Origin of the sequence: Halomonas sp. 111 (assembly GCF_052379685.1) — a bacterium.
GTDB classification, from domain to species: Bacteria; Pseudomonadota; Gammaproteobacteria; order Pseudomonadales; family Halomonadaceae; genus Vreelandella; species Vreelandella citrativorans.
The window spans coordinates 1-42,051 of the sequence record NZ_JBQSYV010000027.1 but is presented as its reverse complement, the minus strand read 5'-3'; the positions used below and the strand labels follow the sequence as shown (position 1 = coordinate 42,051).

Here is a 42,051-nt window from a genome sequence, read left to right as displayed (position 1 = left end):
TACATAGGTAGGCGGCACCACGTTGTTCAGTACATTGGTCGTGACCTGGGCAAAGGCGATAAACAGCAGAGTGGTCATTAGTAGCGGCGTGTTATCCACGGCATTGGCAAACACCTGAATGGGGTCTGCGGTGCCCGTAGCTTCCGACACCATATAGCCGATCAGGCCCATAAACAGCGTACAGGGTAGAATCGACATGGCGTAAATGGTGGTAAGCAGGCTCTGGGCCGTGCCTTTTTTATGCTCACGCGAGTAGTCGCTGACGTTAAGCATCATGGTGCTGTAGATGCCTAAAAAGAGTATGGTGGCGCCCCAGAATGGCATGCCCCAAGAGCCTTCCATGGTGAACAGGCTGGCGGATAATTCATCGCCATAGCGCTGCACCGTGGCGTAAAACATGTACATCAGCGAGGCCAAAATAAACGCGCTGCCGATATTTTCCAGCCACTTGATACCTTGAAAGCCCATCACCGAAAGGCCGATTTGCAGGAATTGGAAGGTAATAAAGTAAAACACCAGGTTATCAAAGCCGAACAGGGTTGCTGACACCATGTTGAGTGCGCCTGCGCCAATCCAGCTTTGAAAGCCGTACCACACCACGGCAGGCAACGCGCGAACCAGGCCGGGAATACGCGTACCGGTAAACCCAAATGCGCTGCGCGCCTGCACCATAAACGGAATGCCGTATTTGTAGCCCGCTGCACCGTTAATCGCCAGCGCAATGCCGATGACAAAGCACCCGATGGCGATGGCAAGCGTTGCCTGTAGCAGGTTTAACGTACCGACAACGCTTGAGCCCATGGCAAAGGTGCCGATGGAAACGCACCCACCAAACCAGGCCAGAAAGTAGGAGCCTTGCCCCATAATTCGGGTACCCTGGGGGGCTAGGCTTTCCTCCCCTAGGGCTTTGGTGCGTGCTGTAGAAGGTTCTTCTGACGCAAGAGCAGCATTTGAAATGCTCATGATGTCGTCCTCGCAAGATTATGAGTATTGTTGGTTTCTCAGGTTGTAGCCTGAAAGATGCTTGCGGCATGGCGTACTACTGGACGTTCTGGTTCTTTTACGAATGCACTGATTAACGAATTTCTGACCTTCTGATGAGCGTGCTATTTAAGCGGCAATGGAAGGTTTGATAGGGCGGCAAACTTACCGGTAAAGGGTTTGGGGCGTGGGTAAGCAAGGTCGCCATGTTTGCTGGTATGCAGTCCCAAGCCGACCAGGGATTCTGCAAGCTTCAAGGCTGCGCTTACACCTTCAACGACGGGAATACCCACTTCGTGGCTAATCTGTTGGGTGAGGTTCGCCATACCACCACAGCCCAGCACGATGGCGCCGATATCATCTTCGTCCCTGGCGCGGCAGCACTCCTCGACAATTCGGGTAAACGCCGCATCGGGGTGGTGCTCAAGGTCTAGTACCGGAATTTCAGCGGCTCGAATGCGTCGGCAGTGGTGGCGAAAGCCGTACTGCTCAAGCAGGTGCTCGGCAATAATGCCGGTACGCCCCAGGGTGGTAACAATGGAGAAGCGCGTGCTGATTAGCGTGGCTAAATGGAAGGCTGCCTCAGCAATGCCAATCACCGGGGCACGGGTTACTTCACGCGCGGCAAGCAGACCAGGGTCGCCAAAGCAGGCCACAATATAGGCATCAATACCGCCTTGTTGCTCACCTTTAAGTACTTCTTCGGCCACGCCTACCGCGCTTACCACTTCATCAAAATGGCTCTCAATGGAAACCGGACCTGATTCAGGTTGAGACGCGCTTATGCGGGTCCCCGGAGAAGCGTAAAGCTCAGCAGCCTGCCCAATGGCTTGGGTCATGGATGCCGTCGTATTGGGGTTAATAATATGTATGTGCACAGCACGCGATCCTGTAGGTAAACGATCCGATGTATCTTGTATACAAAAATAGGGGGCTTTATCGCCAAGAGCAAGGCCTTTACTCTCATTAAAAAGGCTAATAGATTCGTCTACACGCTCAGGTTTGGCGCTTTTTAAGTTATAAGAGATACGATGGGTTGATCAGCCATTCCTGGGAATATTGCCGTGGGCTATTAATATGTTTATTTTGTATACAATAATGGTCAATTAATTGAATTTATACGCTTGGTGATAACCGAAGGGCCCGCTGATGACGCTAACCACTGACCTCTGCTATCCGCGTGACTTAAAAGGCTATGGGCGTACACCGCCGCATGCCAACTGGCCAGGCAAGGCCAAAATCGCCGTACAGTTTGTCCTCAACTATGAAGAGGGTGGGGAGAACTGCGTGCTGCACGGAGATAATGGCTCTGAGCAGTTTTTATCCGAGATCATCGGCGCAGCCAGTTACGCTGACCGCCACTTGAGCATGGAGTCGATCTACGAGTACGGCTCTCGGGCAGGCGTGTGGCGTATTCTTCGCGAATTTGAGCGGCGGGGGCTGCCTTTAACGGTATTTGGTGTGGCGATGGCGCTAGAGCGAAACCCTGATGTCGCCCAGGCATTCAAGGAGTTGGGGCATGAGGTCGCGTGTCACGGCTACCGCTGGATTCACTACCAAGAAGTAGCCGAACACATTGAGCGTGAACACCTGCAAAAAGCCGTGGAGATATTTCAGCGCTTATACGGGGAGAAGCCAGCGGGGTGGTACACCGGGCGCGATAGCCCCAACACCCGTAAGCTGATTATGGATGAAGGCGGTTTTCTTTACGATAGTGACTATTACGGCGACGATCTGCCCTTTTGGACGACCGTTACCGACAGCCAGGGGAGTGATCACGCTCATCTGATTGTGCCCTATACGCTGGACACCAACGATATGCGCTTTGCTGCGCCGCAGGGCTTCAATACGGCGGATCACTTCTTTACGTATCTGCGCGATGCCTTTGATGTGCTGTATGAAGAGGGGGAAGAAGCGCCCAAGATGCTCTCTATCGGCATGCACTGCCGCTTGCTGGGACGCCCGGGACGTTTCCGCGCCCTACAGCGCTTTTTAGACTATATAGAGACCCATGATCGCGTATGGGTCGCTCGACGCGTCGATATCGCCCGCCACTGGGCGAAACACCATCCGCCCGTTACCTCATAAAAGGCCATTCAATGAACAATCCGGTTTACTATGCCCCTCAAGGCGGGCATCCACCGCAAACCCAAATAACGGCGGATCGGGCCGTTTTTACTGAAGCCTACGCGCTAATCCCGAAAGGCGTCATGCGCGATATCGTCACCAGTAACCTGCCGTTTTGGCAGGGTACCCGCGCTTGGGTGCTGGCGCGACCGCTCTCCGGCTTCGCCGAGACCTTCTCCCAGTACATCATGGAAGTGCAGCCCGGCGGCGGAAGCGACAAGCCTGAGCCTGAGGAGGATGCCGAAGGTGTGCTGTTCGTGGTCGAGGGCGAGCTGTCGCTGAGTCTGGACGGCGTGCGCCACGCCATGGCCCCGGGCGGCTATGCGTTTATTCCGCCGGGGGTGGAGTGGCGAGTGCGCAATGAATCCCGCGAAGCCGTTCGCTTTCACTGGATTCGCAAGGCCTTCGAGTACGTGGACGGCCTTGATGTACCGGAAGCCTTCGTCACCAACGAGCAGGCGATCACGCCCAGCGAGATGCCCTGCACGGAAGGGCGCTGGTCGACCACCCGTTTTGTTGACCCTAACGATGTGCGCCATGACATGCACGTCACCATCGTCAACTTCCAGCCCGGCGGCGTGATTCCGTTTGATGAAACCCACGTCATGGAGCACGGCCTTTACGTGCTGGAAGGCAAGGCGGTGTATCACCTGAACCAGCAGTGGGTGGAAGTGGAAGCGGGGGATTTCATGTGGTTGCGCGCTTTCTGTCCTCAGGCTTGCTATGCCGGCGGTCCGGGGCCGTTTCGCTACCTGCTTTACAAGGACGTCAATCGCCACGCAAAGCTCAAGCTCTTTCGCTGAAATGAAGTTTTCGTTGAAATGAAGAAAGCCATGAGGAGGCCAACATGCTGACACTCACCGCCGAGCCGTTGACGCGTGAGGCCTTCGTGCCTTTTGGCGAGGTCATCGACGCGCGCGAGTCACCCTCGTTTGCCATTAACGCCGGGCGTACCCAGCGCCATCACGACCTAGCGAAGGTGCAAACCCTGGGTGAAAACGCCCATACGCTGATCAATCTGTTTGTGAGTCAGCCCGTTTCCTTACCGCTTGAATTAACCTTTTTAGAGCGCCATCCACTGGGCAGCCAGGCATTTATGCCGCTGCATCAGGAACGCTTTATTGTGGTGGTCGCACCGCCAGGCGAGACGATTGATCCAAAGACAGTGCGTGCGTTTGTTACCGACGGCCGTCAGGGCGTTAACTACCGAGCAGGCACTTGGCATGCGATACAGTCGGTGCTTGAGCGTGAAGGCGAGTTCTTAGTGGTGGATCGCGGCGGCGAAGGTAATAACTGCGAAGAGTATTCGCTCGAAATTACGGTCGATTTACGCGAATAACTTGTGCACACGCCTTACGGTTGTCATCCTGGTGGTCTTATACTGATAGGCTAATGACAAACCCCGTGATTGTTTAGGAAAACTATGAACGCACAGACACATATCCCGCTTCGCCGTACCAAAATTGTTGCCACCCTGGGGCCCGCCAGTGACCGTGAGGGCGTTTTGGAGGCAATGCTGAAAGCGGGGGTAGATGTCGTACGTTTGAACTTCTCCCACGGCACGCCCGATGATCATCGTCAGCGTCTTTTACGGGTGCGCGAAATTGCTGCCAAGCTGGGGCGCAGTGTGGCAGCACTGGGGGACCTCCAGGGCCCCAAGATTCGCATTGCCCGCTTTAAAGAGGGCATGGTGACCCTGAAAGAGGGGCAGCCGTTTGTGCTGGATATGGCGATGGACAGTGATGCAGGCGACGTTCATCAAGTGGGCTGCGACTACAAAACCCTTGCTCAGGATGTGGGCGCTGGCGACCGCCTGTTGCTGGATGACGGCCGTGTGGTGCTGGACGTTACCCGCGTAGAAGGCCAGCAGGTTCATACCCACGTGGTAGTGGGGGGCAAACTCTCCAATCATAAAGGCATCAACAAACAGGGCGGTGGGCTTTCTGCCCCGGCGCTAACGGATAAAGATAAACAGGATTTAAAAACCGCCGTTGAGATTGGCGTTGATTACCTAGCGATTTCTTTCCCGCGCCATGCCGAAGACATGCTGGAAGCGCGCCGTCTGCTGGGTGAAGAGGGCAAGGAGATTGGCCTAGTGGCCAAGGTTGAGCGTGCCGAGGCTGTGGCCGATGAGGCAACGCTTGACGGCATTATCGAAGCCTCTGAAGCGGTGATGGTGGCCCGAGGCGACCTGGGGGTTGAGATTGGCGACGCCAAACTGGTGGGCGTGCAAAAGCGCATGATCAAACGCGCCCGCTCGCTCAACCGTGCGGTGATTACCGCCACTCAAATGATGGAAAGCATGATCTCGGCGCCGCTGCCTACCCGCGCTGAAGTGTTTGATGTGGCCAATGCCGTGCTGGATAGCAGTGACGCCGTGATGCTTTCAGCGGAAACTGCCGCAGGCGACTATCCGGTGGAAACCGTGGAAGCCATGGCGCGTGTCTGTTTGGGCGCTGAGCGTGAAAAGGTGGCACAAGAGTCGGGCCACCGGATTCATGAAGGCTTTACTCGCCCCGATGAAACCATTGCCCTTTCTGCGATGTACGCCGCCAACCATATGACCGGTGTGGCCGCGATTGCCTGCATGACCGCCTCCGGCTATACCCCCTTGATTGCCTCGCGCATCCGTTCTGGTTTGCCGATTGTCGGCCTTGCCCATAACCCCATCGCCCAACGGCGTATGGCGCTATATCGTGGCGTCGTGTCGCTACCGTTTGATACCTCAGAAATGAGTGCGACCGAGCTTAATCGTCGTGCGCTGGAACTGCTGGTGCAACATAAGCTTGCCGAGCCGGGGGATCATGTCATCCTGACACGGGGTGATCACATGAATGCTCATGGCGGTACCAATACGATGAAAGTCATGACGATTGACCAGCCTACCGATTAAAGGACCTGCCTCCATGAACCCGACTCGTCGTCTTATGCTAAAAGCTGCGTTAGGTTTGCCTTTGGTCGCGCTGCTTCCCGGTACGGTTTGGGGCGCGCTCGCCTGGGCCGAGGGCGCTGACCCAGAGAGCGATTTACTGTCCTTGGCTATTCATAATGACGGAGGCCCACACCGGCTGGAAGTGGAAGTGGCTAAAAGCGCGGCGCAGCGTCAGCGAGGGTTGATGGAGCGTGAATCGCTGCCTGAAAACCGCGGCATGCTGTTCCGTTTTGAGAGCGAGCAGCCTGCTGGCAACACTTTTTGGATGTACCGCACGCGCATTGTGCTGGATATCGCGTTTATCGATCAGGAGGGGCGTATCGTAGCAATTAACACCATGCCTCCCTGTGAGTCCAGTGTTCCGGCCAATTGTCCCTCCTATCCGGCAGGTGCTGCATTTTGGGCGGCCCTTGAGGTCAATGGCGGCTACTTCGCTGAACGCGGCATTAAAGTGGGCGACTGTATTTCGATTCCGGATCAAGCTGGCTTCTGCAAGCCCATCGATCAGTAGGTCTCTTCAAGGCGCGACGGCGCTTGTATCGCCATAAGAATCGGTAAAAAGGAACCACACCACGCTTAGGGCGTGGGTGGTTCTGGTCGTTGCCGGCGTGTAGGTAGCGAACCTCAGGGAGCCTCTGTGCGGGCTTTAGCGCCCAGGGGCATTTGGCTACCCCTGCCTATTGAGCTATACCTTATTAAGCCACCAACCCCTTGACGGGCCAGGCAGGTTTTCGGGAAGTTTGGTTGCTTATCTCATACCCCCTATGCAAAAGAGGCATAGCAATTAACGGTGACTAAACGTTACGCAGCGTTAGAGTCGTGTTTCAATAGGCGCCGCTCGTATCCTTGAAGCCACGTATTGGCTTCGCTAATTAGCGGTTTTTTCGCTAAAGTAGTTAAGGTCGGCACTTCAGGATGTCGAACTATAACAGTTTGTCTTGAAAACGTTTTGGACGAAAAATCACCCGAGGGAACAGATCATCGGTGGTTCCAAAACGCATAACGCTCACAACATCAAGATAGAGGTGTATCCATGAATCGCCATGTGTTTTCTACCGCCACTTTTTCTGGCGCGTTGATCGCAGCAGCTACGTTTGCTGCCCCCGCTGTTGCTCAAGAGCGCTATATTACAATCGGCACAGGCGGCCAGACCGGTGTTTACTACGTCGTAGGCCAGTCGGTCTGCCGTATGGTTAACCGTGGCAGCGAAGAGCACAGTATTCGCTGTAATGCGCCTTCTACAGGCGGCTCTGTTGCCAACGTGAATGGCATGAAAAGCGGTGAGTTGGATATGGGCGTTGTCCAGTCTGACGTTCAATACCGTGCTTACAACGGCGAAGCCAACTTTGAAGAAGAAGGCCCCTGGGGTGACATGCGTGCGGTATTCACCATGCATGGTGAACCTCTTACCGTTGTCGCGCGTGCGGATGCGGGTATCGACAATATCAGCGACTTCCCGGGTAAGCGCGTTAACATCGGTAACCCAGGCTCTGGCCAGCGCAACACCATGGATGTCGTCATGGAAGCGTTTGGTTGGGACGAAGATACGTTCGCGCTGGCATCTCAGTTGGATGCGGCGGAACAGGCTTCAGCTCTGTCTGATAACAACATCGATGCGATGGTCTATGTGGTAGGCCACCCGAATGGCTCCATCCAGGAAGCCACCACCACGATTGATGCGAACCTGGTATCGGTCACTGGTGATGAAATCGATACGCTGATCGAAGAGTATCCTTACTACACGCGTTCTGTGATCCCCGGTGGTCTGTACCGTGGTAACGACGAAGACGTTGAAACCTTCGGTGTAGCAGCCACTTTCGTTTCATCGACTGACGTGGATGAAGAGGTTATTTACGAAACGGTTAAAGCGGTATTCGATAACTTTGATCGCTTCAAGCGCCTGCACCCGGCGTTCGAAAACCTTAACGAAGAAGACATGATTTCTGACGGTCTAACTGCACCGCTGCACGATGGCGCTGCACGTTACTACCGCGAGCGTGGCTGGATCGAATAAGATCCTAGTGTGACGCTATTAGCCAGGATCAATAGTGATTGCTTTTGAAGTTTAAGCGCGGGCACCTCGGGTGTCCGCGCTTCTTGTTGAAAGCGCTGATTGTCAGCGCTGACCATTAGGCAGGGCAAGCGTATGCGTGATGACAAACAACCCTCTAACGCCACTGAGAGCGACCTGGAGGATATGGTCGCCGCCAGTGACACAGGGGCAAGGAAGCCTCACGGCGTACCCGGTAAGTTGCTGGTAAGTATTGCAGCAGCGTGGTCGCTGTTCCAGCTATGGATTGCATCTCCACTCCCTTATATGATCGGCTTCGGTGTTTTTAGTGCCACTGAAGCACGCTCTATTCACTTGGCGTTTGCGCTGTTTTTGGCCTATATGGCCTATCCTGCGTTAAAGCGCTCACCGCGCGACCGTATTCCGCTACAAGACTGGATGTTTGCAGCGGTAGCGGCCTTTTGCGGTGGGTATCTGTTTCTTTTCTATTCAGAGTTGGCGCAGCGCCCCGGGCGCCCTATCACGCAGGACATCGTGGTGGGCATCGTCGGCATTATCATGCTGCTGGAAGCTACTCGGCGTGCGCTTGGCCCACCCCTGATGGTGGTTGCCGCGATATTTATTGGCTACTCCCTGTTTGGCCCGTACATGCCGGGCATTCTTGCCCACCGAGGCGTCAGCCTGGGAGGGTTGATCAACCACCAGTGGTTGGGTACCCAGGGCGTCTTTGGTATCGCGCTAGGTGTATCTACCAGCTTTGTCTTTCTGTTTGTGTTGTTTGGTGCGTTGCTCGATAAGGCCGGTGCCGGTAACTATTTTATAAAAGTCGCATTCTCGATGTTAGGCCATCTTAAAGGCGGCCCTGCAAAAGCGGCCGTTGTGGCATCAGGCATGACCGGGCTAATTTCCGGCTCCTCGATTGCCAATACGGTAACAACGGGCACCTTCACTATTCCCATGATGAAACGGGTGGGGTTTAGCGCTGAGAAAGCCGGTGCCATTGAAGTCTCCTCATCGGTGAATGGGCAAATCATGCCGCCGGTAATGGGCGCGGCTGCGTTTTTGATGGTTGAGTATGTCGGCATCCCGTACGTGGACGTTATTAAACATGCCTTCCTGCCTGCGATTATTTCCTATATTGCGCTGATTTATATCGTTCACCTGGAAGCCCTTAAAGCCAATATGCAAGGGCTGCCTTCCAATAACCCAGCCCGTCCATTACTCAACAAAATCATAGGATTTTTAACCGGCCTGCTGCTGTTAATGGGGCTGTCGGTGGTGGTCTATTACGGCCTTGGGTGGCTCAAGCCCTTGCTGGGTGAGGCAACGCCGTGGGTCATTTCAATCGGCCTGGCGATTATTTATGTAGGGCTTTTGAAAATCGGGTCTCACTATCCTGAGCTGGAAATGGATGACCCTAACGCCAAGGTTATTAAACTGCCGCAGACACGACCCACCGTAATGGTCGGTTTGCACTATATCTTGCCGGTTGTTGTGCTGGTTTGGTGTTTGATGGTCGAGCGGCTCTCGCCTGGGCTTTCCGCTTTTTGGGCCACGGTGTTCATGATCTTTATTATGGTGACGCAGCGTCCCATTATTGCCGTCTTCCGTGGGCGCAGCAAAATGGCCGCCGATATCAAAGAGGGCTTTTTAGACCTGTGGGACGGCCTGGTGACTGGCGCGCGTAACATGATCGGTATCGGTATCGCGACGGCCACAGCGGGTATCGTGGTGGGTGCGGTGTCGCAAACCGGTGTGGGCCTTGTGCTTGCAGATGTGGTTGAAATCCTGTCAGGCGGTAACCTGATGATGATTTTGTTTTTAACCGCCTTGCTGAGCTTGATTCTAGGCATGGGCTTGCCCACGACCGCTAACTATATTGTGGTTTCGGCCTTGATGGCGCCGGTGATTGTGATGCTGGGTCAGCAAAATGGCCTGATTGTGCCGCTGATCGCTGTCCACCTGTTCGTGTTCTATTTCGGCATTATGGCGGATGTTACGCCGCCCGTGGGGCTGGCCTCTTTTGCGGCTGCTGCTGTGTCCGGAGGGGACCCGATTCGGACAGGCTTCCAGGCGTTCTACTACAGCCTGCGTACGGCAGCGCTTCCGTTTCTGTTTATCTTTAATACGGACCTGCTGCTCATTGATGTTACCCCGATGCAGGGCGTGGTGGTGTTTATTGTGGCCACCGTGGCGATGCTGATTTTCGCCGCAGGCACGCAAGGCTACATGCTGACGCGCAATCGCTGGTATGAGTCGCTGCTGCTGCTATTGGTCGCTTTCACGCTCTTCCGCCCAGGCTTCTGGATGGACAAGATACATGACCCGTATGCGTCAGTGCCGCCTGCCCAGTTTGCTGATGCCCTTGAGCGTGTCGAGGATGGCAGTAACCTGCGGGTACAAATCGCTGGTGAAGATGCTTTTGGCTCGCCAATGACGACCTACGTACTGGTCCCGGTGCCCCGCGGTGAAACGGGCCAGGAACGCCTGGAAAACCTCGGTATGGAACTGTATGTAGACGGTGATCAAACGCTAGTCGATTTCGTCGCCTTCGGCAGCCAGGCCGCCGACCTGGGGTTTGACTTCGACCAGGAGATTATCGAAGTACTGGCCCCTGTAGACCGCTGGACGAAAGAGTGGATGTGGCTACCGGCGTTGGCAATATTTGGTTTTGTTGTGCTCATGCAGCGTCGCCGGCGTAGTAAAAAGTCTGATCATGATGGCGCGGCAGTGGCCTAGGGAGGTTGTCATGTACCAAAAAATATTACTGCCCGTGGACTTGAATGAAGAGGGTTCCTGGAAGAAAGCGTTGCCCACGGCGGTAACGCTTTGCCAGACCTTCGGTGCGTCGTTGCACATTGTCACTGTGCTGCCAGAACTCAAAATGCCGATGGTAGGGGCTTACTTCCCCAAGAATTTTTCTGCAAAAGCGCATGAGGCCATGAAAGAGGCGCAGCATACGTTTATTCAGGACAATATTCCGCAGGATGTTAAAACCCAAAGCATTATTGTCGATGGCTCCCCCTGGGAGGCCATCATTAAGGTGGGTAAAAAGCTGGACGTGGACCTGATCGTGATGGCTTCTCATACTCGGCATAAGTTTGTCGACTATGTACTGGGCCCGAATGCTGAGCATGTTGTTCATCATTCAAAGGTGTCCGTCATGATCGTTCGCTAGGCACTTTTTAAAAGGTGTCAGGCACTATGAAAACTCCGGCTCATATGAGCTGGAGTTTTTTTATAACCCCACGGTAATGTTTAGTAAAATAGTAGTCTTTAAGTGGTTGTGTAGGTGTATCTAACTGTAATTAATATAAAAAGTCGCTTTTTTTCCTGACCTGGGCAAGCAGATCGCGATACTCTACGGGTGTCTGCATCGAAAGTTGAATAGAAAACTATAGAGCAAAGTTATATGAGGATGTCATCGTGAGAACATTATTACTGGGGTGGGTTCTGCTGGTGCTAGGGTCTCCCTTGGCTGGATTTGCCGATGTGTCCACCCCCTTGGAAGCACCAGATGGTGCCGTTTTGCTGGAAGTAAGAGGCAATATTGTAAATGTGAATACCGAAGCGGGTGCCGACTTTGATATTGACATGTTAGAGGGGCTGCCACAGCACGCGTTTGAAACGAGTACGCCCTGGACAAGTGGCGTCAGTCAATATTCAGGCCCGTTGTTACGTGATGTGCTTGAGCACGTAGGTGCCAAGGGTGATGCGATAGAGGTATCGGCCCTTAACGGCTATGTGGCTGAAATACCGATCAAGGATTTTTATGATTACGACGTCATTCTGGCACTTAAACGAAATAACCAGCACATCCCTATTCGCGAGTTTGGGCCTCTTTGGGTGCTTTATCCGTTTGATCAGGACGAGACGCTGTTAAGTGAAAAAGTGCGCTTTAGAGCTGTTTGGCAGGTTAGGCGTATAGATGTTCTTTAACCGAGCCAACGTGCGCTCGCCCCGCCTGCTGCGTTACCCTCGCCGCCTTAAACTGGTGGCCATTATTACCGTGCTGCTGTTTGCATCGGCGTTGGTAGTCGCTGCTCTGGCCTCTTGGCGGCAGGACAACCTCACACAAAGTCTGCGCGAAGATACCTCATGGGTCGCCTATAAACTCGATCGTGATGCAGTACAGCTGCTTAACCACTTGCTTTCAGCATCCCGTGCAGAGATGTCCCCGGTGGTACAAAACGAGCTGAATATGCGTTTTGAACTTTTGTATAGCCGTCTTATGTTGCTTCAAGAAGGGGAAGTCAACTCACTGATTACTGACATTGAAGGGGCGGGGCAGTTGCTAACGCAAATAGGCCAGCAGATGGAACCGCTGGACCTTTTGTTTGCACCTCATGAGGTGCTGGATCAACTGCCCATTGTTTTAATTGAAGCAGAGCTTGAAGCACTCACCCAGCTAACCGAGCGGTTTGTCATCACCATCAATGGTTACCTGGCGGAGTCTGCCACTGAAGAGCGCCGTGTGTTAAGCACGCTCTATAAATTATTAATGACGCTGCTGGTCGGTATGAGCCTGGCCGTGCTGTTGGTCATTGCGTTCCTGATCCGAGAAATGCGTGAAAGTGCGACAGCCCGGCGCCGACAGGAGCAACTAAGCCAACAATTGGAAGTGACCGCCGAGCAGGCGCAGGCTGCTAATCATGCCAAGTCCGACTTCCTGGCCATGGTCAGTCACGAGATTCGTACCCCGCTTAATGGCGTGATCGGCATGAGCGAGCTGCTCAGTGAGCCAGCAAGCTCGGCCCAGGTAGAAGATTACGCGCGCACGATTCATGAGAGCGCCAACCAGCTGTTGGCCATGATCAACGAGATTCTCGATTTCTCCAAAATTGAAGCAGGCCATTTAACACTTGAAGCGTCACCTACTGAATTAAGGCCCTTGGTTGATAGCGTGGTAGCGCTATTTGAACCGCGTTCGAGGGCCAAAGGGGTGGCGTTAAGCATCCATATCGACCCGCTGGTACCGCGTTGGGTGATGGCTGATGCGGGTCGTCTAAGGCAGATTTTGCTTAACCTTGTGGCGAACGCGACCAAGTTTACCGATCACGGAGCGATCACTGTTCGGGTCTCTTCAACGGTGGAGCACCTGCTACTGGAAGTTAGCGACACGGGGTGCGGGATTAGTGAAGAGCAGCAAACGATGTTATTCGAACCTTTTCAGCAAGCGGGGGCATCGGTCGCTCGCCGCTACGGGGGGACTGGTCTTGGGCTTGCTATCTGTAAGCGCTTAAGTGAAGCCATGAGCGGGCAGTTGGGTGTGCAGAGTAGGCTGGGGCAGGGAAGTACATTTTGGTGCAAACTGCCGCTGGTAAAAGCGATGCCCATCGAGGCAGTGCTTCCTAATGAGCAGACGAGAAACTTTGCGGGTACATCACTGCTGTTAGTGGAGGATAACGCCATTAATCGCAAAGTCGCGACCGGGCTTTTGTCACGCTTGGGGTGCGAGGTCGTGTGTGCCGAGAATGGGCAGGATGCGCTAGACATGGCGGCGTCCTTGCCGGTGCACTTAATCTTTATGGATATACAGCTGCCCGATATGGATGGCTTGATGGTGACGCGGCACCTGCGCGAGCAAGGAGGCTGGTTGGCAGACGTGCCCATTATTGCCATGACCGCGGGAGGCAATGACCGCCAGCGCTGCCTGGCTGCCGGAATGAACGACTACATTACCAAGCCGCTTTCGCTTCTGGCGCTTGGTGACGTGCTTGCTCTGCATTTATCACCGTCGCTAGCCCGTAAGACAACGCTGCCGACACAGGTGCAGGGCGATACGTTTGAGCACAATGTACTGAATGCTGACACGCTCACCATGCTTCAGGAGAGTCTGGGCGATGAGCACTTGATAAACCTGGTTGCTTTGTATCATCAGCAGATCAGCGACTACGTGTCCCAACTGAGCGCATACCTTGCCACGCCGGAAGCGTCTTTTAGCGAACAGGCTCGGCAGCAGATAGCCAGGTTGGCACATCAGCTTCGTGGGGAGTCGCTGAGTATGGGCGCAGAGGCGCTGGCGGAGAAGGCCAAAAGCCTTGAAGTGTTAGCTCGTGAGGAGGGAAATACAAAAAGCCAGCTTGATGAATCACTTGGTGTAGTGCGCCACACCGCTGCACGAACCCACAGCGCACTCAAACGTTGGCGGCAGAAGCAATCTTCTACCAAGGGATAAGGGCTAATTCCGGCATCAAGCTATATCGTCATTGGCAATAATAAACAATACTGTTAGGGCACGTTTAATAATCATAATCCTCAGGAGCCTTCTCATGATTTATGCCAATCCGGGTGATAATGGGTCCGTCGTCTCGTTTGAAAAACGCTATGGTAATTACATCGGTGGTGAGTTTGTTCCGCCCGTTAATGGGCAGTATTTCGATAACATTAGCCCTGTGAATGGTCAGGTCTTCTGCGAAATTCCGCGCTCTACTGCTGACGATATCGATAAAGCCCTGGATGCCGCCCATAAGGCTGCACCTGCTTGGGGGAAAACCTCTGCCGCTGAGCGTAGCAATACCCTGCTAAAAATTGCTGATCGCATTGAACAGAACATTGAAAAGCTGGCCGTGGCAGAAACCTGGGATAACGGCAAGGCCGTGCGTGAAACCCTGAATGCTGATATTCCTTTGGCGGTTGATCACTTCCGTTACTTTGCGGGCTGCATTCGGGCGCAGGAAGGCTCTGCTGCCGATATTGACGCCAACACCGTGTCTTATCATTTTCATGAGCCGCTGGGCGTGGTGGGGCAGATCATCCCCTGGAACTTCCCGATTTTAATGGCTGTTTGGAAGTTGGCCCCCGCGCTTGCCGCCGGTAATTGCGTAGTACTTAAACCCGCCGAACAAACGCCCGCGTCTGTGCTGGTGCTGATGGGGTTGATTGGTGACTTGCTGCCGCCGGGTGTGGTTAACATCGTCAATGGCTTCGGTGCAGAAGCCGGCCAGGCACTGGCCAGTAGCAAACGTATCGCCAAAATCGCCTTTACCGGTTCCACGCCGGTAGGGTCACATATTCTTAAGTGCGCCGCTGAAAACATTATTCCTTCCACCGTGGAGCTGGGCGGTAAATCACCCAATATCTATTTTGCCGATATCATGAACGCCGAGCCGACGTTTATCGATAAAGCGGTAGAGGGCCTGGTGCTGGCCTTCTTTAACCAGGGCGAAGTGTGCACCTGCCCCTCACGTGCACTGATTCAAGAGAGCATGTACGAAGAATTTATGGTCAAGGTGCTTGAGCGCACCAAGACTATTAAGCGCGGCAACCCCTTGGATACCGACGTGCAAGTAGGCGCTCAAGCCTCTCAAGAGCAGTACGACAAGATCATGTCGTACATGGATATCGCCCGTGAGGAAGGCGCTGAATTTCTGACCGGTGGAGATAAAGAAAGCTTCGACCCCAGCTACGACAAGGGTTACTACATCCAGCCGACGCTACTGAAAGGCGACAACAAGATGCGCGTCTTCCAGGAGGAGATCTTTGGCCCGGTGGTGGCGGTCACCACCTTTAAGGATGAAGAAGAAGCGCTGGCGATCGCCAACGACACCGAGTTTGGCTTGGGGGCAGGTGTATGGAGCCGGGATATTAACGTCGCCTTTCGCATGGGGCGGGGCATTCAGGCTGGTCGCGTATGGACCAACTGCTATCACCAATATCCCGCCCATGCGGCATTTGGTGGCTACAAGAAGTCCGGCGTTGGCCGTGAAACCCACAAGGTGGCGCTTGAGCACTATCAGCAAACCAAGAACCTGCTGGTCAGTTACGACATCAATCCGCTCGGTTTTTTCTAATCCGCGCCCGCTCCCCCGCTCGGCATGGTGCCGAGCGGTATTATCTGCCCCTCTGATGCTCTAATTAACAACCCGCTTGCGACGACTCATGGGTTACACCCTCTCTGCCGTTGATTCTCAGCCTTGAGGCGCGAGGTTCGAACGATTAGGCACAAAAATCCCGGCACATAGGCCGGGATTCGTCTTTTGGGTAAATGCGATCACGGTTACAGCTGAGCATTCTCCGGCGGTTCGCCGATGCTGCCAGGCATGGGTTGTACGGTGCCACGTTCCTGGCCTGCTAGGGTCAAAAAGTGCAGGTGGCGCTCGTACTCGCCTACCAGGTCGCCAATCGCTTGGCCACGGGTATAACCGTTCAGGTCTTTATCCAGCCCGCCTTCAGCCAGATAGACATCCAGACGCACATAGAAGTCATCGTCGGCTTCAATAAAGCTCGGTGTGCGCATCCGGTGTGGACACACCTGATAGACAAAGCTGGTGGCATCACCAAAATCCACCTGCAGCGTTAGCCTGGGGAGCGGCTCACCTTCCAACTGCTCTTCACTCACATTGGCGGGCTGGCCACGGCTTTCAAGCTCTTGGGCAAACTGGGTCATGGCTGGGCGAATCGAGTGCTTGATGGTTGCAGCAGCGCCAGCTCGGTTGGACGTGTCCAGGGCGCGATCCAAGCGCTCCTTCCAATCGCCGCCTGGGGCGCTGCCGGTAATGGCGCGGCGTGCATCGGCCTTGTTGCCTTCAAGTTTTAGCGCCTTGTACATCCCCACCATGACCGCAAAAATTACCACCGAGAAGGGGAGCGCGGTAATCACTACTGCGCTTTGCAGAGCGTTAAGCCCACCAGCCATCAGTAGAGCAATGGTGATCAAGCCAATCACGGCCGACCAGAAAATGCGCAGCTTGATGGGCGCATCGTGGTTAACGTCACTTAAGATAGACGTAAAGTTAGCCAGCACCAGCGCGCCGGAGTCAGCGGAGGTAATAAAGAACACAACGCCCAGGATTGTGACAACCGCTGCCGTGATGGCTGCGTAAGGATAGTACTCAAGTAGGGTGTAAATCGTGGTTTGCGGTGTATTAAGCGCCTGCTCGCCGAGTGCTGCCACGCCCTGGTTGGCGACCAGCTCAATACCGCTATTACCCAATACCGACATCCATACCATGATGAAGGCAAGCGGTATAAACAGCGCACCGGCGACAAACTGGCGAATGGTGCGACCACGAGAAATACGTGCCAAGAAAAGACCCACAAACGGTGTCCAGGCGATCCACCAACCCCAGAAGAAAATCGTCCAGCCCATCTTCCACTCCTGGGCGCCATCATCGGTAAAGGCGTGCGTGTCAAAGCTTGCCGCCACAAAGCCGGAAAGATAGTCACCGGCGTTGTTAACTACCTTATCGAGTAGTGTCAGCGTGTCGCCTGAAAACAGTATGAACAGCATCAGGCAGAGTGCCAGCAGCATATTGAACTCGGATAAGCGGCGGATACCCTTTTCGACCCCGGTAACTACGGAAATGGTTGCCAGTATGACCACCAGTACAATCAAAAGAATTTGTACCGTAATCGTTTCCGGTACATCGAACATGTAGGCCAGCCCGTAGTTAAGCTGAATGACCCCAATGCCGAGGCTGGTGGCAATACCAAATACGGTAGAAACCACCGCCGTGATATCCACCGCGTTACCGATAGGCCCATAAATACGCTTGCCCAGAAGCGGGTAGAGCGCGCTGCGAATGGCTAGCGGCAAACGGTGGCGATAGCTGAAGTAGGCCAGCGCCATACCCATCAACACGTACAGCCCCCAGCCGGAGAGCCCCCAGTGCAGATAGGTTTGAACGACGGCGTTACGCATCGCGGCCTGGCTTTCGGGTGTCAGGTCGGGCGGTGCCAGGTAGTGAGAAATCGGTTCAGCCACGCTGAAAAACAGCAAATCAATGCCGATACCTGCAGCGAACAACATCGCCGACCAGGAAAGCAATGAAAACTCAGGCCGCGAATGATCGGGGCCCAAGCGAATGCTGCCAAACCGCGACATACCAATCACCACGACAAAGACCAGATAGGCCACAATCGCCAGCATGTAGTACCAGCCAAAAGTGGCACTTACCCAGGCAAGCGCTGCATTAAAAAATTCACCAGCCTGTTCCGTGAACAGCAGAGTGAGCACAAGAAATATCAATATACCGGCCATACTGCCGTGGAAAACCACAGGATTGAGACGGTCGCGAGAGGGGAGGGCGAAGTTGTCTTTTGCCATGCAGGTGTACTCCTGTGGTCGAGACTAAAGGTGGCTAAAATTTATTTTGAATGAACGTTCAATATAAAATACGCTGTTTAAGCGCTTACTACAAATCAGTTTTATAGGGATAGGGAATGGTCGGTGAGGTTTTGGCAAGGCGCGCATACAAAAACGCCCGGCAAAAGCCGGGCGTCTTGAGAAGACTTAACAGTAAAAAAGCGCTTACTCGCTAGCGGTTTCCGCAGCGTCTTCATGCTGATCGCGCGGGCCGTGTCTACCGTGGCCTCTACCATCCCTGTGGTGCTCGTCACGCATTTCTTTCATGGCGTTCTTTAAAGACTCGCGCTCCTCTTCGGAAAGAATATCCGCAACTTTATCCTGGTGCTCTTTACGCAACGCCTGCATGGCTTGGAAGTGCTCTGCGTTTAGCTCGTTGAGGGCCGTTTGCTGTTCCTCGTTCAAACCGGCGCGGTCGTACACTTCATGGCGGCGCTCTTCCATGCGCTGCGAGAAGGTTTCGCGGTCAGCGCCTGAATGACGACCTTCATGCTGGTCTGCCTGTGCAACCACAGCAAGTGGGGTTAGCGCGATAGCCAGCAGAGCCGGGGCAAACACTTGGCGTAATGACATTTTCATAACGTACCTCCTGGTAAGTTGACAATGTCAGTATCGAGCGGGGGAGTGCAAACCGTATGCACGGAGTGTGCAATAACGGTGATGATGCAGGGGGGAATATCTGACGTATAGCAGTTATATGGTTAGACTTTAGTTGGCTTTTTGCGTCATGCAAGGTTGGTGAAAGGTTTGTGGGATAGCTTTGTCCTCCGCAGGCAGTAGCCTGTTTGAAGACTTTATAATTCTATAAAAAAGAGAACTCGCTATGCCCAAGAAAATCTGTGCTCCGTTTAGCTTCAATATGAAATCACTACTCGCTGGTGCCACGGTTGTTGCCGCGTCACTCGCGTTAATCATGCCTACCGCTGCGGCAGATGATTATCCTGAGCGCCCGGTCAATATGGTCGTCGGCTTTGGTACCGGCGGTAGTGCTGACCGTTTGGCGCGTATTATGTCAGGCTATATCGCTGAAGAGATTGGCGTGCCAGTGCAAGTGACTAACCGTCCAGGCGCAGGAACTCAGGTCGCATCCAACTACGTGCTGAACATGCCGGACGATGGATACACCACCTATGCCTCAACCTTTGCTCCTTACCTAGCCAACTCGATTCTGACCGGTGGTGCCAACTTTAGTGTTGATGATTTTTCGTATATCAACTTTCAGTGGTTCGACCTGGATCTGATCGCCGCCAATAAAGATAGCGGATACGAAGATCTTCCTTCGTTGCTGGAAGCGATTCGCGAAGAGCGCGGCCAGGTGCGTGGCGCGGTGGTTCAAGGCTCAGCCGGTCACCTGATGATCCGTTTGCTGCTGGAAGAAGCTGGTATTCCTCAAGAAAACCTTAACCTCGTGACGTACAACAGCGGTGGTGAAGCCCGCTCAGCGGTGGCTGGTGGTCAGGTGGATTTCGTTTCTATCAGTGCACAGGGTAGTGAGGGAATTCGTGAGTTCTTGACGCCGCTTGCCATCGTGAGTGACGAGCGCATCGACCAGTGGGATGCCCCCACGATCAACGAAGCGCTGGCATCGATGGACGTAGAAGTTCCGGTACTGCAGGGCTCGATGCGTGGTTTTGCGGTCACTAGCGAAGTTGAGCGTCAGCATCCTGAGCGCTTTGAAGCATTCGCTTCAGCTATCCAGAGCGCGCTGGCCCGTAAGGATGTTCAAGAACACCTTGAGCGTAATGAAATGGGCGGTGTCTGGATTGGACCTGAGCGTGCCAACGAGCTGATGCGCGAAAACTACGCTGTATTTGAAAAATACGCCCACCTGCTTAACTGATCTTCCTGTCATGGCTGGTCAACTTTCATGTGGCCAGCCTGGAGTTGAACCATGTCTGCACAGAAACGTGACTATGGGGACTTTTTAGTTCTCATCGGTCTGGCTTCCTTTACGTTGTGGTATTTGCTGGATGCGATCAGCGTCTCGGCACAACCCCAGAATTTGCTCCTGATACTGCCGCTTTCAGTCATTGTCCTGTCGATTATTGCCATTGAGCTGGCGCTACGCCTAAAGCAAGGGACGCTATTCAGCATCGCTGCCGACGAGGAACCGTTACATCAAACGCTGCCCGTCGTAGTTCTGTTTGGTGCCTATGTGTTATCGCTTGAAACGCTCGGTTTTGATGTGGCGACCGTGCTGTTCATCGCGCTCTTTTTGATCCTCAAAGGTGAGCGTAACTGGTTAGCGGTGGTGGGCTTTAGCGCAGCGTTCGGGTTCGCCGTGGCGTTCTTCTTCTCCCAGATGCTGCCCTATCCCATGACGCTGCTACTGCTACCCAGTTAAGGAGGCAATATGATTGATTTTGGCGCAGTACAGCAGGGTCTTGACCTGCTCTTTTCTAATTTTGGCCCCTGGCTCGTGGTAATACCCGGTATTGTGTTGGGGCTAATCTTTGGCGCAACGCCGGGGCTGCAGATTTCCATGGCCATGGCGATCTTCCTGCCCATGACCATGTACATGGATTTCATTCAGGCCATGCTGTTCTTAACCGCTATTTTTACCGGCGGTTCGTTCGGCGCGGGTATTCCTGCCATTTTAATGAATATCCCGGGCACTTCATCGGCCATTGCCACCGCCTTTGATGGCTACCCGATGTCGCGCAAGGGGCAGCATAACCAGGCGCTGGGCGTGGCGTTGGCCGCCTCCGTGGTGGGCGCGCTGATGGGTTATCTCGTGCTGTTTTTCATGATTCAGCCGCTCTCCTATCTGGTGCTGAGGCTCGGCCCTTCCGAAATGTTTGTGGTCATCCTGTGGGGCATGACGCTGATTGCGAGCCTGAAGGGCGAGCAGGTACTTAAAGGCTTGGTGGCGGGCTTTGTCGGCCTCTTGGTGGGAACCATTGGGTTTAGTGAAATTGGTCTGGCGCGTGGCACCATGGGGCAAACGTATCTGCTTGATGGTATTCCGGTTATTCCTGCCATGATGGGCATGTTTGCGGCCTCAGAGCTTTTCAAGCTTGCCAACAAAGGCTTCATCGTTGAATCCGCCGATTCGCGTAAGGTGAAAATCAGCGAGATATTTGAAGGCTGTAAGATGGCAATGCGCTATCCGGTTGTGATGATTCGTGGTGGTTTGATAGGTGTGTTAGTAGGAGCCGTGCCTGGCGTTGGCTCCTCGGTTTCCAACTTGCTTTCCTATATTGAAACCAAGCGCCGTGATAAAGATCCTGACTCGTTTGGCAAGGGTAACCCGAAGGGCGTGGTGGCATCAGAAGCCGCTAACAGCAGCTCTGAAGGCGGCTCAATGGCTACTCTGCTGGCGCTTGGCATTCCCGGCGGTGGTGCAACGGCGGTAATGTTGGCTGCGTTTGCCATGCATAACATCACCGGCGGGCCGCAGTTTATTCGTCAGCAAACCGATGTGGTCTACGCGATTATTTTTGCCAACTTCGCTCAGGTATTTCTGCTGGTGGTCGTGGGTCTGCTGTTTATCCCGCTGTTGGCCAACATCGTCAAAGTACCCATGCGCTACCTGATTCCCTCGGTACTGGTACTCGCGGTTATGGGATCGTTTGGCTTGACCGGCAATATGACCGGCCCCATCACTGTGCTGGTCTTTGCAGTGATTGGTTGGATCTTTCGCCATTATGGCTACTCGGTGCCTGCCGCCGTTATCGGTATGCTGCTGGGCTCGCTGGCGGAGAAATCACTGCTCCACTCGTATCAAATCAGCGGCGGGGATATCACCTATGTCTTCGAGCGCCCGGTGACCTTGGGGATTCTAGGACTTCTATTGATTTCACTGTTTAGCCAGCCGTTAATGGCGCGCTTTAGTGCCTGGCGTGCGGCCAAACAGGCGTAACATAATGGCAAAAAAAACGCTGAAAACGTTAGTCTTGGGTTGCTTGGGTGGCGTTATTGCCACCCTTTTTTCATTGCCCCTGGCCTGGATGCTGGGCGCACTTTTTATGGTAATGGCGGTATCGCTTGGCGGTGTTAAAACCGGCGTTGATAAGCGCTTGCACCGTGTGGCTATTGCCCTGCTGGGACTCTTTATCGGGAGCCGCATTCAGGCCAGTGAACTGGTCAGTCTGGTGCAGTGGTACCCAAGTGTATTGGCAATGCTGGTCTATATGGGGCTTATGCTGGTGGGCGGGTACTTTATCTTTACCCGCGCCAACGTAGGGCCCATGGATGCGATGTTCTGCGCCTACCCAGGGAGCATGAATTCAGCCCTAGTGCTTGCTGAGCGCGCCAATGGCGATGTGCGCTGGATCGCTATCGCGCACTCGCTGCGTCTGGTCACCGTGGTATCCGGGGCGGCACTATTGGCAAGCTTCTTTGTGGATGATGTCACGCTGCAAAGCTCGCCCGTATCGCTCTCGCTGATGGATGCGCTGCCGCTGTTATTGGTCCCGCTTTGCTGGTGGCTTGCCCGCTTGCTGCGCATTCCCATTCCGGAGTTTTTAGGCCCGATGGCCGCAGGCGCCATCATCGCGAACCTGGGGATGGATTACTCGCTGCCCACCTGGACGGTGTTCACGGCCTTTTTGGTGCTCGGCTCTTCGGTCGGCGCGCGTTTCTCAGGAACCCACTGGTCTCAGGTAGTCAGCGTGGGGCGGTTTGGGATGGTGTATGCACTGTTTGCCCTGATTGTTGCAGCACTCATGGCTTGGCTGGTCGCCAGCATGACCCAGCTTTCCTTTGTGGCGGTGTTGCTGGCGCTGATTCCCGGCGGCGTCGGGGAGATGGCCGTCATCGCCATGGTGATGGATATCGACCCGGTGTATGTAGTGTCGCACCATGTCTTGCGCCTGTTACTGCTGATCTTTATGACCCCGCTGGTCATTCGTATTGCAAAGCAGGCGGCTGCATAGCGGGAAACGCCACCGTCACGGCGAAACCGCCTTGTGGTCGGTTATTAAAAGAGAGGAGAGCGGCGTGGGCGGTGGCGATCTGCTCCACAATAGCCAAGCCTAAACCGCTACCGGGCGCGTGCGGATTGTGGCGGGAAAAGCGCTCGGTCAGCTTGCCAAGTTGCGCCTCTTCCACGCCGACTCCCTGGTCGCTCACCGTCAATATTACCTGTTGCTGCTGCGTTGTTAGGGCGATATCGATTGGACCCTGGTAGGCTTCAGCGCCTCCCGCGTGCAGGCTGGCATTCTCAATCAGGTTAATCACCAGCCAGAGCAGCATGATCGGATCGCCCAGCACTTTGGAAATGGTATGAGGCTGATCGAACGACAGCTCCTGGCCTTTCTGATAGATGCTGGTGGCGGTTTGCGCGCAGCCATCCTGGCATATTGCCACCAGATCGACGGCTTCAAGATGGGCCTCATCCATCAGCTCGCTGCGGGTCTTGGCATATTTCAAAAGCTGTTGGACCGTATGGCTGGCATGTTCCGAGATACGCTGTATTTCAATAAGGTTGGCTCGAACGGCCGATTCCTGGGTCGTTTTTAGCGAGATTTCGGTTAGCGCACGTATTTCAGAAATGGGCGTTCGCAACTGATGGGACACATCGGCATTTAATTGCTGTGTACTCTCAATGCTGCGACGGATACGTAGCATCAGCTGGTTAATGCTGAGAATCAGTGGGCGAATCTCTTTTGGAGCGTCGTCTTCAAGCGGCTGAAGGTCATGAGAAGAGCGGCGGCGTTACGGTATTAAGCGGGGCTAATCCACGATAGATCGCCAGTAGAGCGATGGTGATAGCAAGAATTCCGGCAACAATCGTCAACCCGGTGAGTGTCACCATAAAGTCATTGGTAAGCGTGTAGCGCGCCTCTTTGGACTCCGCAACGATCACTTCAATATTGATGTTCTCGCGGCCCCGGCTAAAAGGAAACGTCAGGGCGACGGCGCGTAGCTCGTTGCCCGCGTACGTCACGTCGTAAAAAACCGGCTCAGAGAGGTCAGTAGGCGGGTCGCCCAAGCCTTGAAAGCCAGCAATCATATCGCCGTCTACTTCCTGCATCCGATAGAATATTTTGCCTTCACCACGACTACCTAGGGTGCTAATACTAAAATAGTGCATATTAATGCGTAGCGCGCCGTCTACCGTGTAGATGCGTCTTTCCAAGCGCTCGGCGGCATTGAGCAGCATATCGTCGAAGGTTTCGTTAATCTGGCGTGTCAGCAATAGATAGCTTGAAAGAAGCGCCAGAAATGCCAGGGCAGTAAACGGTAAACCAATCCACAGCAGCAGGCGGCTTTTTATCGATTTGATAGCAAGCATATCAAGCGTCGGATTCCTGGTTGGGGGCTTCTTTGGGGGCCAGGTAATAGCCTAAACCGCGGACCGTTTTCAAGCCGAAGTCGTAGCCAATTTTCTTGCGGATGCGTGAAATATAAGTCTCCACCGCTGCATAACTGACCGGCTCGCCCATAGTGGAAAGTCGATCAATAATCTGGTCCTTACTGACGAGTCGATTTTGATTAATCATCAGATATTCCATTACTTCCAGCTCTCGACGGTGCAGCGTTACAGGCTGGCCATCAATTCTTAGCTCCATTGCGTCGGGTAAAAATGCCAGACGGCCACAGCTAAGTGTTTCACCACCAAAATGCTTGGCACGCCGGACCAGTGCCCGGGCTCGGGCTACTACTTCATCAAGTGAGAAGGGCTTGCAAAGGTAGTCATCTGCGCCCTCTTCAAGCCCTAAAATGCGTTGGTCCAGCGTGTCTCTGGCGGAAATAATCAGCACGGGGATAGTGTTCTGCTGATGGCGCAGTTTGCGTAGAAGGCTAATGCCATCCAATTCAGGCAGGCCCAAATCCAATACCATCAGATCGAAACCACCCTGCACGAGCATGGGGAGTGCGTGTGCGCCGTCGTTAGCGACGGTGATGTTGAATCCTGCCTCGCTAAGTGCTGTGGCCATCGAGCGCGCTAAATTGTCGTTATCTTCTACTATAAGCGCCTTCATGTTGAATCCTGCGGGTTAGCCCTCGGGCTGATATTTGTACCCTACTCCATACACCGAACGAATGATCTCCTGCTCGGGGAGGGCTTCGGTGATTTTTTTGCGCAGCTTTTTAATATGGCTGTCGACGGTGCGTTCAGAAACAATCCGGTTGTCTCGGTACATATGGTCCATTAGCTGCTCACGGCTAAAGATTCGTCCAGGTGACTGCATCATTACTCGCAGCAGCTGAAACTCAACCGCGGTGAGGCCCAGGTCATGGCCGTTGGCTAGCGCCTGCCAGCCATCGTCATTGAGGGTCACCGGGGTTGAAACCGCTGCCTCAGGGGTGTGGGCCTGTTCGGCAAGTGCTTGGCTGCGGCGTAGTACCGCTTTCACGCGGGCGACTACTTCGCGGGGGCTGAAAGGTTTGCAAATATAGTCATCGGCGCCCAATTCCAGTCCTAGCAGGCGGTCTACTTCCTCCACCTTGGCGGTCACCATAATAATTGCGATAGCAGGCCACGCCTGACGTATTTCCCGGCAGAGCGTCAAACCATCCTTGCCGGGCAGCATGACATCCAAAAGCACCAGCGTGGTGGGGTGCTGCTGCAACCAGGGTATCACATCGTCGCCATGGCCCAGCGTTGCAACATTAAAACCGTGAGAGCTTAAATAATCATCCATGAGGCGGGCAATTTTGGGCTCGTCCTCAACAATCAATAGCGGGGCGTCTTGAAACATGGCGGACTCGCTTGTCATTAATGGGAAGTCAGTAACGGAAAACGTAAGGTCCAGCAAAGCCCGCCTAGCGGCGCATTGGATGCCTCAAGCGTTGCACCATGCGCAATCACCAAGGCGCTTGCAATGGATAGCCCAAGGCCACTACCGCCGCTTGCCCGATTGCGTGACCCTTCAACACGGTAAAGGCGCTCGGTCAGCCGGGAAAGCTCACTTTCCGGTACGCCCGGTGCGCTATCCTGCCAAACAATCACCGCGTGGGCACGCTCAATGTTGAGCGTTACTTGAAGTTTGCCCGGTGCATCGGTGTAGGCGCAGCTGTTATCCAACAGATTATTCCACAGCTGATGCAGTCGCTGGGCATCACCTCGAATCATTACGTCGGGGGCAATGTTCGTCGTCAGCGTAAGGCCGCTGCCATTGAGCCAGCGGTCCGCATCTTCAAGGCGGCTGGCCAGGCTGTCGCTAAGGTTCATGGGGGCCAGATGAATATCAAGCGCGCCAGCATCGCTTTGCGAAAGCAGGCGTAAATCGGCGACCAGGTGCTCAAGTTGGGCAACTTCCTGTGCCAGCGAGCTGAGGTTTTCCTGATTTAGTGGGCGAATACCGTCCTGCATGGCCTCAATCTCTCCACGTAGCACGGCCAAGGGCGTGCGCAGTTCGTGGGCGGTGTCGGAGACCCAGCGTGCACGGGCGTCACGGTTGGCTTCTAGCGTCGCCGCCAGCACGTTGAAATCCCGCGCCAAACGGGCAAGCTCATCCCGACCACGTTCAGGTAGGCGAGTATGGTAGTTACCTTCGGTAAGCCGCCGCGTGGCGATAGCCAGTGCCCGCGTACGTCGACTTAACCACCACGAGAGCCCGGCGGCCAGCAGCAGCGATGCTAGTCCAATCGAGATAACAATAATGACCAGATTGCGCTGTTGCAGCTCTAAAAAGCGATTTTCCATGCGCTCCATCATCTGCTGAGGAGGGCGAAACCCTAACGAGCCAATGGCCTCGCTGTCGCTGTGAAGCGTGAGCCAGCGCCAATCGCCGGGGCCCATGCGGCCATTCATGGGCGGAATCACAAACTCACCGTTTGGCGCACGCAGCGCAAAATCCTGCGCTTCGCCCAAGGGTGAGGGGCGTTCACGATGCTCCTGACCCAGTTCAAAGCGCACGATATGCGGCCAGCGTTCCGGGTTGTGTTCAAGCCAGCGCCAGTCCTGTTGGGTCTCCCAGCGGGTAATCAAACCATCGGCCAGCAGCATGGCACGGCGTTCCTGGGCCTGGTTTAAATAATCGATAAAACCACGGTCGATACTGTAGGAAACGGCTAGAAACATGGTGGCGGAAATGGCCACGTTAACGCTGAGTATGGCCGAGAACAGCTTTAGTCCTAGCCGCGAAGGGCGCCAGGTGGGCAAGGTAACGGCCATTAGGAGGCGCCCTCCTGAAGAGGTTGCCGAGGCATGCTAAGTCGCTCGCGCCAGTTCTCCAGGCCCAGGTAAAGGCAGGGCACCAGTATCAGCAAAATGGCCGTCGCGAAGATCATGCCAAAGCCCAGCGAGATCGCCATGGGGATCATAAAACGCGCCTGCCGCGAGGTTTCCAGAATCATGGGCGCCAGGCCCAGAAAGGTGGTAAGCGTGGTCATCATGATAGGCCGCAGGCGCCGGGTAGCCGCCGCCACAATGGCAGCGCGTGGCGCCATCCCTTCGCGCCGCTTGCGGTTGGCGTAATCAATCAGTACCAGCGCATCGTTAATCACCACGCCGGAAAGCGCCAGCATGCCCAGCAAGCTGATAATCGAAAGCCCAAACCCCATAATCATGTGGCCCACCACAGCACCAACAACGCCAAACGGAATGGCCGCAAGTACCAGCAAGGGCTGCAAATAGCTTCTGAAGGGAATCGCCAACAGCGCGTAAAGGGCGGCCAGCATCAGCCACATGGCGGTGCGAAGGGCGGCCAGGTTGTCGGCGGTATCCTGCTGGCGACCGCCCAGGCTGACCTCAAGCCCCGGCCAAGAGTTTGTAAGCGTTGGGAACACGTCTTCTTGAAGGGTGGCCAGCACCTGGTTAATGGTTTGGTCGCCCTCTGAATCCGCCGTCACGGTGATAATGCGCCTGCCATCAATACGCTGCAGGCTGCTTGAGGCTTGGCTTAAGGTAATGTCTGCCACGCGAGAAAGCGGCACGCTAAGCCCGTCGGGCGTGCGTACGGGCATGCGGTAAAGTTCGTTTAAGCTCGCGCGGTCGGTTTCGGGCAGGCGTACCTCTACGCTGATCTCGCTACGCCCCACAAACTGCTCAACCGCCGTGGCACCTTGTAAAGGTCCGCGCAGTGCCTGGGCCAGGTCGCTGCCGGTCAGGCCCAGCGCTCGGCCTTCTGCGGAAAGGCGCATTTCAAGCTGGGGTTTGCCATCGCCAATCCCGCTGTCAATATCGGTCAGCCCATACTCACCAAGCACTTCGGCCAACCGGGCAGCGGCGGCTTCCAGCACTTGGGTGTCGGGGTGAGATAAGCGCAGGCTAAGCGCAGCGCCGCTGCCGGGGCCACCAAAATCTGACTCAAAACGTACCGACTGAGCGCCAATTAAATCCCCTGCCAGCTCGCGCCATTCACCTGCAATACGTGAAGGCGGCCAGGCGTCCAGGCTGCTACTTGCGATATCGAGCCGTACCTGCAGCTCTTCGCCATCCAAGCGGCTGCGCGTGCTGCTAAAGGCTAGCGTCTCTTCGCGCTCGCTCAACTGCTGGGCGGCGTCCAGTAGCTGTTGGCTAAGCTCTCGGCTAACGCTGATATTGGTGCCAATCGGCAGCGTTACCGTTGCTTGAACCTGATCGGATTCGGCACGCGGCATGAGTGAAAAGCCCAACCGTCCACTCATGGACCACGCCAGCACTACCACCAGCACCGCAACCCCGATGGCCACACTCAACAAGCGTTGGTTAAGCGCGCGCTGAAGAAACGGCTCAAACTGATGGTATGTGAAGTGATGCAGCCCGCCCTGCAGGCGCTGGCGCAACGCTTCCAGCGGCCGCTGCCAGGCCGGTGTTTCACGCGGTTTACGGCTATGTGCCAAGTGGGAGGGGAGGATAAACAGCGCTTCGGCCCAGGAGATCAAAAACACTGTGACGACCACCACGGGCAGAGTGGCAAACAGCATGCCCAAAAAGCCGGGTAAAAACAGCAGGGGCAGAAACGCCACGATATTCGACAAAATGGCAAAGGTGAGCGGAACGGCAATTTCACCTGCCCCTTTTACCGCCGCATCGCGCAGTGAGTAGCCTTCCTCACGATAGCTGTAGATGTTCTCGCCCACCATGATCGCATCATCCACCACGATCCCCAGCGCGATAATGAAGGCGAACATCGACATCATGTTCAGCGAGACGCCGATCCAGGGCAGAAATAGCATGGCGCCCAAAAAGGCCGTAGGAATACCCAGCGTGACCCAAAATGCTAGCCGCGCTTCAAGAAACAGCGCCATGAGCACCATCACCAGCGCCAGGCCCATCCAGGCATTCTTTAGCAGCAGGCTTAAGCGGTCTTCGTATATTTCCGAGCTGTCGCGTGCAACGTCCAGGCTAACGCCCGGCGGTAGCCCCGCTCGCAAGCGCTCCAGTTCGCCGTAGACCGCCTCGGAAATGCTGGTCGGGGTTTGGTGGCCAATTTGATAGATGTTGACCGACAGGCCCGGCTCGCCATTATAAAACTCTTCACGATCCGTTTCGGCAAAGCCGTTGCTTACGCGGGCGATATCACCCAGCAAAATGGGCGTGCCCTGGGCAGTGGTAAGGATTGGCAGGTCGGCAAACTCGGCGGCGCTGTTGCGTCGGCCTTGGTAGCGCACCAGCCATTCGCCTTCAGCCGTGGTGAGTTGGCCGCTTGCCAGGTCCAGCGCTTCAGCTCCAATGCGGCTGGCAAGCTGCTGATGATCAAGCCCGTAGCGCTCAATAGCTTCTTCATCCAAGTGAATCTGGATCTCGCGCTCGCGATTACCCGAAAGCTCGGCGCGTGAAATACCCTCAGCGGCCTGCAGTTCAGCGCGCACATCCTCGGCGGCGTCGTGAAGGGCGGCAAGCCCAACCGAGCCGTAAACCTGAAGGCTGACCACACTGCGCGAGCCGCCCGCTAGCGTGAAGCGGGGCGGGTCGGCGGCACTGGGTAGGGTAGTGATGGCATTGACTGCCTGCTGAATATCCTGATAAACGCGCATCACATCGACGCCGTCAATCAGCGTCGCGCTGACCATACCGCTGCCTTCACCAGCGCTGGAGGTCAGCTCGTCAATACCTTCTACATTCGATACCGCCGCTTCAACGGGAAGTAGTAGGCTCTGCTCGACATCTTCTGGCGTGGCGCCGGGGTAGCTGATGCTGACCTGAACAATTTCAATTTCAAACTCAGGAAAGACCTCTTTTTTAATCGCGAGCGATGCCATAAGGCCCCCCACGATAAACAGCAGCATCAGCAGATTAGGCGCAACGCCATGGTCAATCATCCAGGCAAGCGGGCCGCGACGCATTAGCTGCTCTCCTCATCACGGGTGGGCGCATCGTTGCGCGAGCGAACGCGAACCTGTTGTCCTTCCTGGGGTTGGGCAAGTCCTGAAGTGACAACGCGCTGACCAGCCTCTAGGCCGCTGCGCACCAGCGCTTCATTTTCACCCCGATAGGCAAGCGACACCGTTGTGCTGTGTAGGCGGTCTTCATCGTCCACCCACCAAACGCGCTCGCCCGGGCGTAGCGCCGCTGAGGGCAGGGCAATCAGGTCTTCCTGCGCCTGAGTTTGGAAGGCTATTCGCATTACATCGCCCAAGCGCAGCGCGGGGCCATCGGTATCCAGCGCCAATGGGTCATTCACCGCAATCAACAGCTGTGCCTGAAGTCCGCTCTCTTCCAAATTAGGTAAAATCGATATCAGTGCGCCTTCCCGCGAAGCACCTTCTGGCCAGCCCCGGCTGGTAATCGTGACCTGACTACCCGGCGCCAGCCATTCAAGTGCATCGCCGGGCAACGAGGCGCGCACCCAGAATTGCTCAACACCGACCAGGTTAATCACCTCGGTTCCTTGGCTTAGCAGGCTGCCAGCGCCCACCAAGCGCTCTTGCACCATCGCCTTCCACGGGGCGGTCAGCGTTGCGCGCTCAAGGTTGAGCGCTGCCTGGTCGCGTATCACACGTGCCTGAGTAAGTTGAGCCTGGGCCTGACGCAGTTGAGGCTCGCGCAGAACCAGCGAGCGTCGCTCGGGGGAAAGCTGGCGCCCAAACGACTCGTACTCACTACGGGCGCGCTGCTGTTCGGCATTTTCAAGCGCCACCTGTGCTTGGGCGTTGCTTAGCTGGGCCTCGGCGTCTTCCAGGGCAAGGCGCAAATCGGCCTGGTCGATATACGCAACGGGCGCACCTTCCTCAACGACCTGGCCTGGAACAACGCCCTCTCCAAAGCGTTCCAGCTGACCTGCCACGCGGCTGGCCAGCAGGGTTGTCTGCTCGGCTTCTACTCGCCCAAAGCCGCTCAGTAGAGGCGATTGGGCGCTCTGTTCGACTGTCATGACATTGACGACAGGCGGCGTGGGTGGCGGGGGAGCACGCCGCTCAATACGCGGCGGCTGGTTGATAATCCACCAGGCGCAGGCTAAGCCGATGGCAAACACCAACAGGGCCAGCACGGCGCCTAAACGGACACGGCCTTGTTGCATCGAGGAGAAAGAGTCATGAGGTTTTATTAACACGGAGTACCCGTTGCAAGAGCGAAAACGTAGTAAAAGCGAAAATTCCGGTATAAGAAGCGTATCATGCTAGCATCACGCACTGGCTCGCAGAGATTAGGTAAGCATTATGAAAATAGCGTGCAACTCTTCGCTAACCTAAACGCCTGCGACTTATCACGACACCTATTTCTCATAAATACCGTCCGGCCGATGAGTCTTGTGCAAGCGTATGAAAAACACCGCCACCCGCGATAAGTTAATTGATACTGGTGCTGAGCTGATTACCCAACAAGGGTATAACGCAACGGGCATCAATGCCGTACTTAACGCCTGCGGCGTGCCCAAGGGGTCGTTTTACCATTACTTTTCCAGTAAGGAAGATTTTGGCCTGGCGGTGATTGAGCGGTTTGCCAACGACTATGATGCTAGTCTGGTCGCTCTGCTTGAAGATCCGATGACACCCCCTCTTGGCCGCCTGAAGCGCTACTTTGCCACCAGCCGCGCTTATATGAGCGAGCGCGACCATGCGGCCGGTTGCTTGATCGGCAATTTAGGACAGGAGATGGCGGGGCAGAGTGTTCGCTTTCGCGAGGCGCTTAATCACGCGTTCCTGCGCTGGGAAGCACGTTTTGCTCACTGCCTGCAGGCAGCCCAGGCCCAGGGGGCTCTCACTCAAGCACTGGACCCTCAACAGCTGGCAAGCTTTATTCTTTCAGGCTGGGAAGGGGCTATTCTACGGGCCAAGACCCTGAAGTCGGATGCTCCCATGGAAGTGTTTGAAAAGCTGCTGTTCGAGCAGGTGCTGACGTCGCCAGTGACTGATTAACCCTTCAAACGCCCCTGCTTTGATGCACTAAGCGAGTGGCATAAGGTGGCGCCCCGAGTGGAAGGCAAAGTGCTGCCTTGCGGCCACTATGTTGCTAAAGCCTTCCCTGAGGTGCTGCTATGCGAAGCATGGGCGTTTCTGCTCAGTGCTGAATAAGCGCTTAACGAGACTTACCAAGACGAAGCGGGTCAAAAACTGGATAATGGGTGGCAATTCGCCGAGGGCTCTGTTTTCAACCGCCCAGGCACACTCATTGCTCTGGATGCCCGCTCATGGAAATCAAAGTCAACTATCTCGATAACCTCCGCCTCGAGGCCAAGTTCGACGACTTCACCGTTATTTCAGACCAGCCGATTCGCTATAAGGGCGACGGCTCGGCGCCTGGCCCGTTTGACTACTTCCTGGCGTCATCTGCCATGTGCGCCGCCTACTTTGTGAAGGTGTACTGCAACGCGCGGGATATCCCTACCGAAAACATCCGCCTCTCGCAGAACAATATCGTCGACCCGGAAGACCGCTACAAGCAGATCTTCAAGATTCAGGTCGAGCTTCCCGAAGATATTTCCGAGAAAGATCGCCAGGGCATTCTGCGCTCGATTGATCGCTGCACGGTCAAGAAGGTCGTTCAAACCGGCCCCGAGTTTCAGGTCGAAACCGTCGAGAATATCGATGAGGATTCCCAGGCGCTGTTGATGGGCGCCCCGGAAGGCAGCGAGCGCACCTATATCGAGGGAAAGGATTTACCCCTTGAAGATACCATCGCCAATATAAGCGCGCTGCTGGCTGATCTTGGCATGAAGATCGAGATCGCCTCCTGGCGTAATATCGTGCCTCATGTCTGGTCGCTGCATATTCGCGATGCGGCCTCGCCCATGTGCTTTACCAACGGCAAAGGTGCCACCAAAGAGAGCGCACTGTGCTCGGCGCTGGGCGAGTTTATTGAGCGCTTGAGCTGCAATTTCTTCTACAACGACCAATTCTTCGGTGAAGAAATCGCCAATAGCGACTTCGTGCACTACCCCAATGAGAAGTGGTTTAAGCCCGGGCCCAACGATGAGCTGCCCACTGAAATTCTCGATGAGCACTGCCTGGCGATCTACAACCCGGAAGGCGAGCTGTGCGGCTCGAATCTGATTGACACCAACTCCGGCAATGAGGCGCGCGGCATTGTCTCGCTGCCCTTTGTGCGTCAGTCGGATGGCGAGACGATCTACTTCCCCTCCAACCTGATCGAAAACCTGTTCTTGAGCAACGGCATGAGCGCGGGCAACACGCTGGTGGAAGCTCAGGTGCAGTGCCTGTCAGAAATTTTCGAGCGAGCGGTCAAACGAGAAATTCTGGAGCAGGAAATGACCCTGCCAGATGTACCGCAAGATGTGCTGGCGAAGTACCCAAATATTGTTGAAGGCATTAAGGCGCTTGAGGCTCAGGGCTTCCCTGTGCTGGTAAAGGACGCCTCCATGGGCGGTCAGTTCCCGGTGATGTGTGTGACCTTGATGAACCCGCGCACCGGCGGCGTGTTCGCCTCCTTCGGCGCCCACCCAAGCTTTGAAGTGGCGATAGAGCGCAGCCTGACCGAGCTTTTACAGGGGCGCAGCTTTGAAGGCCTGAACGATCTGCCGCTGCCAACGTTCAACTCGCAGACTGTGTCCGAGCCCAACAACTTTGTTGAACACTTTATCGACTCCTTTGGTGTGGTTTCTTGGCGCTTCTTCAGTGCCAAGGCGGATTTCGAGTTCAGCGAGTGGGATTTCTCCGGCACCAACGAAGAAGAGGCCGAAACGCTATTCGGCCTCTTCGAGGAGTTGGGGGCCGAGGTATACATGGCGGTCCATGAGGATCTCGGTGCGCCGGTGTGCCGTATTCTGGTGCCGGGCTACTCTGAGGTGTATCCGATTGAAGACTTGATCTGGGATAACACCAACAAGGCACTTGATTACCGTGAGGATATTCTCAATCTGCATCAACTCGAGGATGACCAGCTCACCGATTTGGTCGAGCGCCTCGAAGAGAGCCAGATGGATGACCACGTCGATATCACCACCCTGATCGGCATTGAGTTTGATGAAAACACGGTATGGGGCCAGCTCACCATTCTGGAGCTTAAGCTTCTGGTCTACTTGGCGCTTGGCCGTCATGAAGAAGCACTTGATTGTGTGCAGATGCTGCTGCAGTACAACGACAACACCGTTGAACGTGGTCTCTTCTACCAGGCGATGAACGCGACGCTGGAAATTGCCCTGGACGACGAGCTTGAAATCGACGACTACCTGCCCAACTTCCAGCGCATGTTTGGCGAAGAGACCATGGCGGCGGTTGTCGGCTCGGTGGAAGGCAGCGCGCGCTTTTACGGTCTGACGCCCACCAACATGCAGCTTGATGGTTTGGAGCGTCATCAACGTTTGATTGAAAGTTACAAGAAGCTTCACGTCGCGCGGGCGGCAAAAGCGGGCGCTTAATCGCCTCCCGTTTTCACTTATTCAATGGAAATGCATGACACCGATGATATTCAGCACTCCCTTGATGACCGCAGCGCTAACGTTCGTATGCACCTAAACAGCAAGCTGGAGAGCTACAGCACGTATTAAACGGGAGTAGTTTTAAAACGCTGTGGGGGTAGCTCACAGCGTTTTTTTAGCGTGCAATAAAGCGTCAAAGCGAGAGAAAAAACAGAATCAAAGGGGGCGAGAGCAGCGAAAGAATAAACCCGCTAACCACCGCGATGGGCACGCAGGCGACGCCGCCGTGCTGTTGAATTACAGGCAGGGTAAAGTCCATTGACGTGGCACCGCCGTAGCCAATGGCAAGGGCGGTGTGGCGGTGGATCACTAGCGGAATCAAAATAAACGCCAGGAGTTCCCGGGAAAGGTCGTTAAAAAACGCCACGCCGCCCATTAGCGGCCCTAGCTGGTCGCCAATTAAAATGGCTGAAAGCGAATACCAGCCGAAGCCAGATGCCATGGCGAGCCCTTCATTCCAGCTAAGCGAGAGCAAGGGGGCGGCAGCCAATCCCGCCAGTAGCGAGCTAATGGCCAGCGTTATCGCAATCGCAAGCCCTAGCCGGTTGAGCAGAATTTGCTTAAGCGGCATGCCGGAGTTGCGTAGCTGACAGCCGATCAGCACTAGCAACGCGTAAAGCACCCATTCAGCTAACAGGTCTGCGGCGGTAAAAAGCGTCTCGCCTAGCCTTGGGCCCAGCAGCAGGCCTGTAATAACGCCGACCGCCACTACGGCCAGCAAGAGTAACGAGCCTTGCATGGCGGCCAGCTTACTGGTCGGTGCGTTTTTAACGACAGGTGAATCCCCCGTTTGTAGGGCTACCCGGCGAGATAGCCACCACAAAGCGGCCAGGTTAAACGCCGTGGTAATGCTAAACAGCAGCAAGGCATTGCCCCCCAGCCGCGAAAGCTGGCTGGTTAGATTTTCAAGCCCGGCAAGACTTACCCCCATGAAGAGCAAAATAAGATAAACCGAGCCGCTAACGGCACGGTTGATCAATTGCTGGAGGTAAGGAGAGCGAATGCGTAATAAATAGCCCACTATCAGAGGCAGAAGAACAATCAATAATCCAGACAGCATGTAGGGTGTGGCGCCTTAAGGGTTAAATTGAGTAAGCCTAATGCGGGTTTGGCGGCGACCCTCTTTTTGATACTCCGCCGAGACAATCAGGCCGGGCCAGTCTGGGTGAAAGTTGATTTCCAGATGGCGGTCGGGCTTTTCGATATCCGTCAAAATGACCTGCCGCACCTCAAACTCACCAGCGGGCACGTTGACGATGTGCGTGCCTGGTGTGGCGTAGTACTGGAGGTGCTCATCTCGGCCGCGGTGGTCAACAAAATCGAGATCACAGGGTGCGCTTTGTGTACATGTTTCATGGCCTACACGCCGAGAGAGATCAACCAGCGCGGCTTGACGATCAAGCGCCGCAATATCGCTATCGGTTAACCGGTAGCTGTCGCCTACGCCAAGAAGCGAGTAGCTGCTGCTAAAAAGCAGTGAACGGACGGCGTCCTCACCCACTGAAAAGCGGCTGTACTCCTGGCCGCTGACTATGGCCAATGAAAAGCGCATATCGCTTAGCCAATGCTGGCCTTCCTGGCTGAGCGTATGGGTAATCGTTGCACTGGGCCAGTTGCGGGTTTCCAGCCGGTATTGCGCTTCAAATGGCACTATGTCTGCAAGAGTGCTGGCGGCTTCTTCGCTTGCATTGACCGGTACAGCGCTGAGTAATAGCCAAGCGGTGCCCAGTAGTATACAAGCCGATACAACATTAAAACGGGCGAGTCGCATCCTGATTCTCCTTATGAGCAAGCAGTCCCCGCTAGCTAGCGCTGTTTGCAAATAAACCCAATAAGCTGAGCCGTCTTGGGTTCAAAGGCCTGCTTGCATATCTGTCATGCATTTCCATGGCCTGGCATATATTTCGAGCGCCTTTAGTGGGTATCTTAACATTTGATGCGCACGTGATGCGGTCGGTGTATCACTATGAAAGAAGCGCCCCCGCTGCGTGCAGACAGCGGCGCCCATGCTGGTTTTAACGGACTTAGTATCCTTGTGTGGGGTTAACCGTAGGCAGGTCTTCACCCGCCTCAAAGGCATGCAGGTAGGCAATGACCTGGTCAATCGCATCGTTCACCGGGGTGGGCGCTGCCATGTGGGGGGTGACGATGACGCGCGGGTGCTGCCATAAGGGGCTTTTAGCGGGCAGCGGCTCTTCACAAAAAACATCCAACAACGCGCCGCGCAAGTGGCCTGGCATAGCGTTATCACCCAGTGCCTCAAGAAGCGCCTGTTCATCAATCAAGCTGCCTCGGCCTGGGTTGATCACGCTGGCGCCCTTGGGCAGTTTGGCGAGCCGTTCGGCGTTAAGAATACTCCGTGTGGCGGAGGTGTCGGGCAGGATAGTAACCACGCTCTGCACTTGGCCAAGAAGCTTGTCCAGTCCTTCCTCACCATGTAGGCACTGTACACCTGTGATGGTTTTGGGTGAACGACTCCAGCCCAGCACCGGAAATCCCGCTTGCTGCAAGGCGCTGGCAACGTGCGCACCGATAGCGCCGAGGCCGAGTACACCTACTGGCCAATCAGCTTTATCTGCCAAGCGTTGCGGCTGCCATTCAGCGTTGGCTTGCTGAGCGGTGTAACAGTCCATACTGCGGTAAAAATGTAAGACGCCATACAGTACGTAGTCGGCCATTGGCTCGCTCATGCCCGCATCGCGCAGCTTCACGATGGGGACATTGGCGGGCAGCCCTGGCGTGCCGAGTAAGTAATCTACTCCTGCGCCCAGGTTGATGATGCCTTTAAGCCGAGTCTGCTCTTTCAAGAGATACGCAGGGGCTTTCCATACCGCAAGATAGTCAGCATCTTGTCGTGCCTCTTCGGGAGCGTCGCTGGTCACGACCGTTGCGTTAGGAAGCGCTTCGGAAAGGGCGTCGCGCCATTGAGTGGCATCATCGGTGTGCACAACAATTTTCATTTCGGCTCCTGCGTGGTGAATGGGTGTCTCTCACTCTATTTATTTATCATGGGGAGGTTGTCTGCACGCTGCAAGTTATAACGTGCCACGATAGAACGAAGCGTTTGGCCTACATTGATCTCCGTGTGGTGGAGAGCTACCGGGGTGGCCGTACGTTGGCGCATTTTCAGCAGTTGGTTGAAAACAAACTTGAAAATGAGCCGTTGATTGGCCCCGGTGAGCGCGCGGTGCTGAAGCTTTTGCGTGGCCGGTTAAGAGAGCCGGCAACATGAGTTAAATAAAGGCTTTGACCCGCAACCACGGGGTGGTGCTAGTATCGGGCTAAGACGACATTGGCAAGCCTTCCATGGCGGTAGCCTGGTCGCCCTTGTGCCCCGTTGCTTGGCGTAAAAAACGCGCACCGGTTCTTGGTGATCTTTGATGGTGAGTTGCCCGATGACTCAGGTTTCCCTGCCCTTCACGCGTGAAGAGTATGCACAGCGCTTGTGGAAGGTGCGTGCTGAAATGGCCGGCCGCGGCATTGATGTATTGATCGTCAGTGATCCGTCGAATATGGCATGGCTGACCGGCTACGACGGCTGGTCATTCTACGTCCACCAATGTGTGCTGGTTGGCCTGGAAGGCGAGCCGGTATGGTTTGGGCGTCGTATGGACGCTAACGGCGCGCTGCGCACCTGTTGGATTGACCCAGTTAATATTACTTATTATCCGGATTACTACGTTCAAAATCCGGATATGCACCCGATGGATTATCTGGCGCAGTCGATCTTGCCTGATCGCGGCTGGCATACCGGCGTCGTGGGGATGGAGATGGATAACTACTATTTCACCGCCAAAGCCTACCAGAGCCTGCTACGCGAGCTGCCCCACGCGCGCTTTATTGACGCCAATGCGCTGGTGAACTGGTGCCGGGCAATCAAGTCGCCTCAGGAAATCGCCTATATGCGCATTGCCGGCAAGATTGTTGAAGGCATGCACTCGCGTATTCTGGAAGTCATCGAGCCAGGGCTTCCCAAGAGTAAGCTGGTCTCGGAAATTTACCGGGTGGGGATAGAAGGCTTTTTCGATGAAAATGGGAAAGTGTATGGCGGTGATTACCCTGCCATTGTCCCCATGCTGCCAACCGGTAAAGATGCCGCTGCTCCACATTTGACTTGGGACGATACGCCGTTTCGTGAAGGCGAGGGCACGTTCTTTGAGATTGCCGGAGTATTCAAGCGCTATCACGCGCCCATGTCGCGCACCGTATTTCTGGGACGACCGCCGACCGACTTTATTCGCGCTGAATCAGCCCTTCTGGAAGGTATCGAAAACGGCCTGGACGTTGCTAAGCCGGGAAATAGAACGGCGGATATCGCCATGGCGCTGGGGGCGGCGATGGATAAATACGGTTTTGACCGCGGTGGCGCACGCTGCGGTTACCCTATCGGTATTTCGTACCCACCGGACTGGGGCGAGCGCACCATGAGTTTGCGTCCTTCGGATGAGACCATCCTGCAACCCGGTATGACCTTTCATTTTATGCCTGGGCTTTGGGTGGAGGATTGGGGGCTGGAAATTACCGAAAGCATCCTGATTACTGAAACAGGCTGCGAGACGCTGGCCAACTTTCCACGGCAGTTATTTGTTAAATGATGATAAGTCGTTAAAGAATAAGCCGTTATAACTGATTAAGGAGTCGTTATGACCCTGCGACCAAGCCCGATTTCCGCGACTGTCGACTTTGATGCTGACGGCGTGCAGCACGGTTTTTTAAAGCTGCCCATCTCCACCGATATCTCGGCCTGGGGGGCGGTAATGATCCCGATTACCGTGGTGAAAAATGGCGAAGGCCCCACAGCGCTATTAACCGGGGGCAACCATGGCGATGAATACGAGGGGATTACTTCGCTGCTCAAGCTTGCCAATGCGCTCACCGCAGAGGACGTCAGTGGGCGGGTGATTATTGTGCCGTGCATGAATACGCCCGCCGTTATGGCCGGCAAGCGGACATCGCCGATGGATAAGGGCAATCTTAACCGCAGTTTCCCCGGTGACCCCAACGGCAGCGTAACGCTGCAAATTGCCGACTACTTTACCCGCGTTTTGGTGCCCATGAGCGATGTGGTACTGGACCTACACTCCGGTGGCCGCACGCTGGATATTCTGCCGTTTGGTGCTTCTCATGTGCTGGATGATAAAGCCCAGCAACAGGCCGCGCTGGAAGGCGCCAAAGCGTTTGGTGCGCCTTACGCCATGGTGATGTTTGAGCTGGATGCCGAAAAACTCTTCGATACTGCTTGCGAGCGCCAAGGCAAGGTGTTTGTGGCCACAGAGCTTGGCGGTGGTGGCACCTCCACGCCACAAAGTATGGCGATTACCGAGCGCGGCGTACGTAACTTTCTGACCCATTACGGCCTGCTAGAGGGCGAGGTGGATATGCCGCAAGGCGGCCAGGTCTATCTCGATATGCCTGACGCCAGCTGCTACGTACAGAGCCAGCACTCCGGCGTACTTGAGCTTTGCGTGGCGCTGGGCGATGCCGTGACCAAAGGGCAGGTGTTGGCTTACGTGTACGATATGACCCGTACCGGTAGCGAGCCGGTTGCCTACCGCGCCGAACGCGATGGCATTTTGATGGCCCGGCGCGCCCCGGCCCTGGTCAATATGGGGGACACCATTGCGGTGATTGCCGATGTCGTCGACCGCCTGGAGGCATAGCCCAAGGCATGATAAAACTCGACCGTTTTGATCTTAAAATTCTCGATATCCTTTCCCGTGATGGGCGGATCACCAAATCCAAACTGGCCGAGGCGATTAATCTCTCGGTCAGCCCCTGCTGGGAGCGGGTTAAACGCCTGGAAAAAGCCGGGGTCATTCAGGGCTATACCGCGCGCATCAATGCCGATGTACTGGTGCCGCGCAACCCTGTGTGGGTGCAAATTGAGCTTACAGCCCACAACGCCGCAAGCTTTGCGCGCTTTGAAGCTTTGGTCATGGATACGCCAGAGGTCACCGAATGTGTCGCCGTCGGTGGTGGGGTTGATTACCTGGTGAAGTTTGAAGCTCGCACGATTGATAGCTACCAGCGTCTAATGGATAAGTGGCTGGTCTCTGAGGCGGGCATTGAGCGTTACTTCACCTATATCGTGACCAAAACGGTTAAGCGTCAACCGATTGGTATTGATGTGGAGGGTACAGGCGTTGTGTGACGGATCAGCCTATACTTAACAGTAAGTGATTAAGTTACTGAGTTGCCCATTTCTATAGTGCTACTGAAATGTCGCTCACGGACCCGGTTTCGACCTTCATGTTTTGCGTCATATAACGCCTGATCAGCCGCCTGAATCAACTTGTTGAGCTCATCCACAGGAGGAGCAGGGCTAGTACACACCCCCGCACTCACGGTAACGATGCCAAAGCTTGACTGAGTGTGGGAAATGGTAAGGTTGGCGACGTTTGCCCGTATACTTTCAGCCAGTATTAAAGCGTTATGCTTAGTGCCATTACGTATTGAGCGTAAAACCAGAAATTCTTCGCCCCCAAAGCGGCACACGATATCCTCCGATGTACACACGTCGCGAATAGCCTCTGCAACTGCTTGTAGACAGCGGTCTCCCCCCGCATGCCCATAGTGATCGTTAAATGCTTTGAAATAGTCCACGTCTACAATCACAACAGCAATATGTTCTTGTGAAGCGCATTTTTGTAATAGCAATGCTGAGTCCCGGGCGAGGCCTCTACGGTTAGATAGCCCTGTTAGCGGATCTATATTGGAAATCCGTTCCAGGTCTGCATTGCGTTCAGCAAGTTCGGAACGTAACAGGTCAGTATTAATATTCTGCAGGTATAGGCGTAGCGACTCAGCGGAGAAACGATAGTTGGCCATTAACGTCAGCACTACAGCGGGGATGCCAAACGCCAAGTGGTTGACCACGTACTCAAGATTAGCGCCGGGCAGAAACCAGATAGTGGTGTAAAGGCAAACGCACACAAATAATGAGCCATAGATGCTGTATTCAAACGGCGGCGTCAGAACAATGGTAAGAACCAGTTGGAAAATCAGGCCAGCATAAAAATAGTGAAGCACGCGTGGATTTTCCGATCCCAACAGCGCTATACACCAAACCGCCGTTCCCAAAACGACGACCACTACGCTTGCAAGCTCTTTACGGCGAATGGATGCGGGTCGTTTGTAATAGGCAAACAAGAAAATGGTAAGTGGTCCAATAATTAATATGTGTAACAATAGAGATCTAAAGGTGATATCGGGCAGTATA

General features: G+C 54.9%; 36 protein-coding genes. 21 read left to right on the top strand and 15 right to left on the bottom strand.

The annotated features are described in order from the left end of the window. Both ACT3T7_RS16960 and ACT3T7_RS16955 read right to left on the bottom strand, forming a co-directional pair. Nucleotides 1–963, bottom strand: a 963-nt coding sequence (locus ACT3T7_RS16960; RefSeq protein ID WP_444631669.1) for an NCS1 family transporter, incomplete at its 3' end; no start/stop codon positions are given. A 143-nt stretch (nucleotides 964–1,106) separates the two neighbouring features. Further along, nucleotides 1,107–1,859 carry an aspartate/glutamate racemase family protein gene (locus ACT3T7_RS16955; RefSeq protein WP_193054403.1) on the bottom strand — a complete coding sequence of 251 codons (753 nt, stop codon included), beginning with the start codon at nucleotides 1,857–1,859 and terminating at the stop codon, nucleotides 1,107–1,109. 271 nt (nucleotides 1,860–2,130) lie between these two features. Between ACT3T7_RS16955 and puuE the strand changes: the two genes are divergently transcribed. From puuE to exaC, 11 genes are all read left to right on the top strand, one after another. Next, nucleotides 2,131–3,069 carry an allantoinase PuuE gene (gene puuE, locus ACT3T7_RS16950; RefSeq protein ID WP_172117446.1) on the top strand — a complete coding sequence of 313 codons (939 nt, stop codon included), beginning with the start codon at nucleotides 2,131–2,133 and terminating at the stop codon, nucleotides 3,067–3,069. A gap of 11 nt (nucleotides 3,070–3,080) precedes the next feature. Continuing rightward, a complete protein-coding gene (locus ACT3T7_RS16945; RefSeq protein WP_444621527.1) occupies nucleotides 3,081–3,911 on the top strand; it encodes a bifunctional allantoicase/(S)-ureidoglycine aminohydrolase in 831 nt (276 codons plus the stop codon). 44 nt (nucleotides 3,912–3,955) lie between these two features. Next, nucleotides 3,956–4,447 (top strand): ureidoglycolate lyase, encoded by a 492-nt coding sequence (locus ACT3T7_RS16940; RefSeq protein WP_444631668.1) that lies wholly within the window; start codon nucleotides 3,956–3,958, stop codon nucleotides 4,445–4,447. Between the two features lie 84 nt (nucleotides 4,448–4,531). Further along, nucleotides 4,532–6,001 (top strand): pyruvate kinase, encoded by a 1,470-nt coding sequence (gene pyk, locus ACT3T7_RS16935; protein WP_193054406.1) that lies wholly within the window; start codon nucleotides 4,532–4,534, stop codon nucleotides 5,999–6,001. A gap of 13 nt (nucleotides 6,002–6,014) precedes the next feature. Then, nucleotides 6,015–6,551 (top strand): DUF192 domain-containing protein, encoded by a 537-nt coding sequence (locus ACT3T7_RS16930; RefSeq protein ID WP_441677191.1) that lies wholly within the window; start codon nucleotides 6,015–6,017, stop codon nucleotides 6,549–6,551. Between the two features lie 522 nt (nucleotides 6,552–7,073). After that, on the top strand, nucleotides 7,074–8,054 hold the full coding sequence (locus tag ACT3T7_RS16925) for a TAXI family TRAP transporter solute-binding subunit (RefSeq protein WP_193054408.1): 981 nt from the start codon (nucleotides 7,074–7,076) through the stop codon (nucleotides 8,052–8,054). A 132-nt stretch (nucleotides 8,055–8,186) separates the two neighbouring features. Next, the gene (locus ACT3T7_RS16920; protein ID WP_444631667.1) at nucleotides 8,187–10,790 is read left to right on the top strand and encodes a TRAP transporter permease; all 2,604 of its coding nucleotides are present in this window, start codon (nucleotides 8,187–8,189) and stop codon (nucleotides 10,788–10,790) included. Nucleotides 10,791–10,800: 10 nt separating this feature from the next. After that, on the top strand, nucleotides 10,801–11,229 hold the full coding sequence (locus tag ACT3T7_RS16915; RefSeq protein WP_087111921.1) for a universal stress protein: 429 nt from the start codon (nucleotides 10,801–10,803) through the stop codon (nucleotides 11,227–11,229). Between the two features lie 248 nt (nucleotides 11,230–11,477). After that, complete coding sequence (locus ACT3T7_RS16910) at nucleotides 11,478–11,990, top strand: molybdopterin-dependent oxidoreductase (protein WP_444631666.1); 513 nt, start codon at nucleotides 11,478–11,480, stop codon at nucleotides 11,988–11,990. Continuing rightward, on the top strand, nucleotides 11,980–14,229 hold the full coding sequence (locus tag ACT3T7_RS16905) for an ATP-binding protein (RefSeq protein ID WP_444631665.1): 2,250 nt from the start codon (nucleotides 11,980–11,982) through the stop codon (nucleotides 14,227–14,229). The genes ACT3T7_RS16910 and ACT3T7_RS16905 overlap by 11 nt, the downstream gene beginning before the upstream one ends. Before the next feature lie 94 nt (nucleotides 14,230–14,323). Continuing rightward, nucleotides 14,324–15,844, top strand: coding sequence for an acetaldehyde dehydrogenase ExaC (gene exaC, locus ACT3T7_RS16900; RefSeq protein ID WP_172117455.1), 1,521 nt, complete (start codon nucleotides 14,324–14,326; stop codon nucleotides 15,842–15,844). A gap of 206 nt (nucleotides 15,845–16,050) precedes the next feature. Here exaC and betT read toward each other — a convergent pair whose 3' ends face one another. Beyond that, complete coding sequence (betT, locus tag ACT3T7_RS16895) at nucleotides 16,051–18,099, bottom strand: choline BCCT transporter BetT (RefSeq protein WP_172117456.1); 2,049 nt, start codon at nucleotides 18,097–18,099, stop codon at nucleotides 16,051–16,053. A 204-nt stretch (nucleotides 18,100–18,303) separates the two neighbouring features. Beyond that, on the bottom strand, nucleotides 18,304–18,717 hold the full coding sequence (locus ACT3T7_RS16890) for a hypothetical protein (protein WP_172117457.1): 414 nt from the start codon (nucleotides 18,715–18,717) through the stop codon (nucleotides 18,304–18,306). Between the two features lie 244 nt (nucleotides 18,718–18,961). Between ACT3T7_RS16890 and ACT3T7_RS16885 the strand changes: the two genes are divergently transcribed. The 4 genes from ACT3T7_RS16885 to ACT3T7_RS16870 are packed head-to-tail and all read left to right on the top strand — an operon-like array spanning nucleotide 18,962 to nucleotide 23,015. Then, nucleotides 18,962–19,978, top strand: coding sequence for a Bug family tripartite tricarboxylate transporter substrate binding protein (locus ACT3T7_RS16885; protein ID WP_444631664.1), 1,017 nt, complete (start codon nucleotides 18,962–18,964; stop codon nucleotides 19,976–19,978). A gap of 51 nt (nucleotides 19,979–20,029) precedes the next feature. Beyond that, nucleotides 20,030–20,482, top strand: a complete 453-nt coding sequence (locus tag ACT3T7_RS16880) for a tripartite tricarboxylate transporter TctB family protein (RefSeq protein ID WP_444631663.1) — start codon at nucleotides 20,030–20,032, stop codon at nucleotides 20,480–20,482. Between the two features lie 9 nt (nucleotides 20,483–20,491). Next, nucleotides 20,492–22,000 (top strand): tripartite tricarboxylate transporter permease, encoded by a 1,509-nt coding sequence (locus ACT3T7_RS16875; RefSeq protein ID WP_444631662.1) that lies wholly within the window; start codon nucleotides 20,492–20,494, stop codon nucleotides 21,998–22,000. A gap of 4 nt (nucleotides 22,001–22,004) precedes the next feature. Continuing rightward, complete coding sequence (locus ACT3T7_RS16870) at nucleotides 22,005–23,015, top strand: AbrB family transcriptional regulator (protein ID WP_172117461.1); 1,011 nt, start codon at nucleotides 22,005–22,007, stop codon at nucleotides 23,013–23,015. Here ACT3T7_RS16870 and ACT3T7_RS16865 read toward each other — a convergent pair. The 7 genes from ACT3T7_RS16865 to ACT3T7_RS16835 all read right to left on the bottom strand — a co-directional run bounded on the left by ACT3T7_RS16865 (nucleotide 22,984) and on the right by ACT3T7_RS16835 (nucleotide 31,475). Further along, complete coding sequence (locus ACT3T7_RS16865; RefSeq protein ID WP_444631661.1) at nucleotides 22,984–23,709, bottom strand: sensor histidine kinase; 726 nt, start codon at nucleotides 23,707–23,709, stop codon at nucleotides 22,984–22,986. The two genes, ACT3T7_RS16870 and ACT3T7_RS16865, sit on opposite strands and share 32 nt — an antisense overlap. Before the next feature lie 67 nt (nucleotides 23,710–23,776). Next, nucleotides 23,777–24,376 carry a sensor histidine kinase N-terminal domain-containing protein gene (locus ACT3T7_RS16860; RefSeq protein ID WP_444631660.1) on the bottom strand — a complete coding sequence of 200 codons (600 nt, stop codon included), beginning with the start codon at nucleotides 24,374–24,376 and terminating at the stop codon, nucleotides 23,777–23,779. A 1-nt stretch (nucleotide 24,377) separates the two neighbouring features. Beyond that, nucleotides 24,378–25,067, bottom strand: coding sequence for a response regulator transcription factor (locus tag ACT3T7_RS16855; RefSeq protein WP_193057162.1), 690 nt, complete (start codon nucleotides 25,065–25,067; stop codon nucleotides 24,378–24,380). A 15-nt stretch (nucleotides 25,068–25,082) separates the two neighbouring features. Further along, nucleotides 25,083–25,787, bottom strand: a complete 705-nt coding sequence (locus ACT3T7_RS16850) for a response regulator (protein ID WP_172117464.1) — start codon at nucleotides 25,785–25,787, stop codon at nucleotides 25,083–25,085. Nucleotides 25,788–25,804: 17 nt separating this feature from the next. Then, nucleotides 25,805–27,205 (bottom strand): ATP-binding protein, encoded by a 1,401-nt coding sequence (locus tag ACT3T7_RS16845; protein WP_444631659.1) that lies wholly within the window; start codon nucleotides 27,203–27,205, stop codon nucleotides 25,805–25,807. Further along, nucleotides 27,205–30,300 (bottom strand): efflux RND transporter permease subunit, encoded by a 3,096-nt coding sequence (locus tag ACT3T7_RS16840; RefSeq protein WP_444631658.1) that lies wholly within the window; start codon nucleotides 30,298–30,300, stop codon nucleotides 27,205–27,207. The genes ACT3T7_RS16845 and ACT3T7_RS16840 overlap by 1 nt, the downstream gene beginning before the upstream one ends. Then, nucleotides 30,300–31,475 carry an efflux RND transporter periplasmic adaptor subunit gene (locus ACT3T7_RS16835; RefSeq protein WP_444631670.1) on the bottom strand — a complete coding sequence of 392 codons (1,176 nt, stop codon included), beginning with the start codon at nucleotides 31,473–31,475 and terminating at the stop codon, nucleotides 30,300–30,302. The genes ACT3T7_RS16840 and ACT3T7_RS16835 overlap by 1 nt, the downstream gene beginning before the upstream one ends. Nucleotides 31,476–31,716: 241 nt before the next feature. On the opposite strand from ACT3T7_RS16835, the gene ACT3T7_RS16830 reads away from it, so the two are divergent. Together ACT3T7_RS16830 and ACT3T7_RS16825 are read left to right on the top strand one after the other, a co-directional pair. Continuing rightward, nucleotides 31,717–32,313, top strand: a complete 597-nt coding sequence (locus tag ACT3T7_RS16830) for a TetR family transcriptional regulator C-terminal domain-containing protein (protein ID WP_444631657.1) — start codon at nucleotides 31,717–31,719, stop codon at nucleotides 32,311–32,313. 272 nt (nucleotides 32,314–32,585) lie between these two features. Beyond that, the gene (locus ACT3T7_RS16825; protein WP_444631656.1) at nucleotides 32,586–34,772 is read left to right on the top strand and encodes an OsmC domain/YcaO domain-containing protein; all 2,187 of its coding nucleotides are present in this window, start codon (nucleotides 32,586–32,588) and stop codon (nucleotides 34,770–34,772) included. A 193-nt stretch (nucleotides 34,773–34,965) separates the two neighbouring features. Here ACT3T7_RS16825 and ACT3T7_RS16820 read toward each other — a convergent pair whose 3' ends face one another. The 3 genes from ACT3T7_RS16820 to ACT3T7_RS16810 all read right to left on the bottom strand — a co-directional run bounded on the left by ACT3T7_RS16820 (nucleotide 34,966) and on the right by ACT3T7_RS16810 (nucleotide 37,792). After that, on the bottom strand, nucleotides 34,966–35,892 hold the full coding sequence (locus tag ACT3T7_RS16820; RefSeq protein ID WP_444631655.1) for a lysine exporter LysO family protein: 927 nt from the start codon (nucleotides 35,890–35,892) through the stop codon (nucleotides 34,966–34,968). Between the two features lie 15 nt (nucleotides 35,893–35,907). After that, nucleotides 35,908–36,603: a hypothetical protein gene (locus ACT3T7_RS16815; RefSeq protein ID WP_444631654.1), complete on the bottom strand. Its 696-nt coding sequence runs from the start codon at nucleotides 36,601–36,603 to the stop codon at nucleotides 35,908–35,910. Nucleotides 36,604–36,856: 253 nt separating this feature from the next. Continuing rightward, nucleotides 36,857–37,792: a 2-hydroxyacid dehydrogenase gene (locus tag ACT3T7_RS16810; protein ID WP_444631653.1), complete on the bottom strand. Its 936-nt coding sequence runs from the start codon at nucleotides 37,790–37,792 to the stop codon at nucleotides 36,857–36,859. 104 nt (nucleotides 37,793–37,896) lie between these two features. Between ACT3T7_RS16810 and ACT3T7_RS16805 the strand changes: the two genes are divergently transcribed. The 4 genes from ACT3T7_RS16805 to ACT3T7_RS16790 all read left to right on the top strand — a co-directional run bounded on the left by ACT3T7_RS16805 (nucleotide 37,897) and on the right by ACT3T7_RS16790 (nucleotide 40,983). Further along, nucleotides 37,897–38,064, top strand: a complete 168-nt coding sequence (locus ACT3T7_RS16805; protein WP_444631652.1) for a hypothetical protein — start codon at nucleotides 37,897–37,899, stop codon at nucleotides 38,062–38,064. Between the two features lie 163 nt (nucleotides 38,065–38,227). Further along, on the top strand, nucleotides 38,228–39,427 hold the full coding sequence (gene doeA / locus ACT3T7_RS16800) for an ectoine hydrolase DoeA (RefSeq protein WP_172117472.1): 1,200 nt from the start codon (nucleotides 38,228–38,230) through the stop codon (nucleotides 39,425–39,427). A 48-nt stretch (nucleotides 39,428–39,475) separates the two neighbouring features. Continuing rightward, complete coding sequence (gene doeB / locus ACT3T7_RS16795) at nucleotides 39,476–40,492, top strand: N(2)-acetyl-L-2,4-diaminobutanoate deacetylase DoeB (protein WP_193057171.1); 1,017 nt, start codon at nucleotides 39,476–39,478, stop codon at nucleotides 40,490–40,492. A gap of 8 nt (nucleotides 40,493–40,500) precedes the next feature. Beyond that, the gene (locus ACT3T7_RS16790) at nucleotides 40,501–40,983 is read left to right on the top strand and encodes an Lrp/AsnC family transcriptional regulator (protein ID WP_193054438.1); all 483 of its coding nucleotides are present in this window, start codon (nucleotides 40,501–40,503) and stop codon (nucleotides 40,981–40,983) included. A 29-nt stretch (nucleotides 40,984–41,012) separates the two neighbouring features. Here ACT3T7_RS16790 and ACT3T7_RS16785 read toward each other — a convergent pair. After that, on the bottom strand, nucleotides 41,013–42,051 hold a 1,039-nt coding region (locus tag ACT3T7_RS16785; protein ID WP_444631651.1), incomplete at its 5' end, for a GGDEF domain-containing protein.

Coding starts and splice junctions, on each gene's coding strand:
- ACT3T7_RS16860 (WP_444631660.1), bottom strand. CDS start 24,376: ATGCTTGCTATCAAATCGATAAAAAGCCGCCTGCTGCTGTGGATTGGT.
- ACT3T7_RS16790 (WP_193054438.1), top strand. CDS start 40,501: ATGATAAAACTCGACCGTTTTGATCTTAAAATTCTCGATATCCTTTCC.
- doeA (WP_172117472.1), top strand. CDS start 38,228: ATGACTCAGGTTTCCCTGCCCTTCACGCGTGAAGAGTATGCACAGCGC.
- ACT3T7_RS16845 (WP_444631659.1), bottom strand. CDS start 27,205: ATGGCCGTTACCTTGCCCACCTGGCGCCCTTCGCGGCTAGGACTAAAG.
- ACT3T7_RS16915 (WP_087111921.1), top strand. CDS start 10,801: ATGTACCAAAAAATATTACTGCCCGTGGACTTGAATGAAGAGGGTTCC.
- ACT3T7_RS16815 (WP_444631654.1), bottom strand. CDS start 36,603: ATGCGACTCGCCCGTTTTAATGTTGTATCGGCTTGTATACTACTGGGC.
- ACT3T7_RS16940 (WP_444631668.1), top strand. CDS start 3,956: ATGCTGACACTCACCGCCGAGCCGTTGACGCGTGAGGCCTTCGTGCCT.
- ACT3T7_RS16855 (WP_193057162.1), bottom strand. CDS start 25,067: ATGAAGGCGCTTATAGTAGAAGATAACGACAATTTAGCGCGCTCGATG.
- ACT3T7_RS16905 (WP_444631665.1), top strand. CDS start 11,980: ATGTTCTTTAACCGAGCCAACGTGCGCTCGCCCCGCCTGCTGCGTTAC.
- ACT3T7_RS16870 (WP_172117461.1), top strand. CDS start 22,005: ATGGCAAAAAAAACGCTGAAAACGTTAGTCTTGGGTTGCTTGGGTGGC.
- ACT3T7_RS16890 (WP_172117457.1), bottom strand. CDS start 18,717: ATGAAAATGTCATTACGCCAAGTGTTTGCCCCGGCTCTGCTGGCTATC.
- ACT3T7_RS16880 (WP_444631663.1), top strand. CDS start 20,030: ATGTCTGCACAGAAACGTGACTATGGGGACTTTTTAGTTCTCATCGGT.
- ACT3T7_RS16850 (WP_172117464.1), bottom strand. CDS start 25,787: ATGTTTCAAGACGCCCCGCTATTGATTGTTGAGGACGAGCCCAAAATT.
- ACT3T7_RS16945 (WP_444621527.1), top strand. CDS start 3,081: ATGAACAATCCGGTTTACTATGCCCCTCAAGGCGGGCATCCACCGCAA.
- ACT3T7_RS16920 (WP_444631667.1), top strand. CDS start 8,187: ATGCGTGATGACAAACAACCCTCTAACGCCACTGAGAGCGACCTGGAG.
- ACT3T7_RS16925 (WP_193054408.1), top strand. CDS start 7,074: ATGAATCGCCATGTGTTTTCTACCGCCACTTTTTCTGGCGCGTTGATC.
- ACT3T7_RS16810 (WP_444631653.1), bottom strand. CDS start 37,792: ATGAAAATTGTTGTGCACACCGATGATGCCACTCAATGGCGCGACGCC.
- pyk (WP_193054406.1), top strand. CDS start 4,532: ATGAACGCACAGACACATATCCCGCTTCGCCGTACCAAAATTGTTGCC.
- ACT3T7_RS16835 (WP_444631670.1), bottom strand. CDS start 31,475: ATGCAACAAGGCCGTGTCCGTTTAGGCGCCGTGCTGGCCCTGTTGGTG.
- ACT3T7_RS16820 (WP_444631655.1), bottom strand. CDS start 35,892: ATGCTGTCTGGATTATTGATTGTTCTTCTGCCTCTGATAGTGGGCTAT.
- puuE (WP_172117446.1), top strand. CDS start 2,131: ATGACGCTAACCACTGACCTCTGCTATCCGCGTGACTTAAAAGGCTAT.
- ACT3T7_RS16885 (WP_444631664.1), top strand. CDS start 18,962: ATGCCCAAGAAAATCTGTGCTCCGTTTAGCTTCAATATGAAATCACTA.
- ACT3T7_RS16840 (WP_444631658.1), bottom strand. CDS start 30,300: ATGCGTCGCGGCCCGCTTGCCTGGATGATTGACCATGGCGTTGCGCCT.
- ACT3T7_RS16875 (WP_444631662.1), top strand. CDS start 20,492: ATGATTGATTTTGGCGCAGTACAGCAGGGTCTTGACCTGCTCTTTTCT.
- exaC (WP_172117455.1), top strand. CDS start 14,324: ATGATTTATGCCAATCCGGGTGATAATGGGTCCGTCGTCTCGTTTGAA.
- doeB (WP_193057171.1), top strand. CDS start 39,476: ATGACCCTGCGACCAAGCCCGATTTCCGCGACTGTCGACTTTGATGCT.
- ACT3T7_RS16830 (WP_444631657.1), top strand. CDS start 31,717: ATGAAAAACACCGCCACCCGCGATAAGTTAATTGATACTGGTGCTGAG.
- ACT3T7_RS16865 (WP_444631661.1), bottom strand. CDS start 23,709: ATGCTACGTATCCGTCGCAGCATTGAGAGTACACAGCAATTAAATGCC.
- betT (WP_172117456.1), bottom strand. CDS start 18,099: ATGGCAAAAGACAACTTCGCCCTCCCCTCTCGCGACCGTCTCAATCCT.
- ACT3T7_RS16825 (WP_444631656.1), top strand. CDS start 32,586: ATGGAAATCAAAGTCAACTATCTCGATAACCTCCGCCTCGAGGCCAAG.
- ACT3T7_RS16930 (WP_441677191.1), top strand. CDS start 6,015: ATGAACCCGACTCGTCGTCTTATGCTAAAAGCTGCGTTAGGTTTGCCT.